This window comes from Chryseobacterium sp. HMWF035 (genome assembly GCF_003094695.1).
GTDB classification, from domain to species: domain Bacteria; phylum Bacteroidota; class Bacteroidia; order Flavobacteriales; family Weeksellaceae; genus Chryseobacterium; species Chryseobacterium gambrini.
In genome coordinates, this window is record NZ_QEHP01000049.1 from 1 (window position 1) to 49,083 (window position 49,083).

57 protein-coding genes and 1 other RNA gene are annotated in these 49,083 nt (G+C 35.4%); 28 read left to right on the forward strand and 30 right to left on the reverse strand.

Annotation, left to right across the window (positions count from 1 at the left end):
* Positions 1-178: 178 nt before the first annotated feature.
* Both DD829_RS07795 and DD829_RS07800 read right to left on the reverse strand, forming a co-directional pair.
* Positions 179-760, reverse strand: a complete 582-nt coding sequence (locus tag DD829_RS07795) for an N-acetylmuramoyl-L-alanine amidase (RefSeq protein WP_108410782.1) — start codon at positions 758-760, stop codon at positions 179-181.
* 110 nt (positions 761-870) lie between these two features.
* Positions 871-1,419, reverse strand: a complete 549-nt coding sequence (locus DD829_RS07800) for a YqgE/AlgH family protein (protein ID WP_116547658.1) — start codon at positions 1,417-1,419, stop codon at positions 871-873.
* A 24-nt stretch (positions 1,420-1,443) separates the two neighbouring features.
* Between DD829_RS07800 and pdxH the strand changes: the two genes are divergently transcribed.
* Positions 1,444-2,088 carry a pyridoxamine 5'-phosphate oxidase gene (gene pdxH, locus DD829_RS07805; RefSeq protein ID WP_108411694.1) on the forward strand — a complete coding sequence of 215 codons (645 nt, stop codon included), beginning with the start codon at positions 1,444-1,446 and terminating at the stop codon, positions 2,086-2,088.
* Positions 2,089-2,158: 70 nt separating this feature from the next.
* On the opposite strand, the gene DD829_RS07810 is transcribed toward pdxH, so the two are convergent.
* The gene (locus DD829_RS07810; protein WP_076396079.1) at positions 2,159-2,470 is read right to left on the reverse strand and encodes an HU family DNA-binding protein; all 312 of its coding nucleotides are present in this window, start codon (positions 2,468-2,470) and stop codon (positions 2,159-2,161) included.
* Positions 2,471-2,869: 399 nt separating this feature from the next.
* Between DD829_RS07810 and panD the strand changes: the two genes are divergently transcribed.
* From panD to DD829_RS07830, 4 genes are all read left to right on the forward strand, one after another.
* A complete protein-coding gene (panD, locus tag DD829_RS07815) occupies positions 2,870-3,220 on the forward strand; it encodes an aspartate 1-decarboxylase (RefSeq protein ID WP_055984500.1) in 351 nt (116 codons plus the stop codon).
* 4 nt (positions 3,221-3,224) lie between these two features.
* Complete coding sequence (locus DD829_RS07820; RefSeq protein ID WP_108411262.1) at positions 3,225-4,253, forward strand: lysylphosphatidylglycerol synthase transmembrane domain-containing protein; 1,029 nt, start codon at positions 3,225-3,227, stop codon at positions 4,251-4,253.
* Between the two features lie 193 nt (positions 4,254-4,446).
* Positions 4,447-5,022, forward strand: coding sequence for a TerD family protein (locus DD829_RS07825; protein WP_076396075.1), 576 nt, complete (start codon positions 4,447-4,449; stop codon positions 5,020-5,022).
* 2 nt (positions 5,023-5,024) lie between these two features.
* Positions 5,025-5,699, forward strand: coding sequence for a TerD family protein (locus DD829_RS07830; RefSeq protein WP_076396073.1), 675 nt, complete (start codon positions 5,025-5,027; stop codon positions 5,697-5,699).
* 27 nt (positions 5,700-5,726) lie between these two features.
* Here DD829_RS07830 and DD829_RS07835 read toward each other — a convergent pair whose 3' ends face one another.
* From DD829_RS07835 to DD829_RS07855, 5 genes are all read right to left on the reverse strand, one after another.
* Positions 5,727-6,248: a 3'-5' exoribonuclease domain-containing protein gene (locus tag DD829_RS07835; RefSeq protein ID WP_108409677.1), complete on the reverse strand. Its 522-nt coding sequence runs from the start codon at positions 6,246-6,248 to the stop codon at positions 5,727-5,729.
* A 96-nt stretch (positions 6,249-6,344) separates the two neighbouring features.
* The gene (locus DD829_RS07840) at positions 6,345-6,932 is read right to left on the reverse strand and encodes an NAD(P)H-dependent oxidoreductase (RefSeq protein WP_108409678.1); all 588 of its coding nucleotides are present in this window, start codon (positions 6,930-6,932) and stop codon (positions 6,345-6,347) included.
* A gap of 78 nt (positions 6,933-7,010) precedes the next feature.
* Positions 7,011-7,817, reverse strand: coding sequence for a helix-turn-helix domain-containing protein (locus DD829_RS07845; protein ID WP_228408150.1), 807 nt, complete (start codon positions 7,815-7,817; stop codon positions 7,011-7,013).
* A 101-nt stretch (positions 7,818-7,918) separates the two neighbouring features.
* Positions 7,919-9,118: a tyrosine--tRNA ligase gene (tyrS, locus tag DD829_RS07850; RefSeq protein ID WP_108409680.1), complete on the reverse strand. Its 1,200-nt coding sequence runs from the start codon at positions 9,116-9,118 to the stop codon at positions 7,919-7,921.
* Between the two features lie 190 nt (positions 9,119-9,308).
* Positions 9,309-9,824 (reverse strand): hypothetical protein, encoded by a 516-nt coding sequence (locus DD829_RS07855; RefSeq protein WP_108409681.1) that lies wholly within the window; start codon positions 9,822-9,824, stop codon positions 9,309-9,311.
* Between the two features lie 90 nt (positions 9,825-9,914).
* On the opposite strand from DD829_RS07855, the gene DD829_RS07860 reads away from it, so the two are divergent.
* Positions 9,915-10,490, forward strand: a complete 576-nt coding sequence (locus tag DD829_RS07860) for a Crp/Fnr family transcriptional regulator (RefSeq protein ID WP_108409682.1) — start codon at positions 9,915-9,917, stop codon at positions 10,488-10,490.
* A 62-nt stretch (positions 10,491-10,552) separates the two neighbouring features.
* On the forward strand, positions 10,553-11,575 hold the full coding sequence (locus tag DD829_RS07865; protein ID WP_108409683.1) for an NAD-dependent epimerase/dehydratase family protein: 1,023 nt from the start codon (positions 10,553-10,555) through the stop codon (positions 11,573-11,575).
* Positions 11,576-11,592: 17 nt separating this feature from the next.
* Here DD829_RS07865 and DD829_RS07870 read toward each other — a convergent pair whose 3' ends face one another.
* From DD829_RS07870 to DD829_RS07885, 4 genes are all read right to left on the reverse strand, one after another.
* Positions 11,593-12,198, reverse strand: a complete 606-nt coding sequence (locus DD829_RS07870; RefSeq protein ID WP_108409684.1) for a hypothetical protein — start codon at positions 12,196-12,198, stop codon at positions 11,593-11,595.
* A gap of 123 nt (positions 12,199-12,321) precedes the next feature.
* Entirely contained in the window at positions 12,322-12,987 is a 666-nt protein-coding gene (locus DD829_RS07875) for a hypothetical protein (RefSeq protein ID WP_108410917.1), read from the reverse strand.
* Between the two features lie 19 nt (positions 12,988-13,006).
* Complete coding sequence (locus DD829_RS07880; protein ID WP_108410918.1) at positions 13,007-13,561, reverse strand: hypothetical protein; 555 nt, start codon at positions 13,559-13,561, stop codon at positions 13,007-13,009.
* A 96-nt stretch (positions 13,562-13,657) separates the two neighbouring features.
* A complete protein-coding gene (locus DD829_RS07885; protein WP_108410919.1) occupies positions 13,658-14,041 on the reverse strand; it encodes a hypothetical protein in 384 nt (127 codons plus the stop codon).
* A 290-nt stretch (positions 14,042-14,331) separates the two neighbouring features.
* On the opposite strand from DD829_RS07885, the gene DD829_RS07895 reads away from it, so the two are divergent.
* Both DD829_RS07895 and DD829_RS07900 read left to right on the forward strand, forming a co-directional pair.
* Positions 14,332-14,577 carry a bacteriocin-like protein gene (locus DD829_RS07895; RefSeq protein ID WP_116547659.1) on the forward strand — a complete coding sequence of 82 codons (246 nt, stop codon included), beginning with the start codon at positions 14,332-14,334 and terminating at the stop codon, positions 14,575-14,577.
* Positions 14,558-15,961: a TlpA family protein disulfide reductase gene (locus tag DD829_RS07900; protein ID WP_165814847.1), complete on the forward strand. Its 1,404-nt coding sequence runs from the start codon at positions 14,558-14,560 to the stop codon at positions 15,959-15,961. Before DD829_RS07895 ends, DD829_RS07900 begins: the two co-directional genes overlap by 20 nt.
* Positions 15,962-16,147: 186 nt before the next feature.
* Here the strand turns inward: DD829_RS07900 and DD829_RS07905 are convergent, their stop codons facing one another.
* On the reverse strand, positions 16,148-18,205 hold the full coding sequence (locus tag DD829_RS07905; protein WP_108411348.1) for a M3 family metallopeptidase: 2,058 nt from the start codon (positions 18,203-18,205) through the stop codon (positions 16,148-16,150).
* Between the two features lie 211 nt (positions 18,206-18,416).
* On the opposite strand from DD829_RS07905, the gene DD829_RS07910 reads away from it, so the two are divergent.
* Positions 18,417-18,950: an SRPBCC family protein gene (locus DD829_RS07910; protein ID WP_228408151.1), complete on the forward strand. Its 534-nt coding sequence runs from the start codon at positions 18,417-18,419 to the stop codon at positions 18,948-18,950.
* Between the two features lie 39 nt (positions 18,951-18,989).
* Here DD829_RS07910 and DD829_RS07915 read toward each other — a convergent pair whose 3' ends face one another.
* A complete protein-coding gene (locus DD829_RS07915) occupies positions 18,990-19,358 on the reverse strand; it encodes a DUF805 domain-containing protein (RefSeq protein ID WP_175608854.1) in 369 nt (122 codons plus the stop codon).
* Between the two features lie 140 nt (positions 19,359-19,498).
* Between DD829_RS07915 and DD829_RS07920 the strand changes: the two genes are divergently transcribed.
* The 4 genes from DD829_RS07920 (at position 19,499) to rimM (ending at position 21,969) form a co-directional block, all read left to right on the forward strand.
* Complete coding sequence (locus DD829_RS07920) at positions 19,499-19,948, forward strand: hypothetical protein (protein WP_076396041.1); 450 nt, start codon at positions 19,499-19,501, stop codon at positions 19,946-19,948.
* Positions 19,949-20,142: 194 nt separating this feature from the next.
* The gene (locus tag DD829_RS07925; RefSeq protein ID WP_108409629.1) at positions 20,143-20,655 is read left to right on the forward strand and encodes a nitroreductase; all 513 of its coding nucleotides are present in this window, start codon (positions 20,143-20,145) and stop codon (positions 20,653-20,655) included.
* A gap of 204 nt (positions 20,656-20,859) precedes the next feature.
* Entirely contained in the window at positions 20,860-21,414 is a 555-nt protein-coding gene (locus DD829_RS07930) for a 30S ribosomal protein S16 (RefSeq protein WP_108409630.1), read from the forward strand.
* A gap of 12 nt (positions 21,415-21,426) precedes the next feature.
* Entirely contained in the window at positions 21,427-21,969 is a 543-nt protein-coding gene (gene rimM, locus DD829_RS07935; RefSeq protein WP_076396033.1) for a ribosome maturation factor RimM, read from the forward strand.
* 82 nt (positions 21,970-22,051) lie between these two features.
* Here rimM and DD829_RS07940 read toward each other — a convergent pair whose 3' ends face one another.
* From DD829_RS07940 to DD829_RS07950, 3 genes are all read right to left on the reverse strand, one after another.
* Positions 22,052-23,689 (reverse strand): serine hydrolase domain-containing protein, encoded by a 1,638-nt coding sequence (locus DD829_RS07940; RefSeq protein ID WP_116547661.1) that lies wholly within the window; start codon positions 23,687-23,689, stop codon positions 22,052-22,054.
* Between the two features lie 182 nt (positions 23,690-23,871).
* The gene (locus tag DD829_RS07945) at positions 23,872-24,672 is read right to left on the reverse strand and encodes a helix-turn-helix domain-containing protein (protein ID WP_108411337.1); all 801 of its coding nucleotides are present in this window, start codon (positions 24,670-24,672) and stop codon (positions 23,872-23,874) included.
* A 1-nt stretch (position 24,673) separates the two neighbouring features.
* Positions 24,674-25,600 carry a transcriptional regulator gene (locus DD829_RS07950; RefSeq protein ID WP_108411338.1) on the reverse strand — a complete coding sequence of 309 codons (927 nt, stop codon included), beginning with the start codon at positions 25,598-25,600 and terminating at the stop codon, positions 24,674-24,676.
* Positions 25,601-25,707: 107 nt separating this feature from the next.
* Between DD829_RS07950 and DD829_RS07955 the strand changes: the two genes are divergently transcribed.
* The 3 genes from DD829_RS07955 to DD829_RS07965 are packed head-to-tail and all read left to right on the forward strand — an operon-like array spanning position 25,708 to position 27,325.
* Complete coding sequence (locus DD829_RS07955; protein ID WP_116547662.1) at positions 25,708-26,256, forward strand: hypothetical protein; 549 nt, start codon at positions 25,708-25,710, stop codon at positions 26,254-26,256.
* A 3-nt stretch (positions 26,257-26,259) separates the two neighbouring features.
* Positions 26,260-26,712 (forward strand): hypothetical protein, encoded by a 453-nt coding sequence (locus DD829_RS07960; RefSeq protein WP_123906830.1) that lies wholly within the window; start codon positions 26,260-26,262, stop codon positions 26,710-26,712.
* 13 nt (positions 26,713-26,725) lie between these two features.
* Positions 26,726-27,325, forward strand: a complete 600-nt coding sequence (locus DD829_RS07965) for a CDP-alcohol phosphatidyltransferase family protein (protein ID WP_108408832.1) — start codon at positions 26,726-26,728, stop codon at positions 27,323-27,325.
* 194 nt (positions 27,326-27,519) lie between these two features.
* Here the strand turns inward: DD829_RS07965 and DD829_RS07970 are convergent, their stop codons facing one another.
* The 3 genes from DD829_RS07970 to DD829_RS07980 all read right to left on the reverse strand — a co-directional run bounded on the left by DD829_RS07970 (position 27,520) and on the right by DD829_RS07980 (position 29,517).
* A complete protein-coding gene (locus DD829_RS07970; protein ID WP_108408831.1) occupies positions 27,520-28,140 on the reverse strand; it encodes a DUF2306 domain-containing protein in 621 nt (206 codons plus the stop codon).
* Positions 28,141-28,173: 33 nt separating this feature from the next.
* Entirely contained in the window at positions 28,174-28,860 is a 687-nt protein-coding gene (locus tag DD829_RS07975) for a hypothetical protein (protein ID WP_108408830.1), read from the reverse strand.
* A gap of 87 nt (positions 28,861-28,947) precedes the next feature.
* Entirely contained in the window at positions 28,948-29,517 is a 570-nt protein-coding gene (locus DD829_RS07980; RefSeq protein WP_108408829.1) for a Crp/Fnr family transcriptional regulator, read from the reverse strand.
* A gap of 215 nt (positions 29,518-29,732) precedes the next feature.
* Here DD829_RS07980 and asnS point away from each other — a divergent pair, with 215 nt between their 5' ends.
* The 4 genes from asnS (at position 29,733) to rpoN (ending at position 33,382) form a co-directional block, all read left to right on the forward strand.
* A complete protein-coding gene (gene asnS, locus DD829_RS07985) occupies positions 29,733-31,181 on the forward strand; it encodes an asparagine--tRNA ligase (protein ID WP_076396013.1) in 1,449 nt (482 codons plus the stop codon).
* Positions 31,182-31,261: 80 nt separating this feature from the next.
* Positions 31,262-31,477, forward strand: coding sequence for a DUF2683 family protein (locus DD829_RS07990; RefSeq protein WP_123906831.1), 216 nt, complete (start codon positions 31,262-31,264; stop codon positions 31,475-31,477).
* On the forward strand, positions 31,465-31,758 hold the full coding sequence (locus tag DD829_RS07995) for a type II toxin-antitoxin system RelE/ParE family toxin (RefSeq protein ID WP_076396009.1): 294 nt from the start codon (positions 31,465-31,467) through the stop codon (positions 31,756-31,758). Before DD829_RS07990 ends, DD829_RS07995 begins: the two co-directional genes overlap by 13 nt.
* A gap of 160 nt (positions 31,759-31,918) precedes the next feature.
* On the forward strand, positions 31,919-33,382 hold the full coding sequence (gene rpoN, locus DD829_RS08000) for an RNA polymerase factor sigma-54 (protein WP_108410339.1): 1,464 nt from the start codon (positions 31,919-31,921) through the stop codon (positions 33,380-33,382).
* A gap of 48 nt (positions 33,383-33,430) precedes the next feature.
* On the opposite strand, the gene DD829_RS23505 is transcribed toward rpoN, so the two are convergent.
* From DD829_RS23505 to DD829_RS08015, 4 genes are all read right to left on the reverse strand, one after another.
* Positions 33,431-33,604 carry a bacteriocin-like protein gene (locus tag DD829_RS23505; RefSeq protein WP_165796657.1) on the reverse strand — a complete coding sequence of 58 codons (174 nt, stop codon included), beginning with the start codon at positions 33,602-33,604 and terminating at the stop codon, positions 33,431-33,433.
* 56 nt (positions 33,605-33,660) lie between these two features.
* Entirely contained in the window at positions 33,661-35,283 is a 1,623-nt protein-coding gene (locus tag DD829_RS08005; RefSeq protein ID WP_108411472.1) for an AMP-binding protein, read from the reverse strand.
* A gap of 62 nt (positions 35,284-35,345) precedes the next feature.
* Entirely contained in the window at positions 35,346-36,020 is a 675-nt protein-coding gene (locus DD829_RS08010; protein ID WP_116547664.1) for a beta-carotene 15,15'-monooxygenase, read from the reverse strand.
* Positions 36,013-36,504, reverse strand: coding sequence for an RNA polymerase sigma factor (locus DD829_RS08015; RefSeq protein ID WP_076396001.1), 492 nt, complete (start codon positions 36,502-36,504; stop codon positions 36,013-36,015). The genes DD829_RS08010 and DD829_RS08015 overlap by 8 nt, the downstream gene beginning before the upstream one ends.
* Before the next feature lie 172 nt (positions 36,505-36,676).
* Between DD829_RS08015 and rnpB the strand changes: the two genes are divergently transcribed.
* Positions 36,677-37,001: RNase P RNA component class A (gene rnpB, locus DD829_RS08020), an RNA gene on the forward strand.
* Positions 37,002-37,092: 91 nt separating this feature from the next.
* Here rnpB and DD829_RS08025 read toward each other — a convergent pair.
* Both DD829_RS08025 and DD829_RS08030 read right to left on the reverse strand, forming a co-directional pair.
* Positions 37,093-37,962 (reverse strand): polyphosphate kinase 2 family protein, encoded by an 870-nt coding sequence (locus tag DD829_RS08025; protein WP_108411374.1) that lies wholly within the window; start codon positions 37,960-37,962, stop codon positions 37,093-37,095.
* 150 nt (positions 37,963-38,112) lie between these two features.
* Positions 38,113-38,607, reverse strand: coding sequence for a DUF1573 domain-containing protein (locus DD829_RS08030; RefSeq protein WP_108410364.1), 495 nt, complete (start codon positions 38,605-38,607; stop codon positions 38,113-38,115).
* Positions 38,608-38,734: 127 nt separating this feature from the next.
* Here DD829_RS08030 and DD829_RS08035 point away from each other — a divergent pair, with 127 nt between their 5' ends.
* The 6 genes from DD829_RS08035 (at position 38,735) to DD829_RS08060 (ending at position 45,289) form a co-directional block, all read left to right on the forward strand.
* On the forward strand, positions 38,735-41,350 hold the full coding sequence (locus tag DD829_RS08035) for a valine--tRNA ligase (protein WP_108410363.1): 2,616 nt from the start codon (positions 38,735-38,737) through the stop codon (positions 41,348-41,350).
* A 67-nt stretch (positions 41,351-41,417) separates the two neighbouring features.
* On the forward strand, positions 41,418-42,053 hold the full coding sequence (locus DD829_RS08040) for a DUF4241 domain-containing protein (RefSeq protein WP_108410362.1): 636 nt from the start codon (positions 41,418-41,420) through the stop codon (positions 42,051-42,053).
* 83 nt (positions 42,054-42,136) lie between these two features.
* On the forward strand, positions 42,137-43,027 hold the full coding sequence (locus DD829_RS08045) for a PfkB family carbohydrate kinase (RefSeq protein WP_108410361.1): 891 nt from the start codon (positions 42,137-42,139) through the stop codon (positions 43,025-43,027).
* A gap of 87 nt (positions 43,028-43,114) precedes the next feature.
* Entirely contained in the window at positions 43,115-43,954 is an 840-nt protein-coding gene (locus DD829_RS08050; RefSeq protein WP_108410360.1) for an alpha/beta fold hydrolase, read from the forward strand.
* A 58-nt stretch (positions 43,955-44,012) separates the two neighbouring features.
* The gene (locus DD829_RS08055) at positions 44,013-44,657 is read left to right on the forward strand and encodes an HD domain-containing protein (protein ID WP_108410359.1); all 645 of its coding nucleotides are present in this window, start codon (positions 44,013-44,015) and stop codon (positions 44,655-44,657) included.
* A gap of 38 nt (positions 44,658-44,695) precedes the next feature.
* Complete coding sequence (locus DD829_RS08060; protein WP_084196497.1) at positions 44,696-45,289, forward strand: hypothetical protein; 594 nt, start codon at positions 44,696-44,698, stop codon at positions 45,287-45,289.
* A gap of 50 nt (positions 45,290-45,339) precedes the next feature.
* On the opposite strand, the gene DD829_RS08065 is transcribed toward DD829_RS08060, so the two are convergent.
* From DD829_RS08065 to DD829_RS08080, 4 genes are all read right to left on the reverse strand, one after another.
* Complete coding sequence (locus DD829_RS08065; RefSeq protein WP_076395986.1) at positions 45,340-45,570, reverse strand: hypothetical protein; 231 nt, start codon at positions 45,568-45,570, stop codon at positions 45,340-45,342.
* A gap of 194 nt (positions 45,571-45,764) precedes the next feature.
* Positions 45,765-46,655 carry a DUF72 domain-containing protein gene (locus DD829_RS08070; RefSeq protein WP_108410358.1) on the reverse strand — a complete coding sequence of 297 codons (891 nt, stop codon included), beginning with the start codon at positions 46,653-46,655 and terminating at the stop codon, positions 45,765-45,767.
* Between the two features lie 95 nt (positions 46,656-46,750).
* Complete coding sequence (locus DD829_RS08075) at positions 46,751-48,319, reverse strand: hypothetical protein (protein WP_108410357.1); 1,569 nt, start codon at positions 48,317-48,319, stop codon at positions 46,751-46,753.
* A 9-nt stretch (positions 48,320-48,328) separates the two neighbouring features.
* Positions 48,329-48,901, reverse strand: a complete 573-nt coding sequence (locus tag DD829_RS08080; RefSeq protein WP_076395980.1) for a hypothetical protein — start codon at positions 48,899-48,901, stop codon at positions 48,329-48,331.
* Positions 48,902-49,083: the final 182 nt, after the last annotated feature.

Here is a 49,083-nt window from a genome sequence, read left to right on the forward strand (position 1 = left end):
AGTTTTATGAAACACGTTTCATAAAACTTCCTCCAAACAGCCTAACAATGAGTTTTTGATAGGATTCTACCAACTATTTTTCAGTATTATGCCAAAATTGACAAACCCGGTAAACAACAAAGTTCCGAAAGTCCTTTACCGGGTTTTATTCTGAATGAATCAGAATTTGTATCTTTATTTAGTATTCTCTGAAAATTTCAGAAAATTTCTGAGCAATTTCTTTCTGACCTTTCTCGCTGGTCAGATATTCCCTGTCTTTTGTATTATTGATATATCCGAGTTCCATTAAAACGGTCGGAGCTTTAGATTCTCTTAAAATATGAAGATTTTTCTCTTCAATTTTTAAAGTGTTGAATTTCTTTGAAATCCGGTCAGCAAGCTTTTTTGAACCCTCGGTATTCTGCGTGTAGAGTTCAGCTCCCTGTTCAGTAGATTCAGACTTCGGACTGCTGTTTACGTGAAGTGAAATAACCATTTCAGGATTCAGCTTATTGATAAGAGTTGTTCTGTCTGATAATTGACTGTACGTATCGTTATCTCTCGTTAAAATTACCTCGTATTGATCCTGAGAATTATTGAATTTTTGAATCTCTTTTCCGATGTTCAGAACAATATCCTTTTCATAAATTCCGTATCTGTTGGCTCCCATATCATTTCCGCCGTGTCCTGCATCAACAATGATCAGTTTTTTATCAACGGGAGTGAAAGATAGAAATGCAGTGGAAAAAACGGATATTACAAGTAGTTTTGTTCCTTTCATATCACAGAGGTTTTTGGTTTAACAAATAACGGAATTTCTTTGCTTAAAATTGCTTAACGTTTTCTTAAAGTTTGTTAAATATTAACGCAATGTTAATAAATCCTTTTCCGTTAATTCAAAGAAATGTCTTCAGGGGAATTTGCCCATAAAAGATATTCTCCGCCCAGATTCTGCATGATCGATTTCCAAAGCGTCTGATCGTTGGGCAAAGTATAATCAAGGTTATAAACATCTACCACCGTCCAAAGTTTTCTCTGGATTTCGCCATCCAGCTGCAAAGCCGTCCATCCGGAATAGCCGGAAAATATTTTCACGTTATTGATGTCCAGTTCACCGTTCAGAACAGAACTGATGATGTTTTCAATATCTTCGGTAAGATAAAATTCGGGGGTAATTTCGGAATAAATTTCGGTTACTTTTTTTCCTTTTACGATGAAGAAAACCTTGTCGTTTTCCACAGGACCACCATCATAAACTTCAATCTTAAAATCAAAAAAATCTTTGAATTTACTACTCATCTGGCTGTTTTTTTTATTTAATATTAAACCAAATGCACCGTTCTCATTATGTTCAATAATCAAAACAACAGATCTGGAAAAAATATCGCCGGAAATGTCGGGTGTGGAAATTAATATTTTACCTTTGTAAGAGTAATTCATACTCAAATTTAATAAAAAATATTTATGGAAAACCTGCACGATAAAAGAAAAGTGTACGAGAAATCCCAACTTATTGAAAGTGAGATAAAACAAAATCCCATTGAGCAGTTTCGCGACTGGTTTCTGGATGCCAGTGAAAATCCGAACATCTCTGAAGCCAATGCTATGGCGGTTTCTACCGTGGAAGAAGATGGTTGTCCGCGTACAAGAATGGTACTCTTAAAAGCGTATACCTACGAAGGATTTATTTTTTATACCAATTACGACAGCAGAAAAGGAAAATCTATAGAAAGAACGCACAAAGCCTGTCTCCATTTTTTCTGGCCAAATCTGGAAAGGCAGATCATTATTAAAGCTGATCTGGAACGTATTGCAGAAAACCTGAGTGACGGATATTTTCATTCCAGACCGAAGGGGAGTCAGTTGGGAGCTGTGGTTTCTCCGCAAAGTCACGAAATTCCGAACCGTGAATTTTTGGAAAAGAAACTTAAAGAGCTGGAAGAAAAATACGAAAATACAGAAGTTCCAAGACCTGAAAACTGGGGTGGGTATATCGCCAAACCTTATGAGATAGAATTCTGGCAGGGAAGACCCAACCGGCTTCACGATAGAATTGTATATGAATTGGTTGATGGTCTCGATTGGAAAATTGCAAGATTGGCTCCTTAAATCTCAAAACAGATCAATAAAAAAAACCTCATCAAACGATGAGGTCTTATTTTTTCTTTAATCTGAATGATTATTTTTTCTTTTTACTTGGAGCAGGAGCGTTAGCTGAAGCAACAGCAGCAGAAAGATCTGCACCAGCTTTGAATTTAGCAACAGTTTTAGCTTCGATGTTGATTGGCTTTTTAGTCGCAGGGTTGATACCTTGTCTTGCAGCTCTTTCAGCTACTGAAAATGTTCCAAACCCTACTAAAGAAACTTTCCCGTCTTTCTTCTTTAAAGTAGTAGTAACGTTAGAGATAAATGATTCTAAAGCAGCTTTAGCTGCAACTTTAGTGATGCCGGCATCTTTTGCGATTGCGTCGATTAATTCAGACTTGTTCATAATTTTTAATATTAAAGTTAGTTCGTAATAATAGCAAATATAATACTATTTTCTAAATGTGCAATTTTTTTGCAAAAAAATAATTAATATTTTTGATTTTAAGTGAAAATGGTTAAAATATCATAATTCAGCTTTTCACGAAAAATCTACGTTGTACGTTACTAAAATCATGCCAAATGCTTATGTGTATTGACTTTAGTGAAATTGTAATATTATTTTTTACATTTATTAAATCCTAAATTTTATAGTAACTATTGATAGTTTTCATGATATGTTTGTAGATTCTGTAAATAAAATCTTCAAAAATTATGTTTAATAAAATTAAAGCTCTGGGTTTCTGCGAGTTTTAAATTCATTTTAAAAGGCGGTTTTGTAAATTATTATTAATAAATTTGCACCATGTTAATAGAAGTTTTTAAGTCTAAGATTCACAGGGTGAGAGTTACGGCTTCTGACCTTAATTATATTGGAAGTATTACGATAGATGAAGACCTTATTGAAGCGGCTGGTTTGGTAGTGGGAGAAAGGGTTTATATCGTGAATGTGAATAACGGAGAGCGTTTCGACACTTACGTGATCAAAGGAAAAAGAAAATCGGGAGAGGTTTGCCTTAATGGTCCTGCTGCAAGAAAAGTACAGAGAGATGATATCATTATTATCATTGCTTATGCACAGATGACTCCGGAAGAAGCGCAGACTTTCCAGCCGAAAATTGTTTTCCCCGACGAAAAAACAAACCTTTTGACGTAACCGGATGGAGAAAAAATCAAAAAATCCTCTGAAATCCATTCTTACAATAGTGATCTCGCTTGCTTTTGCAGGCTTTTTTTTATGGTTTGCCCTAAAAGGTTTAGATTTTAAAGTGATCCAAAAATCTTTAGCAAAAGCAAATTACTGGTGGGTTTTATTTGCTGCCTGTTTTGGGATTGCAGCATACTGGTTCAGAGCAATCCGCTGGAATCTGATGCTGGAGCCGATGGGACACCATATTTCAAACTCCAATTCTCTCTGGTCGATTTCTTTTGGATATCTTATGAACCTAACAATTCCAAGAAGTGGAGAAGTGGCAAGAGCAACTGCTTTGTACGGAGTGGAAAAAATTCCGGTAGACCAGTCTTTTGGGACAATTATTCTGGAAAGAGTAGTAGACTTAGTCTGTATGCTTTGCTTTTTAGGGTTGACTTTGATCTTTAAAGGAGATGTTATTTCATCGGTTTATGAAAGTTCGGGAGCCGATTTCAATCCGAATAAAATCTTTTTCATCATAGGAATTTTATTGCTGGGTGCGGTTTTATTTTTTATGTTCAAAAAAAGACTCGCCAATGTTCCTGTTTTAGATAAGATTATCAAATTTATAGACGGAATACTCGACGGTTTAACATCTGTATTCAAATTAAAGCAAAAAGGAAAATTCATTCTTTATACTTTAGGAATCTGGGTTTCCTATTATTTTGCCGCCTATTTGGTCTGTTTTGCGCTGCCGGAAACTTCCGACTTCACTTTTGATGACGGATTTCTAATTCTTGTAGTGGGAACATTCGGAATGATTATCCCCGCAAGTGGAGGAATCGGAGCTTTTAATCTTGCAATGAAGTACGGTTTTATGGCTTTATTTATATCCATGGGGAAAAGCGGTGAGCTTGGAGGAGAGGTTGGTTTAACGTATTCTTTCATTTCATTGCCTTTGCAGATCTGCATCATGTTGGTCATGGGATTAATCTCAATTCCGATGCTGGCAAAAGCAAGAAATAATATTGTTGCAGAAAAAGAATTTACAGAATAATTTATCTTTTAATTAAATCTTTTGAAAATATAAAATCCGGTCATGGCGATCGGATTTTTTCAGCTCTTAATTTTACTGAATTTCAAAATTTTATGTTTTGCAATTTACATAATTTTTTGTCACAAAATATTTTGGAAATTTCCTAAAACCGCCATAACTTCGATAAACAATACATAAAACACATAGCATTATTATGGCAATTAATTTACAGAAAGGGCAAAGAATTGATCTTGGATTTACAAAAATGACCATCGGTCTCGGATGGGATCCAAATGAAGGAATGGGATATGATTTTGACCTTGATGCCTCCGCAATTATGATCGATGCGGAACGAAAACTGGTGAGTGAAGAATATTTTGTTTTTTATAATAACCTGAGTTCGCCCGATGGCGCACTCACGCATACAGGTGATGACCCGAGCGGAAAAAACAGCGACGGAGATGATGATGAATCCATCATTATTGATCTTGAAAAAGTAGATGAAAGAGTTCAGGAAATTCTTTTTGTCGTTACCATCGAAGATTTTGAAAGGAGAAAGCAGAATTTCGGACAGGTGAGGAATTCGTACATCAGAATTGTTGACAATAACACGAATATGGAAATTGCCAAATATGAACTGGACGAAGATTTTTCCATCGAAACCGGAATAGAATTCGGAAGACTATACAAACGTGGCGGAAGCTGGAAGTTTGAAGCTTCAGGAATCGGCTACAGAGCAGATCTGGGCTTTTTCCTTGAAAAATATTACAAAGGACAAATCATTAAATAGATATGGCAATCAACTTACAAAAAGGTCAGACGATTAACCTCCGCAAAAATGAACATGGAGAAGATGCGTATGATCTTTCCTCTGTAACCATAGGTCTGGGTTGGGATGTTCGAAGATCCGGAAATTTTTTCAACCGTCTGTTCGGGATCAGCGACGGTCCGGAATATGATCTTGATGCCATCGCTTTTCTTCTGGATAAAAACGGAAAAGTGGCGGATCTCGGAATGACGGTTCCCGGAAGAAACGGAAGAGAGATCGCTTTGTATAAAAGTGATGTTATCTACTTTAATGCGATGCGGCATCCGAGCGGAAAAATATGGCTCACCGGAGATAACAGAACCGGAGCCGGAGATGGCGACGACGAACAGATTATTGTATTGCTGGATCAGTTGGATGAACGTTATCAGAAAATCGTTTTCGTGGTTTCAATTTATCAGGGATTGTTTAACAGGCAGCATTTCGGAATGATAGAAAATGCATTTATCCGCGCGGTAGATGCAAGAGGAAGAGAAATTACAAAATTCAGTCTTTCCGGCGATGCAGGTATGAACGGAATGTGTTCTATGGTTTTTGCAGAAGTTTACCGCCACAACGGCGACTGGAAATTCCGCGCCATCGGAGAACCGCACCGGACGGATAATTTTATTGAGGTTCTTGTTCCTTACACCTATAAGTAAAAAAGTATGCTGAAAATGCATACTTTTTTATTTCAACCCGATTTTCAGTCCCATTTCCTTTTTCATATACAGTAAAACTTCTGCATTTCCTCGTGCATCATCAACCGGATGATGGGTGTGTTCTGTTTTTCGTAAATGTTTCCACTGGGCAAAAGTGTCTTTTTCCAGTCCGCAATACAGATCCGCAAGTCTTCTGGAGGAAAAACCGAATGGATTTCTCCCGATGAAATGATGAAAATACCAGCAGATAAACATCCAGTCGAAGCCGTTGTTATAACTAATGAAAACAGGTCTTCCTTTAGAATTTTCTTTAATCCATTTTTCAAATTTCAGCATTACTTCTTTGGGATCATCAAAATTCATTGTTTCTTCCCGCGTGAAACCGGAAACTGCCAATGCATCCGGATTGAATTTCTCTGAAATAGGTTTCAGTTTTCCGTAAAAGGTAGTTTCCAGATTTTCATCCACTAAAACGGCTCCAAAACAGACCATTGAAAAATCGCCCGGAATCGGTCCGTCCGATTCTATATCGACCATAATGTAGCTCATACGATTGTGTTTCTATTTTAAAATTTTCTGAACGAATATATTGAAAAAAAAATCTCAAAATTCAATGTGTACAAAAATTCACGCCGGGAATTATTTTTACAGTGTCATTAAATTCCGGTAGGTTTTTAAGATCACTTTTTTCCATTCTTCAATATCTTCGGGTGTAGCTCTGTCTGCTTTATCAAAAAATAAATGCTGATGTACCTCAAAACCGCAATATTGGAAGATTCCGGTATCGGAAACCAATAATAGCGCTTTATCCATGCCGATTTTTTCGTATTCCTCGTGAGATTTTCCCTGCGTATTGATGATAATTGCCCGTTTTCCTTTCAATAAGCCTTTTTGAATTCCCTGATCATAACGGTAGGCAAAACCGTAACTGAAAACCCGGTCAATAAATCCCTTCATAATGGCAGGCATTCCTGTCCACCATATCGGGTAAATAAAAGTAATATGCTCTGCCCAGGAAATAAAATTCTGTTCTGTTTCCACATCATCGGAAACTTTTCCCATTCTCTGTCCCTTCATATCTTCAAGAGAAAGGATAGGATTAAAACCTATTGCATTCAGATCTCTTACAATAATCTCGTGGTTTTCAGAGGTAAGATGTTCAATAACAGTCTGCAGAAGATTATGATTCAGGCTGTTCTCATTCGGATGCGCATAAATAATTAAGTGTCTCATTTTTTTTGATCTTTAAATTATGAGACAAAAGTAGGGAGCAAGAGAAAATAAAAATTGTAAGAAAACGAAATGCGGCAATCAGGATCTTGGATTACAGATGTCTTCCTGAAACTTCAGGTATTGTGACGGCGAAATTTGCAGGTAATGTTTAAAATCGTGAATCAGCTGGCTTTGGTCGTAATAATTGCATTCTGAAATGATACTGAACCATTCTACTTTTTTATTATTTTCAGTTTCTTTCTCAATGATTTTAATTGCCTTCAGGAAACGCATGTAGCGGCTTATTTCTTTAGAAGAATATCCAAACTGTTCTTTTTGCTTTATCTGAATATTTCTTTCAGACTGGCGGGTTTGTTCGGCAATGGTTTTTATCGGGTTTAGGTTTTCGTTTTCGAAACTGCTCAGCAACCGGCTCACTGTGTCCTGATGCTGAAGATATATTTTGCAGAATTCGAGAATGTGTTCCACCTGCTTTTCAACAGAACAAATGTTGTTAAGTTCTTTCCAAAGATCGGTGAAGCAGTTTTCATTCAATAGATCATCAGGATTTACAAAATTTTTTTCAGCTATTACTTTTCCGAAGAACCTGTAGAAAGCATCGTCTTTAAAGTTGGCAACGAGAATTGAAGTATCGGGTGGCAATGTATATTCAAAAGCTTGTCGGATGGGACCAAAAGTGATGCATTTGTCTATGCAGATTGTTGTTTTTTCTTTGGTTGTTAATGATGCATTTTCTCCAAAGCAAAAGAGTAAAATAGTTTGATAAGTTGGTAAAAGTATTTTAGTTACAGCTTTTTTTGAATTATTTTTTGCAAAATAAAAATGGGAGAATACATTTTTGAATTCTTCAGGAACGGAAATTCTGAGCTGAGTATATTCTGACACTATATTTTATTTAATGTCTAAAATTAATTCAAAAAAATAAAGACAGCAATTATAGATACTGTCTTTTTCAGAGCTGGAAGGTAATTTTTATTCACTCTTGTCTACAAAAGTTCAAAAAAACTTCTTTTTCCGATCTTAATTTTTATTCCTTTCTCTAATTTAATTTCTTCATTCGGATCAGTTATTTTTATATTGTTGATCTGAATTCCACCGTTTTCAATCAGTCTTCGGATGAAAGATTTACTTTCGTTACTTTTCAGTTGATGACATAGTTCTGTTAAAGTCATTTTATGCTGAATATGATGGAGCGAATCCATGAAGACAGGTTCAAAAACTTTTTCTTCAAAATTTTTACTCTGGAACTGATTCATAAAAAACAACTCTGCATTTTCAGCCGATTCTGCATCATGATATTGTGTGATGATATTTTTAGCGATCAGCTTTTTAATATTCATTGGATTTTCACCGTTTACGATATTTTGCTTTAAACTTTTCTTCTCTTCTGGAGAAAAATCAGTGGTAAACTCAATAAATTCATCAATCAAAGAATCCGGAATCGACATCGTTTTCCCGAACATTTCATTCGGCTCGTCGGTTAATCCGATGATGTTATTCAGGGATTTGCTCATTTTTTCTTTTCCATCCAAACCTTTTAGCAAAGGCATACACATCACAATCTGCGGAGATTTTCCGTGGCTTTCCTGTAATTGTCGTCCCATCGTACAGTTAAAAAGCTGGTCGGTTCCGCCCATTTCAATGTCACATTCAATTTGTACAGAATCAAGCCCCTGCAAAACAGGGTACACCAGTTCATGCATGGCAATCGGTGTATTTTCTGAAAACCTTTTATTGAAATCATTTCTGTGCATCAGTTGCGCAACCGTCACTTTCGACATCAGTTGGATCACTTCCGAAAAATTCAGCGCATCCAGCCATTCCGAATTAAAGACAATGTTTGTTTTTTCCACATCAATAACTTTGGAGAGCTGACTGATGTACGTTTCCGCATTATGATGAACTTCTTCAGCAGTTAAAGGTTTTCTAGCCTTGTTTTTTCCTGTAGGATCGCCAATTCTTGCGGTAAAACTTCCGACAATGATTACAATCTGATGTCCCAAATCCTGAAACTGTCTCAGTTTTTTCAAAACAACTGCATGTCCCAGATGCAGATCCGGAGCAGTGGGATCAAACCCAAGTTTGATGATTAATTTTCTGTTTTCTTTTTCGGCCTGCTGAATTTTTTCTTCCAGTCCGTTTTCAGGAAGAATAATTTCTACATTTTCTTTTAATTTTCTGATCATTTTTTTAATTTTTAAGCATGAAAAAACCCGAACAAAACTGTCCGGGTTCTATGATATTTTTAGATTAAATTTCTACTGAATATGGTTATAGAAGTCTTCCCGAACGGTTATCCGGGTAATAATAATTGCTGAAAAAAGGAAGACGCAATAGGTTATTTAAGTGCTTCATGAGTACAAATATAGAATTTTATTAAAAAATCATTTGTTTTTTCTTCAGAAAATCTTCAACTTTTCTTTCAAAATCATGGAAATTCTGTACAAGAAAGGAACCGCTTCTTTTCTCTGAAAACTCTTTATCATTAAGCAGCAAAAAACTCTTTTTCAGTTGAAGGTAACAAAGTAAAACAAATTGTTTTATTTTAACTTCGAACTGAGTTTCCAGTTTAAAATTCAACTGTCCTCCGTAAGATTCTTCAAAATAATATATAGAAATAATGGCTTTATGCTGTTTATCCTTTATTCGTTTTATTTCAAATTTACATCCTCCCGGTTCGTTGTACCAGATAAATTCAGTTTCCCATTTGTCTTGTATCAGATCCAGAACGGCATACATGATTTCTGAATAAGGATTGTTAAAAACATGAGTAATTACATAATTAAAACTTCTTCCATGAATGTAAAGCAGAAATTCACTCCATCCTGAAGGAAGAAGGATTAAAAGCATATCCAATTCATCCGATTGGATTATTTTTTGGTTGTTTCTCATGGTACTTTGCAATTTGTAAATTTAGAGAATAGTTTGAAACAAAATATCTTTTGATTTTCATTAAATTTGTGTTTCTCATTCATTTTTATCATGCACGGCAAACTTATACAGCATCTTCAGTCTTTTCATCATTTCAACACTGACGAAATCGCGCTGATTAATGACTGTTTCAAGCCTGTAGAATATCCGAAAAATACGATTATTGAAGAAAAGGGAAATGTTCCGGTGCATCTGTATTATATTGTTTCCGGATATCTGAGATTGTTTCATACTGATGAAAAAGGAAACGAAATAACCACCCATATCAATTGTCCTCCCGGATTTTTTACTTCGTACTTTCACTTTATCAATCAGACAAAATCGGATGAAAATGTAGAATGTATTACAGATTGTAAATTATTAAGAATTACAAAGGAAAATCTGGAAAGGCTTACGCTCGAAAGTTCTGCCATGAAAGATTTCAGTATTTCTGTTTTCCATCAGTCGATTACTTACAACGAAAACCGTTCAAAAGAACTTTCAACATTAAATGCAGAACAGCGGTATCTTCAATTGCTGAAAAATTATCCGGAAATAATTCAGTTTGTTCCTGTTCAGTATATTGCTTCTTTTCTCGGAATGAAGCCCGAAAGTCTGAGCAGAATCCGCAGAAAACTGATTAACTAACAAAAGTCAAGTGCTTTTGGAATCAGGACAGGGAACTTTGTATCATCAAAATATAATGAAAAATGATACAAGAAAAACTAAGTCTGGTTTCCGGAGCCAATGGACATTTGGGAAATAATCTGGTTAGATTGTTACTGCAAAAAGAAATTCCTGTGCGGGCGACGGTAAGAAATACAGCTCAAAAAAAATGTTTTGAAGGATTAAACTGCGAAGTTGTTCAGGCAGATATTACAGATAGAGCATCTTTCGTAAAGGCTTTGCAGGGAGTGGAAACTTTTTATGCCGTTGGAGCGGCATTTAAACTTTGGGCAAAAGATCCGAAAAAAGAAATTTATGACGTTAATCTGAAGGGTACAAGAAATACGATTGAAGCAGCGGCTGAAGCGGGAGTGAAAAAAATTGTCTACGTAAGTTCAATTGCTGCTCTGAATTATACCAGACTTCCGACAAAAGAAAGCTATGGTTATAATCCGGATCGTCGTGATATGTATTATAATTCTAAAAATGACGGTGAAAAGCTGGCTTTTGAACTGGCTGCAAAGTTTGGAATAGAACTGGTTTCCGTAATGCCTTCCGCGATGATCGGAGGGGAAGCTTTTCTCCCGCTGAATGTTTCTTACGGTATCTTAAAATTAATCCTGAATAAAGAAATTCCTGTTGATACAAAAATTACGCTTAATTGGATTGATGTGAAAGATGTGGCGGAAGGATGTTATCTTGCTGCACAGAAAGGACGTTCAGGTGAAAGATATATTCTGGCAAATGAAGAATGTATGACGATCACAGATACAACAGCTCTGGCAAAAAAACTATATCCGGAACTGAGCCTGAAAATTCCTCAGTCGGTCCCGAAATTTATCCTTAAGGTAATTGCGGGAATCATGGAATTTTCGGCAATACTGAAAGGAAAAGCTCCGGTTCTGACGCGAAAGGATATTTCTATGTTTTCCGGATTACAGCAGAATTTTGATATTTCAAAGGCAAGAAATGAATTGGGCTTTGTACCGAAAAATCCTGAGACAGCAGTAAAAGAAGCACTGGATTATCTAATGAAAAACAGGGAGTTCATAATAAGAGAGGCCTGAAAAAGCCTCTTTCTATTTTAAAGTCTGAAAATTAAACCTTTATAAAACTTGGTGCAGTCATATAGTTTTTCAAAGTCAGGAAAGTTGTTTTCGTGGGAAAAATCTTTATTTTTTACCTGAAATTCCTGTTCTGCAAAAAAATACAGATCTTTATGATTTAATTGTAAATAATCCGACAGGTAATTTTCATTTTTCTGATGTACTAATCCTGTAAAAAATATTCCATAGATCAGAAAACGGTTGAAATCTTCCGCTTTGCATTTGTACCCTAAATGTTGCATTGAATATTTTTCATAATCTGAAAGAATTTGGTTAAACTTTTCAACTTGTAAAGAATCTGTTATTTCATAAAAAATATCTAAGCCATGAACGAAAAGCTGAGTCTTCATCTCTTCCGGATCGGAGCTGTATTTTGATGCAAACCAATTGAAAATATCTTCCACTTCTTCTTTACCGAGACTTTCTGCATTCTCCTGAACTTTCTTTTTAATAAGCTCTAAACTTGTTTTCTGATCTTTTTTTAAAAACTGAAGCGCAGTTTCTTCTTCGCGGCAGAGTTTGTTGTACAGATTGATCTTTGCGGCAACAGGATTTGTTTTGATGAAATAAAGTTTTTCTGCCATAATCTTATGTATTGCTTTATTTTTCAGCAAATTTCATAACTAAGGTAGTGAAAAATTTTACATAAAAAAAGCAGAGTGGTATTATTTCATACACTCTGCCGATGATTTTTAAATTTAATTTTATTATTTACTGAAAGCAATCAGCCGTTTTAGTTCATCCTTTAAAATCATTTCTTCGATGGCTTTTTTAATCATGCTGCGAACTATGGAAAGCGGATGATGGGGAAAATCATTGTCATACTCCTCTGTTTCGGATTTATTCATAAGAGCGCCCTCCTTAAAGGAAGGATTATAGGGATCTTCAAACCAGTTTTTCAGTCCATTATCATCGAATGTAACTTCGCCGTTTTGGAGAAATCTGTTTAGTACCAGATTATCTCTCATCCCTGTTGTTCCGACTTCAACAGCTTGGGTTTTAATTACAAAACTGCAGTTTTCAAAAGGAATAGTAACGGATGCAAGATAGCTCATCCCTTGTTCAGGTTGAGGGATTTTAAAAATAGTCTTTACACTCGGAATATTATGAAGGTTAAATATTGATACCTCAACAATGCCTCCACCGGAAGCAGAAACTGAGTGCCTGTGAAAATTTCTTAATTCATCAATATTTTTAACAGTCGGTAAATCTGGCGGAATGTTGAAAAAATACAGAGAAATCAAGGCGCTTTGTTCGGGATTTACCCAGACGATCTGAGCGTCATTTTGTTCAACGATTTCCCAGTCGAAAGTTGGGATAGAAATAGAATTGATGGTAACTTCAGGCTTTTTTCTTTTAAGGAAAGTAAACATAGTTATCTTGTTTTTGTTTTTAAAGTTTCTGATGTGCCGTTTTAAGGAATTTTATCAGTTCGGCAAGTCCGTTTTGGGAAAACTGTATTTCATTCTGGCTGTAGAATGTAGCAGGCAATTTCAGATAATATTCCCATGTTTTTACCTCTGCATGGTAGTTGCTTCCTGTTTCAATACCGCTTTTTGTGGTGTATTTGTATTTGGTGTCGTTTTCAGGTTTGGAAGATGGGTTCCGCTGAATTTTTTCAAGCGCATTGATGAGTTTTTCGACTTCATCTTTTTCCAGAGTAATGGTCTTTCTGGAAATGTTGTCAAAAGTTTCGGAAAGCGTCATAATGCCCAAAACGCTCAGCGAAGAATCATCCGACAAATCTTTAAGAACAATTTTCTGAAAATGAAGGTCTTTAAAATCACCAAGCTTTATAATTTCTTTTTGAATAACCGTTTCTTTTTTTGAGCTGAAGTTTTGATAATTTTTCTCCAGACCTACAGTCGAAGTTTTTACAGTCGGAATCTGTGCTTTAAGAGCTGAAAAAATGATAATAAAGAATGCTGAAATAATTGTTTTCTTCATAGGAGATGGTTATTATTTATGTTTTTTAAAAATGCTGAAATTAGAGAAAAATTGGGAATTGAGTAGTAAACCGAATCATTATTTTAGATAAAATTATCAACGCGACTGAGGGTCAAAATGAGCTTTAAAAGTAAGAGGATCTTCTTTTTTATCTTCCGCAATTTCTAAAAATTCATGATATTCTTCAGGATGCTTTCCCATATAAGTCATCACAATTGCAAGATTAATAAAAAGATTCTTATCCGCCGAACCAAGATTCAACGCTTGATAAAGATATTTTAAAGCCTGCTCGTCTTCTCCCATATCAGAATAGATCGCACCGATATTAATTAAAGCGGAAGTATTTTCCGGTTCAAGTGCTAAAATTTCATCCAGTTCTTTGATTAAAAGATCGTTAATTGCATCCCAATGATCTTCATTTTCCCATCTTTTTGCCTGGAGTTTTTTTACGTTTTCTAGTCTGTGGGTTGTGTTATTCATACCGCAAAATTATGAAATTGTAAATGTTTATTTATGTTTTTCAAATAACCATTTTGGAATTTCATCTGTAATTAAAAATGGAATCACAATATTATTATGATTAAGATTTGTGAGTGTTCTAAAGTTTAAATTGTTAGGAGAATGTTTATTATACAATTCAACGCTGATCATATATGGATTTTCCTTATTAAATCAGCAATAAACTTAACATAATAAAATTTCACGTTTATTTGATTTATATAGTTCCTACTTTTTATATATTTGCCTTGTTACTAAAAAAATAATTCATCATGAAAAATTTCAAAAAACTCTCAAGAGAAGAGTTAAAAAACCTTAACGGAGGTAAACTTTATGGAGGTTCTTGCGCAATTAAAGTTACAGTTAACGGCGTTACTGAAGTTCACAATCAATACTTCGGAGGTACAACAAACCAGCAAGTATCTGATAGTGCAAATGTAGCATGTGTAAAAGCATTACAAAATGCGAATGTAACAAGATGTCAGTATGACTGCGCTTATGATGGCTACGGTAACTAATCGATTAATGATCAAATCAGGCAGGTTAATAAACCTGCTTTTTTTATTCATTATATTCAATTGTAGTAAAGCATCCGAGCATAGCACTAGGAGTGCCGTCATAAAAAAGAATGTTACGCAGCATAATGAGGTCAAAAGCGATTCTTTAGAAATAACTTTAAAAAATATTCCTGCGAAAACTGATGTCAGCTTGATTTATAATGATAAGAACCTAAACACGGCGTATATAAATTTTGAAAACAAATCAAATAACAATCAATCCATTACTAAAAAGATATCGAAGATAACAGATTTTAATTACACCCTTCGCTATAGAAGTTTTTCTACTATAAACAATAAATTGCAAACGCATTATCATGACTATTTTGTAGACCGCGCAACGCAAAAAATTGAACTCATATTTAATGATAAAAATGGCGATATAGAATTAAAAAATCATGATGGAAATGTTTTAATATATGATGATATTTATAATTCTTATCAGGAAATAACGAGCAGAAAAAATCGCATTAAACCGGCTGAAAAAATTCTTCAAATAGAAAAACTACACTCGGACTATCAAAAGAAATTTAATGATGTCGCAAGAATTTCTATAAATGATCTTGTATTTTATAGCCAGTTATCCCTGCTTTCACCGAATGATAAGAAAATAGAAAATTATTTGGAGAACATTTCATCTCCTCTTTGGAGTAATGATTTATTGGGATTAGTGTCTCAATACTTGAAAACTAAAAAAGAAAATATTTATCAGCTAAATTTAAATAAAAGCAAAAATGACATATATAATGATCTTATAGAATTGGGTGTAGGATGGCATTTACAGCAATACAAGGAACAGAAATATGCAAGCTACAATAAAAATGTAGAATGGTTTAAGAATACCCCTTATTACAGTGAAAATAAGGAGACACTAGACAAAGTATTACAAACCGATAATAAGCAAAAATCAATTAAAGACGACCTTTTATCATTTGATATATACAAAGAAGATAAAGTTACGAAGCTGGAGAACGCTATTTCTGGACAAAAATCTGAATACTATCTGCTTGATTTTTGGGCGACTTGGTGTGCACCTTGCCTGCAAAATATTGAAGCCATACACAGCATGGATTTACCACAGGGCTTGGAAATTATTTCTATTAGCATGGACAGAACATCAAACAGAGAGAAATGGGCGAAGAAATCAGAAGATTTCAAGCTAGCGAATTCTTATCTTTTTGTTGAAAGTCAAAACAATAAAAATATCATCAAAAAAATTAGTTTAAACCAATTACCGAGATACATTTTAATAGATAAGAATTTTAATGTTCTAAACCCTAATTTACCAACGCCGCAAGAAGCTGATTTTTTAAAAGAATTAAAAATATATATAAAAAAACAATGATACCAAACGAAATTTTATTTGGATTTTCAACGTATTGATTCCAATAAAAATGTTTGATTGACATGATCTTATTTACAAAATAATCGATCATTTCTTTATTGTTACTAAAGCCTACATCACCATCAATTCTTTTTGATCTAAAATAAAACCATTAAGCTCAATAACTTAATGGTTTTATAAATGTTTTTATCCAAACGCCCTCTTCAGCAAACTCTCCACTTTCGGTTCGCTTCCTCTGAAACTCTTGTACAGTTCCATCGGATCTTTTGTACCGCCGGAAGAAAGAAGAACTTTGTATTTCGCAGCAATTTCAGGATTGAAAATTCCGTTTTCCTTGAAATATTGAAACGCGTCTGCATCCAGAACTTCTGCCCATTTATAAGAATAATATCCCGCAGAATATCCACCCTGAAAAATATGTGAAAAACTCGGACTCATCGCCGTTTCAGGATTCGCAGGATATAACTGTGTTGCTTTTGTATATTCATCCTCAAACTCCTTCACACTCTTATTCTCCAACTCTCCGACTTTAGTATGGTAATTCATATCCAGTAATCCGAAACCAAGCTGCCTCAACGTCTGGTAACCTTCCATAAAGTTTTTTGACTGTGCAATTTTCTCAATTTTTTCATCCGGCAAAACTTCTCCTGTTTTGTAATGTTTTGCGAACGTTTTTAAGAATTCCGGTTCGTAGCAGAAATTTTCCAGAAACTGAGAAGGCAGTTCCACAAAATCCCATTTTACGGAAGTTCCGGAAAGAGTAGGGTATTGCGTATCGGCAAGCATTCCGTGAAGGGCGTGACCAAATTCATGGAACAAAGTTGTTACTTCCTGAAACGTGAGTAAACTTGGAGTATCCTTCGTCGGTTTGCTGAAATTGCAAACGATAGAAATATGCGGACGGGAATTTTCGCCGTCTTTTTTGTATTGATTTTTATAGCTCGTCATCCAGGCTCCCGCTCTTTTGCCTTTTCGAGGGAAATAATCTACATAAAGCAGCGCTTTGAAAGTTTTTTCAGAATGGTTGCTTCCATCTTCCATCTTCCCGCTCCCTGTTTCAAATACCTCATAAACCTTTACCTCTTCATGATATTTCGGGATGTCGTTTCTTTCCTCAAAAGTTAATCCGAAAAGTTGTTCTGCCAATCCGAAAACCGCATCCTGAACCTGATTTAAAGGAAAATAAGGCTTTAATTCTTCATCATTAAGATCATATTTTGCTTTACGGAGTTTTTCAGCATAAAAAGCGTGGTCATAGCCTTGCATTTCTTCAATTCCGTCTGCTTTTGCCAAAGATTTCAACTCTTCAATTTCTTTATCGGCATAAGGTTTTGCTTTGGTTAAAAGTTCGTTCAGAAAATCAATAACTTTTGTCGGAGATTTTGCCATTCTTTCCTCCAGAACATAATCTGCGTAGTTTTTATAGCCTAATAATTCAGCTTTTTGCTGTTTTAAAGAAAGAAGCTCTTTAATTAAATTCTGATTATCAAATTCTCCGCCGTCGAAAGACTTTTTACCATTTGCCAAAGCAATTTCCTTTCTTAATTCGCGGTTTTCAGCATATGTCATAAACGGAATGTAACTTGGATATTGCAGCGTTACCACCCATCCTTCCAGATTTCTTTCTTTGGCTTCTTCTGCATATTGTTCCAGAATAGCTTCCGGAATTCCCGCAAGATCTTCTTTATTGGTGATATGTTTAAAATAATTATTCGTTGAAGCCAACACATTTTGCCCGAACTGAAGTGATTTTAAAGACAAATCCATGCTGATTTTCTTTAATTTCTCTTTGTCTTCTTCATTTAATAAAGCACCGCTTCTCACAAAACCTTTGTACGTTTCATTCAGAAGTATTTCCTGCTCTTCGTTGAGGTTATATTTCTCTTTTTCATCGTACACTTTTTTAATTTTACTGAAAAGGGCTTCGTTTTGAGAAATTTTTGAAGAATATTCTGTTAAAATCGGAGAAACTTCCTGTGCGATCTTTTGGATTTCATCGCTGGTTTCTGCCGAATTTAAATTGAAAAATATATTGGAAACCACATCAAGCTGTTCGCCGGAATAAGCCAATGCTTCAATTACGTTTTCGAAAGTCGGGGTATCCTGATTATCAACGATAGCGTTAATTTCTTCTTCAGATTTCTGAATTAAATCTTTAAAAGCTGGAAGGTAATCTTCGTTTCTGATGTTATTAAATGGAGCTGAATGATATGGTGTGGTAAATTTTTCTGTTAAAATATTCATATTCTGATTTTTAATTGTTGTAAATTTAATGATTCTCCGGAACCGACAGCGAAAAAGCTCAAAAATGATGCCTGAAAGGAAGTTGTGACAAAATTGATATTATTGTATAATCTTGTCATATGGAAAGTTAAGATGAAGCCGGATTGATTAATTTTGACAGCAAATTGAAGTGTCCTTATCATAAAAATTATAACCCTAAATTTTAATAACGATGAAAAAATTTTTAAAAATTCTTGGTATCATTTTACTATTAATTGTTGTTTATGCTTTAATCGCAATGGTGGCATTCGGCAAAAACTATCATTACGAAAAATCCATGGTGATGAATGCTCCGAAAGAGAAAGTCTGGAAACAGATCAGTTCCATGAAAGCCTTTAATCAGTGGAATCCGTGGATGAAGCTGGATCCGAATATGAAAATTGTGTATTCCGGAAACGAAGGTCAGGTTGGAGATAAGTATTGCTGGGACAGCAAAAATGATGATGCAGGAGCAGGTTGTCAGGAAATGAAAGAGTTGGTTACAGACCAAAAGCAGAAAACAGAAATGATTTTTGAAAGACCGTTTGCAGGACAGGCAACCTCAGAAATCACGTTGTCTCCAGAAGGAAACGGAACAAAAGTAACCTGGACGATGAATACAGAGCAGGATCCGATGATGAAAATAATGCGGCCGATGATGGATTACCAAATGGGAAAATCCTACGAAGAAGGACTGAATAATCTGAAGAAATTAGTAGAAAAATAAAAAGAAAGCCTTGTGAAATTACTCGCAAGGCTTATTTATTTAATATTCTTTTTGACCTATTTCATTAATTGAATTGTAATTTCCTTCACCTTTCGGATTGGGACCGTATTCATTCGGACCATGGTCGCTATCTGCAAATAACATCCAAAGGGAATAAAAGGGAATGATTTGGAACCATCCTGAATTTCCTCTGTCGTGACATCTTTTTGCTCCTTGTGCTAACATAAACCACACTAGAGGAATAAGCAATAGTAAAAAGATAATAAGAACAACTCCTGAAGGTTCTTCATTATTATTAATATTAAAATAAAGGTTGAAGGGAACAGAAAATACTAAATAGATAAGATAGGATAGTCCATACTCTGTTCTTCTGATTCTTCCCTCGAAAGAAAATGGTGCTTTAAACATGGTATTTTTAGTTTTTATTCGTTAAAAAGCAAATGTAGAAATTATTTTAAAATTTCAGCACCATATTTGGAATTGTTATTTTATGTTAAGCCGAATAAGAATTATTGAAAAAATATTATCTTTATATAAAGATTTGATGTATGGAGAAGACCGTATTTGAGAAAAACAACATAAGAAATTATGTAAAAAACGTGATTGCCGAAAAGATCGAAAAATTAAAAAACTTCATAGAATTTACATTAGAAGCAAGTCGCGACATCAAAAAGACTCCGAAATATGATAGCATGAGAGAAGAGATGCAGGAAGAAATCTACCAGATGCAGCGTCAGTTGGGAGCGTTAAACGATTTAAAAAGAAATATGGCTAAAGTCCTGAACAATTCCACCGAAAAAGTTCAGTTGGGATCTTTGGTCATTACGAATAAAGCAAGGTTTTATATTTCGGTTTCCTTGGGAGAATTCTTTTTTGAAGGCGACCGGTTCTATGCCATTTCTTCCGAAAGTCCGATGGCAAAGAAAATGATGGGCATGAAACCCGGCGATGAATTTACACTGAATAAAATTCATCAGAAAATTATTGAGGTCATTTAATAATTATGAATGATGAATGATGAATGATGAATGATGAATTTTTCAGTTAAACTACGTTTTCATTCTTAATGGAGCCAAGTGTGAAGAATTTTAGCAAAATAGTAAAACTGAGTTCAGGAAATCTATTGATGTAAAGAGGGAAAAACTATCAGCCATCAACAGTCAGCCATCAACTTTTTCGTAATTTTGCCCTCATGAATAAAGCAGAAGTTTTAAAAGAAATCATAGAGCAAAGAAGAAGTATATTTCCAAAAGATTATTCGGATACAGAAATTTCACAGGAAATTCTTGACGAAATTTTACATTCGGCAACTTTAGCTCCCAATCATAAACGTACAAAACCTTGGCGTTTCAAAATATTCAGAGGGGAAGAAAAAGCAAAACTGGCTTTAGAAATGCAGTCGATTTACAAATCTACCCAACCCGAAACACTTTTTTTAGAAAAAAAATACAACGATATCGGTTTTAAAATCAATAAAGCAGATATCGTAGTTTCCATTGTTGTCAATTTCAGTGGAATGGTTCCGGAATGGGAAGAAATCGCAGCGGTTTCCATGGCGGTTCAGAATATGTATCTTACCTGTACTGCAAATAATATCGGATGTTACTGGAGTTCTCCGAAAATTGTAGACCATCTGAAAGAATCTTTAGCCATTGAAGAAAACCAGAAGTGTTTAGGGTTTCTGTATATGGGTAATCTTGATTAGATCAAAAGATTTTTCTGAACTTTTTAGTTTCGGCGCGGCGGAGCCGCGCCGAAACTAAAAATATGAGCAGAAAGAACAGATTCCCGACTTCTGAAAAATGAATTTATAAAACTTTTTGTCCGGAGCTTTTTACTTCAAACTTTTTTATTATCTTTGCACTCTTAAATATTTAACTGGGACGAGTTCCCGTAAAATTCAAACATTATGTCAGTAAAAATCAGATTACAAAGACACGGATCTAAAGGAAGACCTTTTTTCCACATCGTGGTTGCAGATTCTAGAGCAAGAAGAGATGGTAAATTCATCGAAAAACTAGGAACATACAACCCAATTACAAACCCTGCAACTATCGATTTGAACGTTGATTCTGCTGTGAAGTGGTTAAACAACGGTGCTCAGCCAACTGATACTGCAAGAGCTATTCTTTCTTACAAAGGGGCACTTTACAAAAAACACTTACAAGGTGGTGTTGCTAAAGGAGCTTTTGATGAAGCTGAAGCTGAAAAAAGATTCAATGCTTGGGTAGAGGCTAAAGAAGCAAAAGTACAAGGTAAAGTAGACGGTTTAACTCAATCTAAAGTGGATGCTAAAAAAGCTGCTTTAGAAGCTGAAGCTAAAGTAAACGAAGCTAGAATCGCTGCTGCTGCACAGGCTGAAGCGGACGCTAAAGCTGCTGAAGAAGCTGCAAACGCACCTGCTGAAGAAACTACAGAAGGAGAAGCTGCTGCTGAATCTACAGAAGAAAATACTGAAGCTTAAGAAAAATCCGGTATGCGTAAAGAAGATTGCTATTTACTAGGAAAAATCACACGCAGACACGGACTTGCGGGAAACGTTATCCTTAAACTGGATACCGATCAGCCCGAGCTTTACAATAAACTGGAATCAATATTCGTTGAAATCAACGGATTATTGGTTCCTTTTTTTATTGCAAAGTCAGCATGGAGCAAAAACGATGCGCTCAACATTGCTTTTAAAAACTCTTCGGAGGCCTTGGTAGATCAGTCTTTGGGAAAAGATGTGTATTTACCGTTGTCTACATTGCCGAAACTTACCGGAAAGCAATTTTATTATCACGAAATCATCGGGTACAATATCCATGATGAAAATGATAACGACTGTGGTGTGATCCGTTCCGTAAACGATCAGACAGCGCAGGTTTATTTTATTACCAATCTCGACGGAAAAGAAGTGGTAATCCCTATTATTAAAGACTGGATCATAGAAGTAAACAGAGATGAAAGATTCATCAAAATGCAGCTTCCCGAAGGTCTTATCGATGTTTTTCTGGTTCCTTCCAAGAAAGACGAATAACTTTTATTGCAAAAAGGCAAATAAGCTGATGAAGCAAATTCGCCTGTTATTTTCAAAATTTTCTCCAGATTTTTATTGCTCATTACTCACAAACTGCGGGTAATAAATATTCCTGTACCATTCTGTCAACCTGTAAATGAGCATAAGGCTTATTGTAAGCTTTAGCCGTAATGACCATAACAACAGGAAGCGCTGTGAAAATGATAATTTTGTTTCCCCCATTTCCGTTGGACTGGTAGGTCTCAAAACTTTTACCTCCTACTTTATATACTTTTCTCCAGAACAGATATCCGTACCCTTCAAAATCTTTATTATCAGTAAAGTAATTGGTAAAGGATTTTTTAATCCAGTTTCTATCTAGAATAGATTTGCCGTTCCAAATTCCGTTATTTTTGTAAAGCTGTCCGAATTTTGCAAAATCCAGCGCATTCATTTTCAGTCCGCCGGCTAAAGAAGGTTTTTGCTGCGGAGTAAATTGCCATTTGTAGTTTGTAATTCCCAAAGGTTGAAAAAGCTTTTTCTGGGCATAATGTTCCAATCCTTTCGGAACAGATCTGTCTAAAATATCACCCGTAAGAACAACTCCGGCTGTAAAATAATTCCATGTTTTTCCGGTTTTATTTTCACTCATAGGTAAATTGAGTACGAATTTCACCCAATTGTCTGTCGGATACATATTTTCTTCATTTCCGGGAGATTCTTCATCCTGATCATTTCCGTCAAAACCCGAACTCATCGTCAGCAAGCTTTTAATCGTAATGCTGTCTTTCTTGGGAGAATAATTGTTGAATTCTTTCAAATCATAAAATTCTTTCAGACTCTGATTTTCATTTTTTATGTAGCCGTCTTTTATTGCAATTCCCATCAATGCGGAAGAAAATGATTTTCCAACAGAACGCGTGTCATTCAGGCTGTCTCTTTTGTAGCCGTTAAAATATTCTTCCAACAACAGTTTCTCATTTTTAATCACGACAATTCCTGTAATATCTCGGAATCTGTTTTCTGTGATTTTTTGATTTAAAGCTCTTATTTTTTCATGATTAAATTTCTCCTCATAAACTTTCCAGCCACTTTTCGGCATTATTTTTTGGATGGCAATCTGATCTTCAGAAACATTTTTTGGAGGAATAGTTAATTGAATTTCTCCTGTTGCAATCACATTCCCGATTTTAAGAGTTGAGGTTTTCAGATAAGGTTTAATTTCAATTTTCAATACATGATTTCCAGTTTCCAGTGCATCAATTCCGCCATTGGCAAGATAAAATCTCATCCACAAATACCTTCCCCACGAATCTTCATTTGTTGTACTGAAAAATGGAATTCTGAAACTTGTTTTTGTCTTTTTGCTTTCCGCAGTTCCGGCTCCGGTATTCAGATTTTCGGTATAGATTAATTTTCCGTCAACAGTGAAACTGAATTGATAATTTCCTTTTTTAAGCAATTCATCAACGGTTAAAGAAGAATCCAGCTGATGTAAATAATTAACCAAAGAATTATCTAAAAAAATCCTGATGTCGAAATTTTTATCTTCCTGAAATATCATCGTTTTCAAAAAATCACTTTCCTTTATATTTTCCAGAGGAATGACTTTATCCAAAAAGACAATTTTATTTAAATGATTTTTATGAACAGAGTTTTCGATTTTTTCGGGTTCAACAATATTTTGGGCGAAGAAAAAGCTGTTAATTAATATAAGAACGAATAAAAGGCTTGTTTTCATTTTAAATTTTATCTACACAAAAGTAGACATCGTTTCCCTGAAAAAATAGAACGGAATTAACGTTTTCCCGCTTTCCTGAAGATTATATCATTATCTTTATCAAGTTTTTAAACCTTGACAAGGATAAACTGAAGAACGATACACAATCATCCGTGAGAATCCGTACGATCTGTGAGGAAATTTCATTTCAAAATCTTCCTGTATTTCAAAGGTGTAATCCCAATATTTTCTTTAAAGCAGCGGATAAAATGACTCTGATCTGAAAATCCGCATTCCAGTGCAACTTCCGATAAAGATTCAAAATCATTCAAAATTTTTAAGGATTTCTCAACCTTTAATTTTCTTACATATTCTCCCAAATTGCATTGAAAATATTTCTGAAAATCTCGGCTTAAATGCATCGGATGAATATTTAAAACTTTTGAAAGCTCGTTTAAACTCAGTTTTTCGGTAAAACGTTCGTGCAGAATTTCATCAATATGTTTTACCCAGATCGGCTTCTTCTGAGAATGATCTTTTTGATGAGACAACTGGCTGAAAATATTTAATAACAATTGGTTGATGGTGAGTTCCACAGAAATATCATTCAGTTTGGTTTCTTTGAAAATCTGGTAAGTCAGTAACTTCAAATCCGGAATTCTGATATTAAAACTTCCTTCAACATTATCCTTCGAAAGCTGAAATTTTTCAAACCACTTTTCTGTAATTTCTATATGAAATCCTCTGGTGAAAATATCCGGTTTTATGTTGTAATGCGCATCTTCCCAATGATGATACAGCAGTGTTCCGGCAGAACAATCGTAAATTTCTTTCTTATTTCCCTCCGTCATATTTCCCTGAAGCAGAAAGGTGAAATAGGGATTCTCATGATAATGCCAATCGACAAAAGGATGCGTATATTCCGTATCTGTAATCGTTAACCCATCAAAATGTAAGGTTTTATGGGTTTGCCCGAAAAATTCACCATGACGAAGGTTTTTCATATTATAGTTTTTGGGTTAAATTTTCAATCTGTTGATACATTTTATTGAAAAATATTTTTCTGTCACGGTTTCCCGAAGTGTTCAGCGATTTTGAATTTTTAATCTGATGGTCAAAATAATTCAGTGTTTCGTTACACGTTTTTTCATCATTAATGAGAATATAACCAAACATATTGGTAGGAATGGCAAAGAGTGACTGTTTCGGATGATGAAAAAAGATGTCATTGGAAAGATGCATCAGTTCATTTTCGTACAGCTGGAATTTCGGATTGTTTTCTATTTTTTCTTCTAAGTAGCGGATAAGTTCCGTTAACTCCTGAAGAATGATCTGCGCTTCCTTCTGTTTCAGATGCCCCGTTTCAAAGTAAAACAAAATTTGCTGTAAGATACTCGAAATGGTACTGTTATTCCATAATTCAATAACATTCTGTTCCTCATATTTCTTTCTGAGTTCTTTTGTGTCGAGCTTGAAATCAGGAGGCGAAAACTCCAGAAAAGGAATGAAAACCTGTTTGGAATTAAGCAGATTCATCCACACATACACTTTAAAACGGGAAAGCATCGAATCCGAAAGCGTATAGAAGAACGGAATATCTTTCGCCGAATAATAAATAGTCATTCCTTTTGAAAGCGGAAGACTTTCAAACACATTGAGGTTGTTCTGGAAAAATGATTTTAAATCTTCAGTTTCTGTAACGGCGCTTGTTTTTCTTACTAAAATCTGGCGGTCAGAAGTCTGGAACTGATCCAGAGAAATCTGAAAATACTTTGCCAGTTCCAAAGCTTCCTCAAAACTGAATTTTGCTTTCAGGGAAGTTCTTCGGTGTGCCGCATCGTAGCTGATGTTAAGAATATTGGCAATTTCGTCATTTAACGATCTGTCACCAATTTTCTTTCGGATTTCTTTAAGCAAACGTTCCTGATACATTGTTTTGCGATTTTCACAAATTTAGTTTTTTATTTTAATTTTTTTTCACATTCATGAAAATGAATTTCAAAATTAGCTTTGGGGTATAATTTTTAAAATAAAGAATAATGAAAAAAATAATCTCTTATTTATGCCTATTGCTTTTCACATTAAATTGTGCGGGTTTCAAAAACATAGAATTGCCGGAATCTGTTATTGAAAATAATAATATTGAAAATATTAATGGCACCTACGAAAATTTTGCTTCTTCGGGGAATGGTTTTTATGTTAGAATGCTTACAGATGTTTTTGACCGGAATACGAATATGTTTAACTGGAAAGATAAATATGATCCAAAAAACACAAAAGTTAAACTACAAATGATTGAAAAAAATAAATTAAATGTTATTTTTTTTAAGAATGAAAAGATTGTTTTCAATAAAAATTTGCGTGTAGAATTGAAGGAAGACGGGTATTTATACTTAAAGGAAAAAAGATTTATGCTTGACGGAATTCCTTTGGTATTGGGAGGATGGAATATCCAAAAATCCAGACTGGGAGTTGATGAAAACAATAATTTGAGGATTCAAAGCAATTACTTTTATTGTAACGGGTTTGCCGTTTTGATGAGCGATTGGAAAACACTTCATTATAATTTAACATTTGAAAAACAATAAATCATGAAAAATATTACACTGTGCATAGTATTGTTCTTTTGTAGTTTTTGCAATGCGCAAAAATGGCAGCCGATTTATTATATAGACTATTCTTATGCAGACAGGCATCTTTTGCGTGGAGGTTTTGAATTTGTTGTGATGAATGACAACCATCAAAACAAACTTTTTTTAGGAACAGGTTATGGAATCGTGAATTATAATGGAAAGTTGCATGGAATTCCGGATCTGCATTTAAGTTATAATCTGGGAACGGTTTTGTTTATTAAAGCAGGATCTTCTCTTTATCATGCCTATTCTTTAGCAGGAATTTCAATGCTTAATACCTGCGATATCGGAATAGGATATTCTAAGTCTTTTAATAATAGCAATGTGCAAATACAAGGATTCACAGCGGGAATTACCTTTAGATTGACTAACAAAGAGAATGTCTACGGAAGGCTAAAAATAGGATTTTAAAAACAGTGCCGTCATGAAAACAATACCATATCTATTAATCGCCACAAGATTTTGTTTGGCTCCGATCATTCTTTTATCAGCTTATTTTAAAGGAGAAGAATCCCGGTTTTTAATTTTAAGCTTAATGTATTTTGGTTTATTAACCGATATTTTCGACGGAATCATAGCCCGGAAAGCCGGAGTTTCCTCAGAAAAACTGAGGAGATTAGACAGTCAGACCGATTTGATATTCTGGCTTTCCTTAGGATTTGCAGCTTATTTTCTAAATTCTGAATTAATAAAAAAGGAATGGAAAGGAGTTGCTTTGATTTTCGCAATGGAAGCACTTTGCTATGTAATAAGTTGGCTAAAATTCGGGAAAGAAACCTGTACTCATGCTTTTTTATCGAAAATGTGGGGCTTAAGTCTGCTGATTGCTTTTACGTATCTTATTGGTTTTCAACAGGCAGGTTGGGCTTTTTATCTCACCGTTGTATTGGGATTTATTGCTCATATTGATGTTATTTTAATCATTTTAATTCTTCCGAAATGGCAGTATGATGTTCCGAGTGCTTACCATGCATGGAAAATAAGAAAAGGAAGGCAGAGGAAAAAAACGATATTTTTCAATTAATTATCTTAAAGTTTTCGTTAAATAATTGATAAATGATTTTGTAAAAAGACAGCGGAATCACCAAGTTCCGCTGTCTTTTTAGTCTCTCGGACATAAATTTTCACAAGATGTATTATCAGTAAATGAAAGGACAGTCGAGAGAATTCTTCATAAAAGAGACCTGAAATAGACTGCCTGATTTATAAAGTGGGATTTTACCTTTGCAGGAGCTTTGCCTTGTTCAGATAAAACCACTCAATAAAAACCAGATTTGGGACCCAGCAAAGAAAACCTAATGTCTGATATACTTCAGAAAAATGAGAAAGCTCAAAACCATATATGCTCCAGATAAATACAAGCCATAAACGCAACGTTACCGAAGCAAATGTCAACGCATAATTGCGGACTATCCAGATCCTAAAAGCAGACATATCATCTTTCTTATCAGCAATAACCGACTGAATTATAGATAAAATCCAGATAACATCAAGGGTGAAAAAACCTATTTTATTTACCAAGCCACCTTGAGCATAAGTTGCTACATAGAGACCAGTTACGGCGCTTATTAATACTGAAAAATAATATACTTTTCGTAAAATGATATTTGAAGCCGGAAATTTATCCCGAACCCTTTTCATTAGTTGGAACATACCTGCGAATAACGCTACAGCTCCAAATCCTGCATGAACAGCAATCGAAAAACTATGTTGGGTATACTCAATCTTTTGTTGCGGCGAGACAGTTGTACCGGGAGACAAATAAATATACGAGTAAAATGTATATAAAGTCATTGCAATAACTGTTATAATGATAAACAGGTTAACTATCTTTTTCATTTTTTTTCTATAATTACAATATCAATCGTATAATTACTCCTCTTTTACAGATTCTTTTTTTCCTCCAAATGTATAGCCTACACTTACATTCATCAGAAATTGCGAACCTGCTATTCCAATATTTGAGGCTTTTAATGTTTCCTCTTTGTTTGTGAACTTATTATAATAGGTGAATTTATTATCTGTAAGGCTACTCGCAATATTAGGCCACCAACGCAGACTTGTACTTGTTGTAATGCCTTGCAGCCAGTTATCCTTTTTATGAAACGGCATATAGCGGTAATAGGCACCAAGCCCCAAAGAATACGTTTTATAGGCTTTTATCAAATTAGACTTGTTTTGGGTTTCTCCATCATAATATACTTCCCAGCTATGGATTTTTGATTCAATTCTTACATCGAAATATGAACTGAAACGATATCCGATTCCAAAACCTGTTGAATACGGCAAATGATAAGCTAAATGTTGAGTTTTAGCATCGCCCGTAATGGTTCCTCCCGACATATTTAATAAAAATCCGTGGGAATAATCAAAACTCATTCTTTTTGAAAAGTAGGTTATTTCAATATTGCCGCCTTTCAGCAAGATGGGCTGAATCAGACCTGCCAAAACACTAACCCGGTTTGAGTATAAAAGGTCTTTTTTTTCTTGTGCAAAGGAAATCTGAGTGAGCAGGAAAACTGCTGCTCCTGCGAAAATTTTTTTTATTGAAATCTGCATTGTACCTGTTGTTTAAATTGTTAGACAGTACAAAGCTCGTTCATGCTATTTGTATTCTACTGAACATTTGCTAAAAAATGAGGTACATTAAACACCTCTTCGCAGTCTGCTCAAATGTTGTGGAGACATCCCAAGATAAGAAGCAAGGTATTGCAAAGGAACAGTCTGAATTAAAATAGAATTATTTTTCAGTAAAAACTGGTACCGTTCATCCGCAGAATTATTCAGGAAAAGAGAAATTCGCTTTTCCATAATTATAGCCAGATTTTCTGCAGCCAATCTTCCAAATTCCTGAGCAGCCGGAATTTTTTGATAGAGTGTTTCCAAGTCTTGCTTCCTGATCGTAAACAACTCACTAGGCAGAACAGCCTGTATGTTTTCTGTAGACAAATTTTGTGTTGTAAAACTTGAAAAAGAGGTTACAAATTCATCAGGCAAAGAAAAATAGCAGGTTGTTTCTTCACCTTTGGCGTTAGGGTAAAATATTCGTAGCATTCCTGTTTTTATGAAAGCCACTTGGTCACAACGTTTACCAATTTCCAGAAAATAGTCGCCCTTTTTCAATGATAAAGGATTGAAAAGAGAAACCATAAAATCAAGATCACTGTCCGAAATTGAAATCGTTTTTTTTATTATTTGCCGAAGGGAAGTATCCATATTTATTTCAAATATAAATATTATTATCTTAAATATTGATGCGTTTGAATGAAGGGGGATCTTGAAAGCATTATTTCAAAATCAAAAAATAGAATGTCAGCTCAAAAAAGCGCCGAAATAAGTTCATTTTTAAAAAAACAGCGTAATCTTCAAATTGTGCTGTTTTTTTGTAACTTTGCAGACATTAATTTTTACAGAAAAATTTTAATCAACAAATGAAAAAGCAGACAATTAAGGAAATCCTACAGGATTACAAGAAAGTATTACATCATGACATTACGGTTTACGGTTGGGTAAGAACGTTCCGTGCAAATCGCTTCATTGCGCTTAATGATGGTTCTACGATTAATAATTTGCAGATTGTTGTTGATTTTGAAAATTTCGACGAAGAGATTATCAGCAAGATCAGTACAGCTTCTTCCCTTAAGATTGTAGGAGAAGTAGTAGAAAGTCAGGGAGCAGGACAGGCTGTTGAGATTTTAGCGAAAAAGATTACCATTTTAGGAGACAATTTTACTGAAGAAAGAGACAAAACCATTCTTCAGCCTAAAAAACACTCATTGGAAACTTTGAGAGATCAGGCACATTTGAGATTCAGAACCAATTTATTCGGAGCCGTTTTCAGAGTGCGTCATGCGGTAAGTTTTGCGGTACATTCTTTCTTTAACCAAAACCAGTTTTTCTACATCAACACACCGGTTATTACAGGAGCTGATGCAGAAGGAGCCGGAGAAATGTTCGGAGTAACGAATTTTGATCTGAATAATATTCCGAGAGACGAGCAGGGAGACATCGATTTTGCTCAGGATTTCTTCGGAAGAAAAACAAATTTAACAGTTTCCGGACAGCTTGAAGGAGAAACTGCAGCGATGGGATTGGGAAGGATTTATACTTTCGGACCTACTTTCCGTGCAGAAAATTCTAACACAACCCGTCACTTGGCAGAATTCTGGATGATTGAGCCGGAAGTGGCTTTCAATAATCTGGAAGACAATATTGATCTGGCGGAAGATTTCTTAAAATATGTAATTAAATATGTATTGGATCACTGCAAAGATGATCTGGAATTCTTAGATAAACGTTTTGAGGAAGAACAAAAATCGAAACCTGAAAAAGACAGAGCCAAAGAAGGGCTGATTGAGAAACTTGAGAATGTGATTGCTAAACGTTTCAAGAGAGTTTCTTATACGGAAGCTATTGAGATCTTAATGAACTCGAAAGAAAATAAGAAAGGTAAATTCCAGTATCCTGTGGAAAACTGGGGAACCGATCTTCAGTCTGAACACGAGAGATATCTGGTAGAAAAACATTTTGAAAGTCCAGTAGTTCTATTTGATTATCCAAAAGAGATCAAAGCGTTCTACATGAAACTGAATGAAGACGGTAAAACCGTTGCTGCAATGGATGTACTTTTCCCTGGAATCGGAGAAATTATCGGAGGTTCTGAAAGAGAAGCAAGATTGGATGTTTTAAAACAGAAAATGGCAGAAATGCATGTTGATGAGCACGAACTGTGGTGGTATTTAGATACCAGAAAATTCGGTTCTGTACCGCATGCAGGATTTGGTTTGGGATTGGAAAGATTAGTTCTTTTCGTAACAGGAATGACGAACATCAGAGATGTAATTCCTTTCCCGAGAACGCCGAAAAACGCTGAGTTTTAATTTTTAATAAAAACATATAGAAAAATCCTTCTGATCTTATCGGAAGGATTTTTTTATTAACTTTACCTAAAATAATGATGATGAGCACAATTACCATACATACGGAAAACGAAAATCAGATCAATCTTCTGAAAGCTCTTTTGAAAGAGCTGAAAATTAATTTTGAGATTAATAAAGAAGAAAAACTTACGGATTGGCAGAAAGAGAAAATTCAAAAAGGTATTTCAGATATTTCTGAAGGGAAATTCTCATCAAGCGAATCTGTAGCTGAAAAAGCAAGAAAATGTTTAGGGTAATCTGGTCTCATCAGGCAGAATCAGATTATCTGGATACGCTTCAATATTGGATCAGACATAATAAATCGATAAAATATTCTTCAAAATTAATGGCAGAAGTTGAAAAAAAGGAAAAACTTATTGCAGAAAATCCGAATATAGGTTCTCCCTCTGAAATTGATCGTGTGAAATATGTTTTAATTGATAAAAATTTTTCACTGTATTATAGAATCAATAAAGAGGTTATTGAAATTCTTGCGTTTTGGGATAACAGAAGAGATCCGGAAAATCTGGATATATAAAAATAAAAAAGCCCTGAAAATCATGCTTCAGGGCTTTTGTTGTTTATTTTAAATAGCTTATTATACATTGTTGAATACAAAAATCGTGCTAAAATTTAGTTTTGTCAAAAAAAAGTACTAAATTCGTAGAATATGTTATGTTAAAACACCAACTAGTAATATGCTAAAACAACACTTACAACTCAAATTAGGACAAAAGCTAGCTCCCCAGCAAATCCAATTGATGAAGTTGATCCAGCTTCACACATTGGAGTTTGAAGAGGAACTTGAGAGGGAGTTAGAAGAAAACCCGGCATTAGAGATCGCAAAAGAAGAATCTAAAGAGGATGATTATTCTTCTATGGAAGATTCATATGAAACAGAAGGTACAGAAAGCATTGAAACAGATTTTGATGTAGACCAGTATCTTTACGATGATGAACCGAGCTATAAAACGTCTTCCAGTAACTATTCTTCCGATGATGAAGAATTTGATAATGAAAGTCTTTTAACGGAAGGACAGTCATTATACGATTATCTTTTGGAGCAGATTCATCTTGCCAACATCAATAAAGAAGATTTGAAGATTGCGGAATATCTTATCGGGAATCTCGATACAGACGGATATTTAAGAAGAGAGATCAAATCTATTGTGGATGATCTTGCCTTTTCTCAGGGAATTTATACAACCAAAGAAAATGTAGAAGATATCCTTGAAAATTATGTGCAGAAACTGGATCCTCCCGGAGTAGGAGCGCGAGGTCTTCAGGAATGCCTGCTGCTGCAGATTGAGAAAAAAGTAAGTTCAGATAAAGCCGTTTCTCTGGCTGCCAATATTCTGAGACATCAGTTTGATGCTTTAACGAACAAGCACTACAACAAAATCATCCAGAAATACGATATTGAGGAAGAAGATCTGAAAGATGCTTTAGACGAAATTTCAAAATTATCTCCAAAAGTTGGCGGAAATTTCGATACTCAGACGATTACGATCAATCAGGAAATTATTCCGGATTTTGTGATTCAGGTGAAAGACGGACAGGTTATTCCGATGCTGAACAGCAAAAATGCACCTACTTTAAGAGTTTCAGAAGAATACAAAGATATTTTATCCACTTATTCCCACGATAAGAATTCTGCAGAACACAAACAGGCTGCATTGTTCATCAAGCAGAAATTAGATGCTGCAAAATGGTATATTGATGCAATTAATCAGCGTCAGAATACATTATTGCAAACCATTACTGCGATTGTGAAATTTCAGAAAGACTATTTCCTTACCGGAGATGAAAAATCTTTGAGACCCATGATTCTTAAAGATATTGCCGATATTACTGGCTTCGATATTTCAACGATTTCAAGAGTGGTAAAAAGCAAATACGCCGATACTCCGAACGGAATTATTTATCTGAAGGATCTGTTCTCGGATAGCTTAACAAATGATGATGGGGAAGAGGTTTCTACAAAAGAGATCAAGATGCACCTTCAGGAAGTTATCAGCAAAGAAAATAAGAGAAAACCATTAACGGATGATGCTTTGGTGGTGATCTTAAAAGAACAGGGATACAATATTGCCAGAAGAACGATTGCAAAGTATCGTGAACAGCTTAATATTCCGGTAGCAAGATTAAGAAAAGAACTTTAAAAATAACAGAAAAGCATTTCAAACTGAAATGCTTTTCTTTTTATCTGATTAAAAAGGGGTCTGCTGTACACAAGTTGAAGTGCAGTAGTTAAATACATAAGGAACTCCCTGGTTATTCACATTTAAATCATAGCAAGGATCCGGACTTACAAGACAAAAGCATCTTCCGCTGCCTTTCACACTTTTCAACTCTTTTCTGTTTAATTTTTTTAAATTTTTCATAGTAATTTAATTTATTTGATTTTCCTACTCTATAAGCTTTTCGGATTACGCTGTATTTAATTGTTTATTTTTTCCAGTCCCAATTCTTTTACAGAAACTTCACGCATTTCCACTTTTCGGATCTTTCCGGAAATCGTCATCGGGAATTCATCCACAAACTTCCAGTATTTCGGAACTTTATAATGGGCGATTCTGCCTTTACAATACTCTAAAAGTTCTTCTTCCGTTACCTGAAAACCTTTTCTCACTTTCACCCACGCCATAACTTCTTCTCCGAATTTTTCGCTTGGAACTCCGATAATCTGAACATCAAGAATGTTGGGATAAGTGTATAAAAAATCTTCAATTTCTTTAGGCGAAATATTTTCACCGCCGCGAATAATCAGATCTTTTATCCTGCCCGAAATCGTAATGTAGCCTTCATCATCCATTACTGCCATATCTCCGGTATGCATCCATCTTCCTTCATCCAGAACCTTTTTGGTGTTTTCAGGATCGTTCCAGTATTTCAGCATTACGGAATAACCTCTTGTACACAGTTCCCCATGTTCGCCACGCGCGACAACTTTTCCGTTTTCGCCAATGATTTTTATTTCCAGATGATCCTGAACGGTTCCTACCGTATTTACCTGCTTTTCAAATGGAGTTCCGATTAAAGTCTGGGTAGAGACAGGAGAGGTTTCCGTCATTCCGTAGCAGATGCTCATTTCCTTGATATTCATGAGGCTTTCTACTTTTTTCATAATTTCTGGCGGACAAACGGAACCAGCCATGACACCCGTTCTTAAACTTGAAAAATCAAAAGTTTCGAAATTTTTTACCGCTAATTCAGCAATAAACATGGTCGGAACTCCGTAAAGCGAAGTGCATTTTTCATCGGAAACAACTTTTAAGGTAATTTCAGGATCAAAACTGTCATTCGGAATCACCATACAGGCTCCGTGAGAGGTACAGCAAATATTTCCGATCACCATTCCGAAACAGTGATAAAAGGGAACAGGAATGCAGACTCTGTCTTTTTCGGTATACTTTAATCGAATTCCGATAAAATATCCGTTGTTTAAAATATTATGATGAGAAAGAGTGACGCCTTTAGGAAAACCTGTCGTTCCTGAAGTGTACTGAATGTTGACCGGATCGTCAAACTGTACATGTTCTTCAAAACTATGCAATGTGTCATCCGAAATTTCCTGTCCGTTATTTAAAAACTCTTCCCAGTTATCATCAAAGAAAATTTCAGATTTTAAAGTCGAACAGAACTCTCTTGCATCGGCAATCATCTGTTTATAATCGCTGGATTTAAAAGCCAGAGATGAAAAAATGTGGGACATTTCAGACTGGTTAATCACAAAGATCAGCTCACTGGTTCTGTAAGCGGGATTTATGTTCACCAAAATAACCCCGATTCTTGCGGTTGCATATTGTAAAAGAACCCATTCGTAACGGTTTGTAGACCATATTCCGATGCGGTCTCCGGATTTTGCTCCCAGAAAGATCAGTGCTTTTGCAACGGCTGTTGTCTGATTATAAAATTCCTGATAAGTGGCGCGGTAATTTTGATGTACGCAGATTAAAGCTTCCTGATTGGGGAATTTTTCAACGGTATGTTTAAGATTGCTTCCAATGGTTTCTCCTAATAATGGAATGTCGGAAGCACCGTGAACATAAGATATTGGCATAGAATGAAAGATTTGGTTAAATAAAATTAACAATAATATCTTAAATTCCTGCTTTTTTCAGTTTAAATTTCCTGCGAATCGATTTCTTTCAGCTGAGTTAAATTCTTATCAAGCTTTTTGATGATAATCCCATAAACAACTCTGTAATACAGCCATACCATTATTACTGTAAAAGCAGTGCTTATAATGATACCTGCTATAAATCCTATAAGCGTAGAATTGGTAATTTCTACATTTTGAGTATTTAAAATATAAAAAACAAAAATTGTGAAAATAGATGTAAAAGTAATCAGTAACGCAATATTAATTAAAATAAAAGCATTCACTGTCTTCTTAAATTTAATGATCTTAAGGATAAATCTTTTAAGATTTTCCTCAATTTTTATAACCTTATAATTTTGATAAAATTTAAATACAAAATAGGCAGTAATGGCTAAACTTAGAACTTTTAAGACCAGATAAATATTGTCGAATGTATTTTCTAATTCCGAAGTTCTCTGTACACCGAGTTTTGTAAGAATATTAATGAAAGAGTTGGATTCCTTTCCCTGAATGATGTAGAATAATCCTATTAATGTAAAGAATAAAAATTCGATAACGCTGATCCAGAAAATGTACTTTACGTAATTGCGCGATTTTTTGTTGAGCATCTGAAGGATCTCATTGTAATCATATTTTTCCTGAACAGGCTGTTCCTGCCATGTTTTCTTAAAACTGTCCAAATCAAATTCAGGCATATTTTTCCATCTGTTCTTTAAGGGTTTTCTTTAATCTGTTCATTTTCACACGCGCATTTACTTCGGTGATTCCTAAGTTTTCTGCAATATCCTTATAAGGCAAATCATCCAGATACATCATCACGATTGCTCTTTCCACATTGGGAAGCGTCTTGATTACTGTATACAAAAGTGATACCTGTTGCTGTTTTTCATCATCATCTTCCACAAAATCTGCATGATTGATGTCTAATTCATTCGTCTGCAGGCTTTTGCTTTTTTTTCTGAAAAGAGTAATGGCTGTATTTAAGGCAACACGGTACATCCACGTGGAAATTTTGGAATTTCCTTTAAATGAGTCATAACTTCGCCATAATTGTAACACAATTTCCTGAAAAAGATCTTCCTCATCCTCCAAAGAATTGGTATAAAGACGCGAAACCTTGATAATCAATCCCTGATTATCCTTAATAAGCTGCGCAAATTCCTTTTCCTTTGAAGCCAATTGGGATGTTTAATTTTGTAGCACGAAGATATGATATAATTTGAGAATTTGAAAATTAAGTAATTTGAAAATGAATGGATAGGGCAAACCCAATATAATAATTCTGCTTTTAAATTGAAAATTATCAAATTATCACATTGTCAAATTTTCAAATTATCTATCTTTGCAGCCACGAGAAAATCGGCTTGTTGATTTCCCGTTTCACGGGAGGTAGGAAAGTCCGGACACCGTAGAGCAGCAAAACGGATAACATCCGTCACCCGAGAGGGTAGGACAAGTGCAACAGAAAGGATGTACAGTTCGGCTGTAGTGAAACCAGGTAAACTCTTTGTGGTGCAATGATAAGTATATCGGTTCTTTTCAGCAGTGAAAATAGGAGTTGCTCGCTCTGAAAGCCGAGGGGTAATCAGCTAAAGTTTTGCAGCAATGTAAGACGCAGATAAATAACAGGCACTTCTTCGGAAGAACAAAATCCGGCTTATAGATTTTCTCGTGGTTTTTTTATGCTGGAAGTTAGAGGCTGGAAGAAGGAAGTCTTCAACGCAATCATTTAAACCTCCCTCTTCAAGCTTCCTTCCCCATTTCAAATTATTCGCTTTCCAGTTGTTTTTTTGCTTTCGCTAAATCTTCGCGATCCTCTTCCGATAATTTAGGGTACTGCAGATTCATTTTTTCTAAAGCATCAATAATAATCTGTATCGCGGCAACTCTTGCAAACCATTTGTTATCAGCCGGAAGAACATACCAAGGCGCGTAATCTTTTGAAGTCTCATTGATTGCCGTTTCGTAGCATTCCATATATTTTTCGAATAAAGCCCTCTCCGGAAGATCGGCGGCGGAAAATTTCCAGTTTTTCTCCTGTTCGTTAATTCTGTCGAGAAGTCTTTTCTTTTGTTCGTCTTTAGAAACATTCAGGAATATTTTTACAACGGTCGTTCCGTTTTGGGCAAGATGCTTTTCAAAATTTCTGATGCTTTCATAGCGGTTTTCCCAGAATTTATCATCAAAATCTTTAATGGATTTCCATGTTTTTTCGCTTAAATTATATTCAGGATGAACTTTGCAGACCAGTACACTTTCGTAATGAGATCGGTTAAAAATTCCGATCATTCCTTTTTGGGGTAGTGCCAAATAATGTCTCCATAAAAAATCATGGGTATATTCTTTCGAAGTGGGAGTTTTGAAGCTCGTTACATTACAGCCTTGCGGATTCACTCCCCCGAAAACGTGTTCAATCATGCTGTCTTTTCCTGCGGCATCCATCGCCTGAAGTATCACTAAGAGAGACTGGCTTCCATCCGAATACAATTTCTCCTGAAGCTCACGAAGCTTTTCTTTTTCGTTTAATAATAATTGTTCCCCTTCTTCTTTAGTAAGTTTTCCTTTGTATTCTGTTGAAGCTTTTTTAATGGAAAATTTACCTTTTATCAAAAAATCGTCTGAAAAGTTAGTGTCCATGTTTATTTTAAATTATTAAAAAGATTAAAGATTAATTTTGGTCACAATCTATCAGCTAAAAACCGTTAACCATCAACTAACCTAATATAAATGTAATAAAAAAACCGCCTCCATGAGACGGTTTCGTTTATTTTAGTAGAAATTTTACCATTATGCAGCAGTTTTAGCAGCAGCTTTAGCCGCTTTTTTTGCTTCCTTTTTCGCAGCTTTCGCAGCCGCTTTCTCTTCTTTAGCTTTAGCCTTCAATTCCTCTGGAGTCAATGGCTTTGGATCCGGAGCATTAGGGTCTACGTTTCCTTTGATGTAGATTACACTTCTGCTGTTTACAGGGTCGTTAGAAAATACTTCGATCATTTTGTTGAAACCACCGTTGATTGCAGTATTGTATCCTACCTTGATTTTAGCTGATTTTCCGGGTAGAATAGGATCCTGGCTGAATTCCGGAGTTGTACATCCGCAAGATGCTTTTACATTCGATAAAATAAGAGGCTTATCTCCTGTATTGGTTACCGTAAAGAATCTGATACCGTCTGAACTTGGCTTTACATTTCCGTAATCGAAAGTAGTTTTGTCAAACGTAATCGTTTGTGCAGATGCAATAGCGAATGTTCCGAATAATGCAATTCCTGCGATTAATTTTTTCATATTCTTGAATATTAAATATGTTGTTAGATAAATTTTGAGAAACAAAGTTAAAAATTATTTTAATTCATACTTAAAATATTTTTCTTTAGACTATTTTTGCAAATTGTAAATTAAAGTAAAAGAATTTATGCAGATTTCAGAAAAGTACAATCCACAGGAAACAGAACAAAAGTGGTACAATTACTGGTTGGAAAATAAATACTTCCATTCAGAGCCCAATGACAAGCCGCCTTATACTGTTGTAATTCCTCCGCCAAACGTTACGGGGATTTTGCACATGGGGCATATGCTTAACAATACCATTCAGGATGTGCTGGTCCGTCGTGCAAGAATGCAGGGCTTTAATGCTTGCTGGGTTCCGGGAACAGATCACGCTTCCATTGCTACGGAAGCGAAAGTGGTTGCTAAACTGAAGTCTGAAGGAGTCAATAAATCTGATATTACAAGAGAAGAGTTTTTAAAACACGCCTGGGAATGGACCGATAAATACGGAGGAACAATTCTTGAGCAGCTTAAAAAATTAGGATGTTCATGCGATTGGGACAGAACCCGTTTCACGATGGAACCCAAACTTTCTCAGCAGGTGATTAAGTCTTTTGTTGATCTTTACAACAAAGGACTCATTTACCGTGGGTACAGAATGGTAAACTGGGATCCCGAAGCAAAAACCAATATTTCCGACGAAGAAGTAATCTTTAAGGAACAGAATGGGAAATTATACTTCCTGAAATATGCCATTGAAGGCTCAGAAGAATTCCTGTCAGTAGCGACAACGCGTCCGGAAACTATTTTCGGGGATACTGCAGTGTGTATCAATCCTAATGATGAGAGATACGCTCATTTAAAAGGTAAAAAAGTAATCGTACCGATCGTTAACAGAGTAATTCCGATTATAGAGGACGAATATGTAGATATCGAATTCGGAACAGGGGCTTTGAAAATTACGCCTGCTCACGACATCAATGATTACGAAATCGGACAAAAACACAATCTTCAGATGATTGATGCTTTGGATGATGACGGAAATCTGAACGATCACGGTTTACACTACGCCGGAAAAAACAGATTCGAGGTAAGAAAGCAGATTGCGAAAGAACTGGAAGAAAAAGATCTTTTGCTGAAAGCAGAAGATTACGTAAATAAAGTAGGAACATCAGAAAGAACAGGCGCGGTAATTGAGCCTAAAGTTTCTGTACAGTGGTTCCTGAAAATGTCTGAAATTGCAAAACCAGCTTTGGATGTTGTAATGGATGATGAGGTTAAATTTTATCCTGAAAAGTTTAAAAATACCTACAAGCACTGGATGGAAAACATCCGCGACTGGAATATTTCCCGACAGCTTTGGTGGGGACAGCAAATTCCTGCGTTCTATTATGGTGACGGAGAAAATGATTTCGTAGTTGCAGAAACTATCGAAGAAGCATTAGAACTTGCAAAACAAAAAACCAACAACGATCAACTGACAACTGACAACTTAAAACAGGACGAAGATGCTTTAGATACATGGTTCTCTTCATGGTTGTGGCCAATGTCTGTTTTCGATGGACTGCTTGATCCTGAAAACAAAGACATCAATTATTATTACCCGACTTCAGATTTGGTTACAGGTCCGGATATTATTTTCTTCTGGGTAGCAAGAATGATTATGGCAGGGTTGGAATACAGAAAAGAAGTTCCGTTTAAAAATGTTTATTTCACAGGAATTGTAAGAGATAAGCAGAGAAGAAAGATGTCTAAATCTTTAGGAAATTCACCGGATCCGTTGGAATTAATGGATAAATACGGAGCAGATGGAGTTCGTGTAGGAATTTTATTAAGTTCTGCAGCAGGAAACGACCTTCTTTTTGATGAAGATCTAATGCTTCAGGGAAGAAACTTTATGTCAAAGATCTGGAGTGCATTCCGATTGATCAATTTGTGGAATCATGAAGATAAACCGGCAAATTCAACAGAACTTCAGGCAATTGAATGGTTTGAAAATAAATTAAATAAAACAATTGCTGAGATCAACGATCAATTTGAGAAATTCAGAATTTCTGATGCTTTGCATTTGATTTATAAATTAATTTGGGATGATTTCTGTGGTTATTATCTTGAATCAATCAAACCAAATTATGGTGAAGGTATTTCAAAAGAAGTTTATAACAAGACTGTTGAACTTTTTGAAGAATTAATGAAGCAGGTGCATCCGTTTTTACCTTTCCAGTCAGAAGAAATCTGGCAGTTAATTTCTGAAAGAACAGCAGAGGAAGCGTTGGTTATCGCGCAGCAGAAAAAAGCAGGTGAATTTGATGAAGAAATAATTCGAAAGTTTGAATTTGCTTCAGAAATTATTTCCGGCGTTAGAAATTACCGTCAGACAAAAGGGATTTCTCCAAGAGAAGCTGCCGAAATTTATACAAATGCTTCAGAATTTCCTAACGAATCAGTGATTAAGAAATTGGCTAATGTTTCTGAAATTCATTTCGGAACAAAAACAGAGAAGCCGAGCTTTACATTTTTGGTGGGCGCAACAGAAATTTCAATTCCTTTAAGTGAAAACTTAGATTTGGGAGAAGAGAAAACGAAAACAGAAGAAGAATTAAAGTACCTGAAAGGATTCCTGATCTCTGTAGATAAAAAGCTTTCTAACGAAAAATTTGTTGCCAATGCAAAACCGGAAATTGTTGAGGTTGAAAGGAAAAAACAAAAAGACGCTCTCGACAAAATAGCAATTTTGGAAGAGAAGCTGAAAAATTTATAATTTAAAGGTTTTTAAGATTAAGGTTGGGTTTTACTCAGCCTTAATTAATCTTAGCAGAAAATTAAAGATGACACACATAGAAAACATCAAAAAACTGTTCTCCAAAAACTTCGTAGAAAGTCCCTTGCTGGAAAGCTTCGAAGTTGGGAAAATTTATCTTTCCAGTGGAAAGCTCGTTGCCTGTGATCCTCTTATTACAAACGATATGAAGCCATTTTCAACAGATTTTCCGAAAGGAGATTTTTCTGTTCTGCTGCATAAAGAGAGAGAAAGCAATTGTGTGGCGTATGCCGAAATCATTTTCAGCCAGTCAGAAATTACAGACTGGAAACTGGCGACAACAGAAGGGCAGAACGTAAAAGATCTTGCAGAAGGAGAAGTTTTCGGATATCCTGTGGAAAGCGGGATGGGCTGCTTTATGGATGTGGATACACAAAATAGTCTTAACGAACTGGAGCAAAGATTGTATCATAGCAAAGGAGTGGATTTTATGGGAATTTATGAAGAGTTTTTCCATGAATATTTCTTTGACGAAAAAGGAGCGATCGATCAGTTTGCCTTTTTAAAGCCCTCAGAAAATCATCCGGGAACTATTTTCGCCTTTGAGACAGGATATGGAGAAGGCTTTTATGCAAGTTATATTGCATTTGATAAAAATAATAATCCTGTAAAAATCGTAACAGAATTTATTGAAATTAGTTAATTTTAGTTAATTGTTTTTGAAATTATAATTTCATATCATAAATTTGTTAGAATCACGAAATATTAAACCCATAAGAAACACTAATGAATTTTTCCTCAGAACAGCCAAAGATTATCGTTGTAGGCAGCTCTTCGATAGATCTTGTTTTAGAAACCGAAAAAGTTCCCTGTGAGAACGAGACGGTTATTGCCCGAAAATCCGAAAGTTACTTTGGAGGGAAAGGAGCCAATCAGGCAGTTGGCGCGGCACGTTTGGGAGCAAGCGTGTATTTTGTAGGCTGTGTGGGAATGGATCCGCTTGGTCAGCAGATCATGAGGAATATGGTGAACGAAAATGTAAACGTAGGCTTTGTCTTCGAAACAGATCGTGAATCTACCGGTACAGCTTATGTCACCACTTCAGACGGCAGTGCAGCAATTGTAGTAGTTCCGGCTGCCAATAACTATCTTAGTGTAGAACATGTAGAGGCGGCAGATAAATATTTTCATACGGCAGATCTTGTGCTTCTTCAGCTTGAAGTTTCCATGAAGGTGATAGAGTATACAGTAAAAAAAGCCAAGAAATATGGTAAAAAAGTAGGTCTGTATGCTTCGCCTGCGCAACGATTGAGTGATGAAGTTTTAAATAATGTAGATTTTATTGTCGTAAAAAGCAATGAACTGCATATTGTTTTCGGAGAAGATCAGAGAGAAGAAATTCTTAAAAAATATTTCAATAAAGTTTTTGTAAGAGACGATATTAATTCTACTATTTATTTTGACGGTACGGAAATGAAGTACTGCAGAAACGATAAGGATAAGACTGCTTTTAAAATGGGAATGGGAGATGGTTTCACGGTAGGATTTTCTATTGCGTTATGCCACAAAAATTCCATAGAAGAGTGTGTGAAATTCGGGAATGAAGTTTCGGCAAGAGTTTCCGCGGAAAAAGGTTCCCAATGTGGTCTTCCAAGAGTTTCAGATTTCACGTCATAAGCTATTTGCTACATATCGAAACTTTTAAACTAAACATAAAATATAAAGTAAAATTTCCACTTTTATAGTGGATTTTTTCTTTTACCCATGAAAGAGCTTAAACTTACTACATCTGATCACGTTTCAATAATTGCCCATTTGTTTTTGCCGGAAAAAAGCAATCGTAAATTGTTGCTTATAAACTCTGCAACCGGAGTAAAACAGCAGGTTTACTTTTCCTTTGCGCAGTTTTTTTCCGAAAAAGGATTTACGGTCATCACCTATGATTATCGCGGAATCGGGCTTTCAAAACCTGAAAATATGAGAGGCTTTAATGCTTCCATGAGAATCTGGGGTTGCGAAGATTTTAAAGCCGTTACAGATTATATTCAGAAAAATTTTAACGATTATCATAAGTACTGTTTAGGACATTCAGTTGGTGCATTAATTTTAGGAATGAATAAAGATGCGGAAATCTTCGAAGAGTTTTTCTTCGTGGGAACCCAGAATGCTTTTGTGGGGCATCTGAAATTCAAAACAAAAATTGAAGCTTATCTCGGTTTCGGAATTGCCCAGCCTTTAACCACCGCATTACTAGGTTATTTCCCGGGAAATTGGTTCGGACTTGGAGAAAGTCTTCCGAAAAATTGCGCATATGACTGGAGAACCTTAATTTTAAACAAAAAATCGACCAACAGATTACTGGAGAAAATTGAGGATTATTCTAAAAATTTAACGCAGAAAGTATTTGTAATTTGTGCTGAAGATGATGCGTGGCTCACTGAAAAAGGCGTAAAAAGTCTGATGAACGATACCTATCCGAATCTTCAGCCTACATACAGACTGGTGAAAATTTCAGAATCGGAAAAAGGTGAAATCGGGCACATTAATTTTTTCAGAAGTTACAATAAGAAACTGTGGAATATTATTTTAAACGAAATTCCCTGATAAATCATTTTTTCTTTTTGACAAGTTGGTCGCCAAACATTTAAATGAATTGATAGTAATGAAGAATCTGATCCAAAACACGGTAGAATTTGTAAAAGAAAAACTGGAAGGTGCAGAAGCGGGACACGACTGGTTTCACATCGAAAGAGTATGGAAATTAGCCAAAAAAATAGCAGAAACAGAAAGCTGCAATCAGGAAGTTGTAGAACTTGCGGCTTTGCTTCACGATATTGCCGATCCCAAATTTCATAACGGCGATGAAACCCTTGCTTTGAAAGTTTCCCGTGAGTTTCTCGAAAGCCAGAATGCCGCGGAAGAATTAATTGAACAGGTTTTGTTCATTATTAAAAATATTTCCTTTAAAAACAGGGGAGAAGTTCCTCAAAATCTTCCTGTTGAACTGAAAATTGTGCAGGATGCAGACCGGATTGATGCCATCGGAGCCATCGGAATCGGAAGAACGTTCAACTTCGGAGGCTTTAAAAATAATCCGATGTATGATCCCAATGTAGAGCCTAAACTCAATATGTCTAAGGAAGAATATAAAAAATCCAACGGAACCACCATCAACCATTTTTACGAAAAACTTTTGCTGCTGAAAGATCTGATGAATACGGAAAAAGGAAAGGAAATTGCTGGGGAAAGACACGATTTTATGCTGAAATTCCTCGATCAGTTCTACAAAGAATGGAATGTTGAATAGTATTCTTTTGAAACCCTTTAAATAAGTATCTTTGCAGTATGGTATTTATTGTTCTGGTCATCTTCTGGGCTTCTGTTTTTTCTCTCCTGCTTTCCAAGCTGAAGAAAGGAAAGGGCGCAGAATGGGCAAAATTATTCCGCATTGTTACGATTATTTTTTCATTCTCTATCTTCACGTATTGGTTTATCAAGAAAAGCACGATAGGCATTGTAGAAAATTCCGTTGCGCTTCAGGTTATCAATAAACTACCGCAGCCTCTGGATTTTTATGTACTTACGCTGAATGATGCTGAAACTGGTAAAGTAGTCGATACGAAACATCTGGGAACCATCCGTCCGGAATATTACAGAATAGAATATCTGAAAATGGATAAGTCTGATGAATATTGGGTGGTAGGATATTTAGGCAAAAAAAATCTTGTATACTTCTCTCAGAATTCGGTCCCGAATAAAAATATAGATCAGATTATTGAAGTTCAGAATTATATTATTCAGAGTTCAAAACTTTCGGATCTGGCAAAAAAACAGATTGATGCTTATAATCATGAGAACGTAAAACTGGGAATCTGGATTACTTTAGATTTTCTGCTTCTGTTTCTCAACATTATGCTGCTTCTGAGAAAAAGAAAATAAAAAAATCCCAATCTTTGCTGAAGGTTGGGATTTTTTATTGGGTTAAAAGATTAAGGATAATCAAGAATAATCATGATTCTTTCTTTATGCTCTTCCGGACAGTTCTTAATCAGCTTATCTTTATTGTGCTTACTGATTTGTTTCGGTTCCAGCCATTCCGTAACATCGGAACTTAAGCTGTTGTTGTCGTATGTTCTTTTTATTTTTTCGTTCTCATAAAAAGTATACTCGTCACCGAGCCAGTTGCTGGTAATACTTATTGTACAAATTTCCTTTTCCATACTGTTATTGGTTTTTATTGTGCTTTGATTAATGTAGAATCTCTTCTTTCTAATTTACTAATTATAACAATATGAATAAAGGTTTTACAGTAATTTTTTTTACAGACAAAAAAGTGAATTATTTATATTAAAAATGCACTTTTTGTTATTAATTATCCCACTTATTGGTGAGTAAAATTAAAATTTGTTAAATCTTAAAATAAACTTCCTGTACTTTCTTTTGCCATTTCGGGGATGTGAATGTCTTTTTTCCACTCTTCATTCACTTTTTTGATGAAATAAGCGGAAAGCAGTGGAGAAGCCTTTTCAATATTCTGATGCACAAAAAAATACAGATTCTGCAATCCTTCGTTTTTCCATTGGGTAAGATGTTTCATCCAGTCATCCAGTCTGTCATAATCACTTTCTGCGTTGGCTCCAACATAGCGGATAAATGCATTCGGTGTGGTGAGACGCATATGAAGCATATCTCTTCTTCCTGCAGTATCTACAATAATGTTGGTGATGTTGTTTTCTTCAAACAGATCGCAGGTCTTATTAAGAATCTCTTCATCGGTAAACCAGTCTGTATTTCTCAGCTCTATCGCAAGAGGAACTTCTTTTGGCCAGTTTTTTACGAATTTTTCCAGTCTTTCATAATCTTTCGGCTTGAAATTATCGTGAAGCTGAAGGAATACCATTCCCAGTTTTTCATCAAAATTTAAAACCGCAGTTGCGAACTGGGTTACCACATCGTCTATATTTAGCAGTCTTCTGAAATGGGAAACTGTATTTGTTATTTTTGGGAAAAATTTAAAATCAGCGGGAGTTTTTTCTTTCCACGTCTGTACCTGTTCCGGAGTCGGCATACCGTAAAAGGTTGCATTCAGCTCAATAGAATTAAACTGCGTTGCATAATACGTGAGCTCATCTTTTGTACCTTTTGGATAAAAGCCTTTCAGGTCTGTCTTGTTCCATTTTGCGCATCCGATGGAGATGTTTTCCAGTCCTTTTTTATTCTGGTTTAATATTTCCTTGGTTCTGGGATGATCTTTGGGTAATGTAAAATCTATCTTTGAAGGATCTTCAACTTGTCCGAATTTCATATCTGAATATTTTTAGAATTAAAATGTATAACAAATATAAAACAAAACCACAGAAATTTTCTGTGGTTTGTCCGGTTATATAATTTAGTTAAGGTTTACTTTATGCCCTGCGTTACCATTTTATTAGAAACTACCGAATAAACACAGCCGGTTGACTTTAATGTAACCGTAATGGTTGCAGGAACCGATCTGTACGCTGTGTCACCATACGGCTCAACAATATTACCGTTAGAATCTTTTAAAGTTCTGCCTTTTACGGTATACGTCATTGTTGCCGTTCCGGTAAATCCGCTTGAAGGATAGAATGTTACAATTCCTGTATTCTTATTATAGCTCCATGTTCCCTGTGGGGTTACTTTTCTGCGGTATAAAGTAAGATCGGTATCTCCCGTTTTCGTAAAACTGAATGTAGTTTTATCGATATTGTTTTTATTCCCTGTAGGCGGAGTTGTAATACTGATGGGACCTTTGTAGGCAATATCGTTATCCAAAACCGGGATCGAAACCGGCTGAAGTTTACAGGTTGTTGCCACATCATCATTCGTAACAGCGGAATAAGGCAATGTTAACTTCACATTTCGGATAATATGCTGTTGATACGCTGCTCCGGTTGATGCCGCAAAACCAAGTTTTAAAACCGCAGGTACTGCAGCATTTAAAGTCTGGTTTGTAGCCGCGCCTTCAGCATCCGAGCTGTTAAAATCTGTTACGGAAGGATTTGCATTTTCGCTGTACGGAACAGAGGTTTTGTAATGATAATAATCAATAATATTAATCGGGGTTCCGTTTTGTGTGGTCTGAATATCTACTTTTATATCAAATCCGTCTGTGGTGGTTGCTGTTACAAAGTGAGGAATCAGATCCAGATACACTTTTCTGAATTCTCCGCTTCCGTTTCTCAGATCAAAAGTAGAAGCCAATGTATTGGTGGTGGAAGCATACGATCTGTCCGCCTGTAATATTCTTCCTACGGTTCCTGTATTGCTTAATGTAGATCGGCTTACCAGAACCGGATATCCTGTGTAGCCATCTCCTAAGCCATTGGTATTGATGGCGGCTCCTTTGGCTCCTCTCAATGTTACGTGGCTTGATCCCTGGCTCCATGTTACTCCTGTAATACCGTTAACTCTGGATTCACCCTGAAAACGTTTTGATTTAAAATTTCCGAATTCATCTAGCGCAATCCCAAGATACGCTCCTGATAAACCGGGTTTTCTGAATGATGCAAAATCATTTTTTGCTCTGTTATAAGCATATCCCAAACCTGCACCGGAAGATCCGATTGTAGGATTGGTTACAGAACCGTCGTACAGGAAAAAAGATAAACCGTCACCATACGAACCACTGAATGGAGCACCGGATTTCATATCGTATTCAAATTCTACGTGTAAACCGTTTACCGAAGTAAAAGTTCTGCCGTTGATAAATAATCCTCCGAACTGACCTGAGCTTGCAGGGGTAAGCTGTACTCCTGTGGCAGTATGGGAAGCATTTCCCTGTATGGTAAGCTCGGATGCCGAAGAAGCATTCATTAAAGAGCTTGAATAGGAATAAAATCCGTAAATACTGGCAACTTCAGTACTGTCTGTCTGTGCGTACAGGAAAGTTGTAAGCAAAGTAAATATAAGGCTCATCACCGATAGCCCTCTGAAATTCTTTTTCATGATGTTTACTTATTTTACGACAAAAACAATGTTAATAAAAGAAGCAGGTGTGGCGTTTGCTAGTACATCATAATTTAAAACTCCTGTATTGCTGATGCTGTTAATCCTGAACACAGTAGAATCGTATCCTGTTACATAATAGTGAAGATCTGTTGCGTTAGGAAAGAAAGGAATCGTTGCCGGAGCGGAAGCACTTCTCGCATTGGAAGGAATATTCGAAAACTGATTTTTATACAATGTGTATAAATCTTTCGTTTGTCCTGCTGCAATGGTAGTCGTATCAAAAACAACACTTGGCATGTAGAAAAATCTTGCCGAATACGGAGAAAGGCACACCCAGTCGGGAGCTGCCGGAGTTCCGACATTCTGGCTGATACATTTTTTATTGGTATCAAAAATAACCAATCCTGTTGCAGGATTAGTAACCAATGAAAGATTACTGATTCTCGGGAGTAAAAGTCCTTTTGAATTACTCGAAATGTCTAAAGAAGAACTTGGATCCGGTAAAGATGTATTGATGCCAACTTGTGCGGTAATACTGTAAGAAAGAATTACCAAAATTAGAGTGATAATTTTGTGCATTTTAGAAATAATTTTTTGTGTTCATACCATTGATAAACTTTTTACCAATAGCTATTATTTGATTAAGGTTTCTGTGTGTTTTTTTATTTATAAAATAATATTTATCTTATGATTTAAAATAGAAGTTTACTCTCCGATGTTATATTTTTAATGATAGAAACTTTATGACTGATCATTAAAAA

Coding starts and splice junctions, on each gene's coding strand:
- DD829_RS07795 (WP_108410782.1), bottom strand. CDS start 760: ATGAAAGGAACAAAACTACTTGTAATATCCGTTTTTTCCACTGCATTT.
- DD829_RS07800 (WP_116547658.1), bottom strand. CDS start 1,419: ATGAATTACTCTTACAAAGGTAAAATATTAATTTCCACACCCGACATT.
- pdxH (WP_108411694.1), top strand. CDS start 1,444: ATGGAAAACCTGCACGATAAAAGAAAAGTGTACGAGAAATCCCAACTT.
- DD829_RS07810 (WP_076396079.1), bottom strand. CDS start 2,470: ATGAACAAGTCTGAATTAATCGACGCAATCGCAAAAGATGCCGGCATC.
- panD (WP_055984500.1), top strand. CDS start 2,870: ATGTTAATAGAAGTTTTTAAGTCTAAGATTCACAGGGTGAGAGTTACG.
- DD829_RS07820 (WP_108411262.1), top strand. CDS start 3,225: ATGGAGAAAAAATCAAAAAATCCTCTGAAATCCATTCTTACAATAGTG.
- DD829_RS07825 (WP_076396075.1), top strand. CDS start 4,447: ATGGCAATTAATTTACAGAAAGGGCAAAGAATTGATCTTGGATTTACA.
- DD829_RS07830 (WP_076396073.1), top strand. CDS start 5,025: ATGGCAATCAACTTACAAAAAGGTCAGACGATTAACCTCCGCAAAAAT.
- DD829_RS07835 (WP_108409677.1), bottom strand. CDS start 6,248: ATGAGCTACATTATGGTCGATATAGAATCGGACGGACCGATTCCGGGC.
- DD829_RS07840 (WP_108409678.1), bottom strand. CDS start 6,932: ATGAGACACTTAATTATTTATGCGCATCCGAATGAGAACAGCCTGAAT.
- tyrS (WP_108409680.1), bottom strand. CDS start 9,118: ATGATCAGAAAATTAAAAGAAAATGTAGAAATTATTCTTCCTGAAAAC.
- DD829_RS07855 (WP_108409681.1), bottom strand. CDS start 9,824: ATGAGAAACAACCAAAAAATAATCCAATCGGATGAATTGGATATGCTT.
- DD829_RS07860 (WP_108409682.1), top strand. CDS start 9,915: ATGCACGGCAAACTTATACAGCATCTTCAGTCTTTTCATCATTTCAAC.
- DD829_RS07865 (WP_108409683.1), top strand. CDS start 10,553: ATGATACAAGAAAAACTAAGTCTGGTTTCCGGAGCCAATGGACATTTG.
- DD829_RS07870 (WP_108409684.1), bottom strand. CDS start 12,198: ATGGCAGAAAAACTTTATTTCATCAAAACAAATCCTGTTGCCGCAAAG.
- DD829_RS07875 (WP_108410917.1), bottom strand. CDS start 12,987: ATGTTTACTTTCCTTAAAAGAAAAAAGCCTGAAGTTACCATCAATTCT.
- DD829_RS07880 (WP_108410918.1), bottom strand. CDS start 13,561: ATGAAGAAAACAATTATTTCAGCATTCTTTATTATCATTTTTTCAGCT.
- DD829_RS07885 (WP_108410919.1), bottom strand. CDS start 14,041: ATGAATAACACAACCCACAGACTAGAAAACGTAAAAAAACTCCAGGCA.
- DD829_RS07895 (WP_116547659.1), top strand. CDS start 14,332: ATGAAAAATTTCAAAAAACTCTCAAGAGAAGAGTTAAAAAACCTTAAC.
- DD829_RS07900 (WP_165814847.1), top strand. CDS start 14,558: ATGATGGCTACGGTAACTAATCGATTAATGATCAAATCAGGCAGGTTA.
- DD829_RS07905 (WP_108411348.1), bottom strand. CDS start 18,205: ATGAATATTTTAACAGAAAAATTTACCACACCATATCATTCAGCTCCA.
- DD829_RS07910 (WP_228408151.1), top strand. CDS start 18,417: ATGAAAAAATTTTTAAAAATTCTTGGTATCATTTTACTATTAATTGTT.
- DD829_RS07915 (WP_175608854.1), bottom strand. CDS start 19,358: ATGTTTAAAGCACCATTTTCTTTCGAGGGAAGAATCAGAAGAACAGAG.
- DD829_RS07920 (WP_076396041.1), top strand. CDS start 19,499: ATGGAGAAGACCGTATTTGAGAAAAACAACATAAGAAATTATGTAAAA.
- DD829_RS07925 (WP_108409629.1), top strand. CDS start 20,143: ATGAATAAAGCAGAAGTTTTAAAAGAAATCATAGAGCAAAGAAGAAGT.
- DD829_RS07930 (WP_108409630.1), top strand. CDS start 20,860: ATGTCAGTAAAAATCAGATTACAAAGACACGGATCTAAAGGAAGACCT.
- rimM (WP_076396033.1), top strand. CDS start 21,427: ATGCGTAAAGAAGATTGCTATTTACTAGGAAAAATCACACGCAGACAC.
- DD829_RS07940 (WP_116547661.1), bottom strand. CDS start 23,689: ATGAAAACAAGCCTTTTATTCGTTCTTATATTAATTAACAGCTTTTTC.
- DD829_RS07945 (WP_108411337.1), bottom strand. CDS start 24,672: ATGAAAAACCTTCGTCATGGTGAATTTTTCGGGCAAACCCATAAAACC.
- DD829_RS07950 (WP_108411338.1), bottom strand. CDS start 25,600: ATGTATCAGGAACGTTTGCTTAAAGAAATCCGAAAGAAAATTGGTGAC.
- DD829_RS07955 (WP_116547662.1), top strand. CDS start 25,708: ATGAAAAAAATAATCTCTTATTTATGCCTATTGCTTTTCACATTAAAT.
- DD829_RS07960 (WP_123906830.1), top strand. CDS start 26,260: ATGAAAAATATTACACTGTGCATAGTATTGTTCTTTTGTAGTTTTTGC.
- DD829_RS07965 (WP_108408832.1), top strand. CDS start 26,726: ATGAAAACAATACCATATCTATTAATCGCCACAAGATTTTGTTTGGCT.
- DD829_RS07970 (WP_108408831.1), bottom strand. CDS start 28,140: ATGAAAAAGATAGTTAACCTGTTTATCATTATAACAGTTATTGCAATG.
- DD829_RS07975 (WP_108408830.1), bottom strand. CDS start 28,860: ATGCAGATTTCAATAAAAAAAATTTTCGCAGGAGCAGCAGTTTTCCTG.
- DD829_RS07980 (WP_108408829.1), bottom strand. CDS start 29,517: ATGGATACTTCCCTTCGGCAAATAATAAAAAAAACGATTTCAATTTCG.
- asnS (WP_076396013.1), top strand. CDS start 29,733: ATGAAAAAGCAGACAATTAAGGAAATCCTACAGGATTACAAGAAAGTA.
- DD829_RS07990 (WP_123906831.1), top strand. CDS start 31,262: ATGAGCACAATTACCATACATACGGAAAACGAAAATCAGATCAATCTT.
- DD829_RS07995 (WP_076396009.1), top strand. CDS start 31,465: ATGTTTAGGGTAATCTGGTCTCATCAGGCAGAATCAGATTATCTGGAT.
- rpoN (WP_108410339.1), top strand. CDS start 31,919: ATGCTAAAACAACACTTACAACTCAAATTAGGACAAAAGCTAGCTCCC.
- DD829_RS23505 (WP_165796657.1), bottom strand. CDS start 33,604: ATGAAAAATTTAAAAAAATTAAACAGAAAAGAGTTGAAAAGTGTGAAA.
- DD829_RS08005 (WP_108411472.1), bottom strand. CDS start 35,283: ATGCCAATATCTTATGTTCACGGTGCTTCCGACATTCCATTATTAGGA.
- DD829_RS08010 (WP_116547664.1), bottom strand. CDS start 36,020: ATGCCTGAATTTGATTTGGACAGTTTTAAGAAAACATGGCAGGAACAG.
- DD829_RS08025 (WP_108411374.1), bottom strand. CDS start 37,962: ATGGACACTAACTTTTCAGACGATTTTTTGATAAAAGGTAAATTTTCC.
- DD829_RS08030 (WP_108410364.1), bottom strand. CDS start 38,607: ATGAAAAAATTAATCGCAGGAATTGCATTATTCGGAACATTCGCTATT.
- DD829_RS08035 (WP_108410363.1), top strand. CDS start 38,735: ATGCAGATTTCAGAAAAGTACAATCCACAGGAAACAGAACAAAAGTGG.
- DD829_RS08040 (WP_108410362.1), top strand. CDS start 41,418: ATGACACACATAGAAAACATCAAAAAACTGTTCTCCAAAAACTTCGTA.
- DD829_RS08045 (WP_108410361.1), top strand. CDS start 42,137: ATGAATTTTTCCTCAGAACAGCCAAAGATTATCGTTGTAGGCAGCTCT.
- DD829_RS08050 (WP_108410360.1), top strand. CDS start 43,115: ATGAAAGAGCTTAAACTTACTACATCTGATCACGTTTCAATAATTGCC.
- DD829_RS08055 (WP_108410359.1), top strand. CDS start 44,013: ATGAAGAATCTGATCCAAAACACGGTAGAATTTGTAAAAGAAAAACTG.
- DD829_RS08060 (WP_084196497.1), top strand. CDS start 44,696: ATGGTATTTATTGTTCTGGTCATCTTCTGGGCTTCTGTTTTTTCTCTC.
- DD829_RS08065 (WP_076395986.1), bottom strand. CDS start 45,570: ATGGAAAAGGAAATTTGTACAATAAGTATTACCAGCAACTGGCTCGGT.
- DD829_RS08070 (WP_108410358.1), bottom strand. CDS start 46,655: ATGAAATTCGGACAAGTTGAAGATCCTTCAAAGATAGATTTTACATTA.
- DD829_RS08075 (WP_108410357.1), bottom strand. CDS start 48,319: ATGAAAAAGAATTTCAGAGGGCTATCGGTGATGAGCCTTATATTTACT.
- DD829_RS08080 (WP_076395980.1), bottom strand. CDS start 48,901: ATGCACAAAATTATCACTCTAATTTTGGTAATTCTTTCTTACAGTATT.